The organism is Flavobacterium sp. 28YEA47A (assembly GCF_041262125.1).
GTDB lineage: Bacteria > Bacteroidota > Bacteroidia > Flavobacteriales > Flavobacteriaceae > Flavobacterium.
The window spans coordinates 1-57270 of record NZ_JBGCCI010000015.1 but is presented as its reverse complement, the minus strand read 5'-3'; the positions used below and the strand labels follow the sequence as shown (position 1 = coordinate 57270).

The 57270-nt window shown below is 37.5% G+C and carries 54 protein-coding genes and 1 pseudogene; 19 read left to right on the top strand and 36 right to left on the bottom strand.

The window, feature by feature from the left end:
* Positions 1-282: 282 nt before the first annotated feature.
* The 3 genes from ABH942_RS16310 to ABH942_RS16300 all read right to left on the bottom strand — a co-directional run bounded on the left by ABH942_RS16310 (position 283) and on the right by ABH942_RS16300 (position 2497).
* Positions 283-849, bottom strand: a complete 567-nt coding sequence (locus ABH942_RS16310) for a PhnA domain-containing protein (protein ID WP_370033844.1) — start codon at positions 847-849, stop codon at positions 283-285.
* A gap of 215 nt (positions 850-1064) precedes the next feature.
* Positions 1065-1523 (bottom strand): pantetheine-phosphate adenylyltransferase, encoded by a 459-nt coding sequence (gene coaD, locus ABH942_RS16305; RefSeq protein WP_370033843.1) that lies wholly within the window; start codon positions 1521-1523, stop codon positions 1065-1067.
* Positions 1511-2497, bottom strand: a complete 987-nt coding sequence (locus tag ABH942_RS16300) for a D-alanine--D-alanine ligase (RefSeq protein ID WP_370033841.1) — start codon at positions 2495-2497, stop codon at positions 1511-1513. The genes coaD and ABH942_RS16300 overlap by 13 nt, the downstream gene beginning before the upstream one ends.
* 154 nt (positions 2498-2651) lie before the next feature.
* Between ABH942_RS16300 and ABH942_RS16295 the strand changes: the two genes are divergently transcribed.
* The 4 genes from ABH942_RS16295 to ABH942_RS16280 all read left to right on the top strand — a co-directional run bounded on the left by ABH942_RS16295 (position 2652) and on the right by ABH942_RS16280 (position 5336).
* The gene (locus tag ABH942_RS16295; protein ID WP_370033839.1) at positions 2652-3257 is read left to right on the top strand and encodes a PASTA domain-containing protein; all 606 of its coding nucleotides are present in this window, start codon (positions 2652-2654) and stop codon (positions 3255-3257) included.
* Entirely contained in the window at positions 3254-4294 is a 1041-nt protein-coding gene (locus ABH942_RS16290) for an RluA family pseudouridine synthase (protein WP_370033837.1), read from the top strand. The genes ABH942_RS16295 and ABH942_RS16290 overlap by 4 nt, the downstream gene beginning before the upstream one ends.
* Positions 4295-4546: 252 nt before the next feature.
* Complete coding sequence (locus ABH942_RS16285; protein WP_370033835.1) at positions 4547-4975, top strand: DoxX family protein; 429 nt, start codon at positions 4547-4549, stop codon at positions 4973-4975.
* A gap of 169 nt (positions 4976-5144) precedes the next feature.
* Entirely contained in the window at positions 5145-5336 is a 192-nt protein-coding gene (locus tag ABH942_RS16280) for a hypothetical protein (protein WP_370033833.1), read from the top strand.
* A gap of 75 nt (positions 5337-5411) precedes the next feature.
* Here ABH942_RS16280 and ABH942_RS16275 read toward each other — a convergent pair whose 3' ends face one another.
* The 7 genes from ABH942_RS16275 to ABH942_RS16245 all read right to left on the bottom strand — a co-directional run bounded on the left by ABH942_RS16275 (position 5412) and on the right by ABH942_RS16245 (position 9940).
* Entirely contained in the window at positions 5412-5951 is a 540-nt protein-coding gene (locus tag ABH942_RS16275; RefSeq protein WP_370033831.1) for a DUF4199 domain-containing protein, read from the bottom strand.
* 119 nt (positions 5952-6070) lie between these two features.
* The gene (locus tag ABH942_RS16270; protein WP_370033829.1) at positions 6071-6538 is read right to left on the bottom strand and encodes a response regulator transcription factor; all 468 of its coding nucleotides are present in this window, start codon (positions 6536-6538) and stop codon (positions 6071-6073) included.
* Between the two features lie 147 nt (positions 6539-6685).
* Positions 6686-7102 (bottom strand): OsmC family protein, encoded by a 417-nt coding sequence (locus ABH942_RS16265; RefSeq protein ID WP_139997936.1) that lies wholly within the window; start codon positions 7100-7102, stop codon positions 6686-6688.
* A gap of 60 nt (positions 7103-7162) precedes the next feature.
* The gene (locus tag ABH942_RS16260; RefSeq protein ID WP_370033826.1) at positions 7163-7471 is read right to left on the bottom strand and encodes a hypothetical protein; all 309 of its coding nucleotides are present in this window, start codon (positions 7469-7471) and stop codon (positions 7163-7165) included.
* Positions 7472-7520: 49 nt separating this feature from the next.
* Complete coding sequence (locus ABH942_RS16255; protein WP_370033824.1) at positions 7521-8051, bottom strand: YceI family protein; 531 nt, start codon at positions 8049-8051, stop codon at positions 7521-7523.
* 36 nt (positions 8052-8087) lie between these two features.
* Positions 8088-8807 carry a pirin family protein gene (locus ABH942_RS16250; RefSeq protein WP_370033848.1) on the bottom strand — a complete coding sequence of 240 codons (720 nt, stop codon included), beginning with the start codon at positions 8805-8807 and terminating at the stop codon, positions 8088-8090.
* Between the two features lie 551 nt (positions 8808-9358).
* A complete protein-coding gene (locus tag ABH942_RS16245) occupies positions 9359-9940 on the bottom strand; it encodes a Crp/Fnr family transcriptional regulator (protein ID WP_370033822.1) in 582 nt (193 codons plus the stop codon).
* A 148-nt stretch (positions 9941-10088) separates the two neighbouring features.
* Here ABH942_RS16245 and yaaA point away from each other — a divergent pair, with 148 nt between their 5' ends.
* On the top strand, positions 10089-10847 hold the full coding sequence (yaaA, locus tag ABH942_RS16240) for a peroxide stress protein YaaA (RefSeq protein WP_370033821.1): 759 nt from the start codon (positions 10089-10091) through the stop codon (positions 10845-10847).
* 620 nt (positions 10848-11467) lie between these two features.
* On the opposite strand, the gene ABH942_RS16235 is transcribed toward yaaA, so the two are convergent.
* From ABH942_RS16235 to ABH942_RS16195, 9 genes are all read right to left on the bottom strand, one after another.
* Complete coding sequence (locus tag ABH942_RS16235) at positions 11468-11815, bottom strand: hypothetical protein (RefSeq protein WP_370033819.1); 348 nt, start codon at positions 11813-11815, stop codon at positions 11468-11470.
* Positions 11816-12032: 217 nt separating this feature from the next.
* Positions 12033-13619: a DHA2 family efflux MFS transporter permease subunit gene (locus ABH942_RS16230; RefSeq protein WP_370033817.1), complete on the bottom strand. Its 1587-nt coding sequence runs from the start codon at positions 13617-13619 to the stop codon at positions 12033-12035.
* Between the two features lie 70 nt (positions 13620-13689).
* On the bottom strand, positions 13690-14769 hold the full coding sequence (locus ABH942_RS16225) for an HlyD family secretion protein (protein ID WP_370033815.1): 1080 nt from the start codon (positions 14767-14769) through the stop codon (positions 13690-13692).
* Between the two features lie 11 nt (positions 14770-14780).
* Positions 14781-16124, bottom strand: a complete 1344-nt coding sequence (locus ABH942_RS16220) for a TolC family protein (protein ID WP_370033813.1) — start codon at positions 16122-16124, stop codon at positions 14781-14783.
* Positions 16114-16740, bottom strand: a complete 627-nt coding sequence (locus ABH942_RS16215) for a TetR/AcrR family transcriptional regulator (RefSeq protein ID WP_370033811.1) — start codon at positions 16738-16740, stop codon at positions 16114-16116. Before ABH942_RS16215 ends, ABH942_RS16220 begins: the two co-directional genes overlap by 11 nt.
* Positions 16741-16932: 192 nt before the next feature.
* On the bottom strand, positions 16933-17502 hold the full coding sequence (locus ABH942_RS16210) for an aminodeoxychorismate/anthranilate synthase component II (RefSeq protein WP_370033809.1): 570 nt from the start codon (positions 17500-17502) through the stop codon (positions 16933-16935).
* Positions 17503-17709: 207 nt separating this feature from the next.
* Entirely contained in the window at positions 17710-18279 is a 570-nt protein-coding gene (locus ABH942_RS16205; protein ID WP_370033807.1) for a YceI family protein, read from the bottom strand.
* 28 nt (positions 18280-18307) lie between these two features.
* Positions 18308-18940: an NAD(P)H-dependent oxidoreductase gene (locus ABH942_RS16200; protein WP_370033805.1), complete on the bottom strand. Its 633-nt coding sequence runs from the start codon at positions 18938-18940 to the stop codon at positions 18308-18310.
* Between the two features lie 8 nt (positions 18941-18948).
* Complete coding sequence (locus ABH942_RS16195) at positions 18949-19410, bottom strand: MarR family winged helix-turn-helix transcriptional regulator (protein WP_370033803.1); 462 nt, start codon at positions 19408-19410, stop codon at positions 18949-18951.
* Positions 19411-19557: 147 nt separating this feature from the next.
* Between ABH942_RS16195 and ABH942_RS16190 the strand changes: the two genes are divergently transcribed.
* The 4 genes from ABH942_RS16190 to ABH942_RS16175 all read left to right on the top strand — a co-directional run bounded on the left by ABH942_RS16190 (position 19558) and on the right by ABH942_RS16175 (position 21668).
* A complete protein-coding gene (locus ABH942_RS16190) occupies positions 19558-20085 on the top strand; it encodes a TlpA disulfide reductase family protein (protein ID WP_370033801.1) in 528 nt (175 codons plus the stop codon).
* A gap of 25 nt (positions 20086-20110) precedes the next feature.
* A complete protein-coding gene (locus ABH942_RS16185) occupies positions 20111-20728 on the top strand; it encodes a thioredoxin family protein (RefSeq protein WP_370033799.1) in 618 nt (205 codons plus the stop codon).
* A 17-nt stretch (positions 20729-20745) separates the two neighbouring features.
* Complete coding sequence (locus tag ABH942_RS16180) at positions 20746-21060, top strand: rhodanese-like domain-containing protein (RefSeq protein WP_370033846.1); 315 nt, start codon at positions 20746-20748, stop codon at positions 21058-21060.
* 224 nt (positions 21061-21284) lie between these two features.
* Positions 21285-21668, top strand: a complete 384-nt coding sequence (locus ABH942_RS16175; RefSeq protein ID WP_370033797.1) for a rhodanese-like domain-containing protein — start codon at positions 21285-21287, stop codon at positions 21666-21668.
* Here the strand turns inward: ABH942_RS16175 and ABH942_RS16170 are convergent, their stop codons facing one another.
* The 5 genes from ABH942_RS16170 to ABH942_RS16150 all read right to left on the bottom strand — a co-directional run bounded on the left by ABH942_RS16170 (position 21669) and on the right by ABH942_RS16150 (position 27899).
* On the bottom strand, positions 21669-22493 hold the full coding sequence (locus ABH942_RS16170) for a DUF4249 domain-containing protein (RefSeq protein WP_370033795.1): 825 nt from the start codon (positions 22491-22493) through the stop codon (positions 21669-21671).
* Between the two features lie 12 nt (positions 22494-22505).
* Entirely contained in the window at positions 22506-24893 is a 2388-nt protein-coding gene (locus ABH942_RS16165) for a carboxypeptidase-like regulatory domain-containing protein (RefSeq protein WP_370033793.1), read from the bottom strand.
* Positions 24894-25041: 148 nt separating this feature from the next.
* On the bottom strand, positions 25042-26829 hold the full coding sequence (locus tag ABH942_RS16160) for an ATP-binding protein (protein ID WP_370033791.1): 1788 nt from the start codon (positions 26827-26829) through the stop codon (positions 25042-25044).
* A gap of 18 nt (positions 26830-26847) precedes the next feature.
* Positions 26848-27300, bottom strand: coding sequence for a response regulator (locus ABH942_RS16155; RefSeq protein ID WP_370033789.1), 453 nt, complete (start codon positions 27298-27300; stop codon positions 26848-26850).
* 41 nt (positions 27301-27341) lie between these two features.
* A complete protein-coding gene (locus ABH942_RS16150; protein ID WP_370033787.1) occupies positions 27342-27899 on the bottom strand; it encodes a helix-turn-helix domain-containing protein in 558 nt (185 codons plus the stop codon).
* A 445-nt stretch (positions 27900-28344) separates the two neighbouring features.
* On the opposite strand from ABH942_RS16150, the gene ABH942_RS16145 reads away from it, so the two are divergent.
* Entirely contained in the window at positions 28345-28650 is a 306-nt protein-coding gene (locus tag ABH942_RS16145; protein ID WP_370033785.1) for a hypothetical protein, read from the top strand.
* Positions 28651-28732: 82 nt separating this feature from the next.
* On the opposite strand, the gene ABH942_RS16140 is transcribed toward ABH942_RS16145, so the two are convergent.
* The 6 genes from ABH942_RS16140 to ABH942_RS16115 form a co-directional block, all read right to left on the bottom strand.
* Entirely contained in the window at positions 28733-28984 is a 252-nt protein-coding gene (locus ABH942_RS16140; RefSeq protein WP_370033783.1) for a hypothetical protein, read from the bottom strand.
* Between the two features lie 348 nt (positions 28985-29332).
* Entirely contained in the window at positions 29333-29512 is a 180-nt protein-coding gene (locus ABH942_RS16135; RefSeq protein WP_370033781.1) for a hypothetical protein, read from the bottom strand.
* A 13-nt stretch (positions 29513-29525) separates the two neighbouring features.
* Positions 29526-29729 (bottom strand): hypothetical protein, encoded by a 204-nt coding sequence (locus tag ABH942_RS16130; protein WP_370033779.1) that lies wholly within the window; start codon positions 29727-29729, stop codon positions 29526-29528.
* Positions 29730-29883: 154 nt separating this feature from the next.
* Positions 29884-31818: an OmpA family protein gene (locus tag ABH942_RS16125; protein WP_370033777.1), complete on the bottom strand. Its 1935-nt coding sequence runs from the start codon at positions 31816-31818 to the stop codon at positions 29884-29886.
* Between the two features lie 11 nt (positions 31819-31829).
* Positions 31830-32756 (bottom strand): type IX secretion system membrane protein PorP/SprF, encoded by a 927-nt coding sequence (locus ABH942_RS16120; RefSeq protein ID WP_370033775.1) that lies wholly within the window; start codon positions 32754-32756, stop codon positions 31830-31832.
* 36 nt (positions 32757-32792) lie between these two features.
* The gene (locus ABH942_RS16115; RefSeq protein WP_370033773.1) at positions 32793-39818 is read right to left on the bottom strand and encodes a gliding motility-associated C-terminal domain-containing protein; all 7026 of its coding nucleotides are present in this window, start codon (positions 39816-39818) and stop codon (positions 32793-32795) included.
* A gap of 402 nt (positions 39819-40220) precedes the next feature.
* On the opposite strand from ABH942_RS16115, the gene ABH942_RS16110 reads away from it, so the two are divergent.
* The 4 genes from ABH942_RS16110 to ABH942_RS16095 all read left to right on the top strand — a co-directional run bounded on the left by ABH942_RS16110 (position 40221) and on the right by ABH942_RS16095 (position 42752).
* A complete protein-coding gene (locus ABH942_RS16110; RefSeq protein ID WP_370033771.1) occupies positions 40221-40934 on the top strand; it encodes a helix-turn-helix domain-containing protein in 714 nt (237 codons plus the stop codon).
* 188 nt (positions 40935-41122) lie between these two features.
* The gene (locus ABH942_RS16105; RefSeq protein WP_370033769.1) at positions 41123-41557 is read left to right on the top strand and encodes a hypothetical protein; all 435 of its coding nucleotides are present in this window, start codon (positions 41123-41125) and stop codon (positions 41555-41557) included.
* A 123-nt stretch (positions 41558-41680) separates the two neighbouring features.
* Positions 41681-42124: a response regulator gene (locus tag ABH942_RS16100; RefSeq protein ID WP_370033767.1), complete on the top strand. Its 444-nt coding sequence runs from the start codon at positions 41681-41683 to the stop codon at positions 42122-42124.
* A gap of 118 nt (positions 42125-42242) precedes the next feature.
* A complete protein-coding gene (locus ABH942_RS16095) occupies positions 42243-42752 on the top strand; it encodes a hypothetical protein (protein WP_370033765.1) in 510 nt (169 codons plus the stop codon).
* 16 nt (positions 42753-42768) lie between these two features.
* On the opposite strand, the gene ABH942_RS16090 is transcribed toward ABH942_RS16095, so the two are convergent.
* The 4 genes from ABH942_RS16090 to ABH942_RS16075 form a co-directional block, all read right to left on the bottom strand.
* Positions 42769-43680: a phytanoyl-CoA dioxygenase family protein gene (locus tag ABH942_RS16090; protein ID WP_370033763.1), complete on the bottom strand. Its 912-nt coding sequence runs from the start codon at positions 43678-43680 to the stop codon at positions 42769-42771.
* Positions 43681-44012: 332 nt separating this feature from the next.
* Entirely contained in the window at positions 44013-44369 is a 357-nt protein-coding gene (locus tag ABH942_RS16085) for a hypothetical protein (RefSeq protein ID WP_370033761.1), read from the bottom strand.
* Positions 44369-44995 (bottom strand): alpha/beta hydrolase, encoded by a 627-nt coding sequence (locus ABH942_RS16080; protein WP_370033759.1) that lies wholly within the window; start codon positions 44993-44995, stop codon positions 44369-44371. The genes ABH942_RS16085 and ABH942_RS16080 overlap by 1 nt, the downstream gene beginning before the upstream one ends.
* A 6-nt stretch (positions 44996-45001) precedes the next feature.
* Positions 45002-45940 (bottom strand): ring-cleaving dioxygenase, encoded by a 939-nt coding sequence (locus tag ABH942_RS16075; protein ID WP_370033757.1) that lies wholly within the window; start codon positions 45938-45940, stop codon positions 45002-45004.
* 380 nt (positions 45941-46320) lie between these two features.
* Here ABH942_RS16075 and ABH942_RS16070 point away from each other — a divergent pair, with 380 nt between their 5' ends.
* Positions 46321-46737, top strand: a complete 417-nt coding sequence (locus ABH942_RS16070; protein ID WP_370033755.1) for a hypothetical protein — start codon at positions 46321-46323, stop codon at positions 46735-46737.
* 18 nt (positions 46738-46755) lie between these two features.
* Complete coding sequence (locus tag ABH942_RS16065) at positions 46756-47322, top strand: hypothetical protein (RefSeq protein WP_370033753.1); 567 nt, start codon at positions 46756-46758, stop codon at positions 47320-47322.
* Positions 47323-47415: 93 nt separating this feature from the next.
* Here the strand turns inward: ABH942_RS16065 and ABH942_RS16060 are convergent, their stop codons facing one another.
* On the bottom strand, positions 47416-48288 hold the full coding sequence (locus ABH942_RS16060; protein ID WP_370033751.1) for a cation diffusion facilitator family transporter: 873 nt from the start codon (positions 48286-48288) through the stop codon (positions 47416-47418).
* 185 nt (positions 48289-48473) lie between these two features.
* Between ABH942_RS16060 and ABH942_RS16055 the strand changes: the two genes are divergently transcribed.
* A complete protein-coding gene (locus ABH942_RS16055) occupies positions 48474-49112 on the top strand; it encodes a response regulator (protein ID WP_370033749.1) in 639 nt (212 codons plus the stop codon).
* Here ABH942_RS16055 and ABH942_RS16050 read toward each other — a convergent pair.
* On the bottom strand, positions 49109-52108 hold the full coding sequence (locus ABH942_RS16050; RefSeq protein ID WP_370033747.1) for an ATP-binding protein: 3000 nt from the start codon (positions 52106-52108) through the stop codon (positions 49109-49111). The two genes, ABH942_RS16055 and ABH942_RS16050, sit on opposite strands and share 4 nt — an antisense overlap.
* A 260-nt stretch (positions 52109-52368) precedes the next feature.
* Here ABH942_RS16050 and ABH942_RS16045 point away from each other — a divergent pair, with 260 nt between their 5' ends.
* Both ABH942_RS16045 and ABH942_RS16040 read left to right on the top strand, forming a co-directional pair.
* The gene (locus ABH942_RS16045; protein WP_370033745.1) at positions 52369-53100 is read left to right on the top strand and encodes an aquaporin; all 732 of its coding nucleotides are present in this window, start codon (positions 52369-52371) and stop codon (positions 53098-53100) included.
* Positions 53101-53365: 265 nt separating this feature from the next.
* Positions 53366-57270: pseudogene (locus ABH942_RS16040) on the top strand (hypothetical protein); the annotation flags it as partial.

Here is a 57270-nt window from a genome sequence, read left to right as displayed (position 1 = left end):
GATTTCGGATTTCGGATTTCGGATTTCGGATTTCGGATTTCGGATTTCGGATTTCGGATTTCGGATTTCGGATTTCGGATTTCGGATTTCGGATTTCGGATTAAGAAGGTTAAACATCGGGTTTGCTTTCTAAAATCTGAAATCCAAAATCAAAAATTCCATTTTCTTCACATATTGTACAATAATAAGAATTGTCAGTCAGTTTGCCTTCTAAAATCTAAAATCTAAAATCTAAAATCTAAAATCTAAAATCTAAAATCTAAAATCTAAAATTCCAAAAAGTTATACCTTCTTTACGTATTGTGTAATAATAACAATCGTTTGTCCGTCCACTTTTCCTTCAATGTATTCTGCGTTTTCGTGGTCAAGACGGATGTTTCGGACAGCAGTTCCTTGTTTAGCAACCATACTGGAGCCTTTTACTTTTAAGTCTTTAATCAAAACGACCGAATCTCCTGTCTGTAAAGTTACTCCATTGCTGTCTTTGTGAACGATTTTGTTTTCGTCGTCGTCGCCTTCTCCGGTTGCTTTAGCCCAGGCTAAATCGTCTTCTTCCAGATACATTTGTTCTAAAAGTTCCTGTTTGCCCAAACGGCTCAACATTCTCCAGGATACAATCTGAACAGGCAAGTGCTCGCTCCACATGCTTTCGTTAAGACATCTCCAAAGATTTGGATCGGTTGTTTCCGGATTTTCAATCTGATCAATACAGATGGCACTGGCTAGGATGCTTTCCTCGATGCCTCCTTTTCGGGTTGGAAGTATTTGGTATACTTTTAGGTTTTCTGTGGCTCCTGAAAGTTCGCATTTTCCGCCACTACGTTTCATTAAATCTCTTTCTAAACTCATTTTTAATGGATTTTATTTTTGGCGAAAATACAGTTAATTAAAATAAATTTGAAATATATCACAGATTAAAATAATCCTAATTGTCAAAAATGGGTGAGAATCCGTTAATCTGTGGCGAAAATAATAAGCCACAGATTATAATGATTAAAAAGATTCAGATGATATAAAATCCGTGAAAATCTGCGTAATCAGCGACAAAAACAATCAGTGAAGTTTTATTTTACCCTAACAGAATCCGGAACTAATAATTCGTATTCTCCGCCGTTTCGAATAACATCTCTCACAATGCTCGAACTGATATAAGAAGTATTGGCAGCTGTAAGTAAAAAGACGGTTTCGATTTTTGAAAGTTTACGATTAGTATGTGCAATTGCTTTTTCAAATTCAAAATCGGCAGGGTTTCTCAATCCTCTCAAGATGAATTTTGCATTTACTTTTTTACAAAAATCTATTGTCAGACCTTCATAGGTAGCAACCAAAACAGTAGGATGGTTTTCAAAGCATTCTTCTATGAAACGTTTTCTTTCATCTAAAGAAAACATATATTTTTTATCAGCATTGACACCAATAGCAACTATAATTTTATCAAAAAGCGGAATACTTCTCTTGATAATGTCATAATGCCCCAAAGTTATAGGGTCAAATGATCCCGGAAATACGGCTATTTTCTCCATAATAGTTTTCTTTTTAAAGCCAGTTCAATTTCATTGTCTAACAGATCAGAAAAAGCAATTTTTGCATAGGCCGCCTGTTGCGGGAAAATACTTTGCCCGGATAATCCCGGATTGGTATTCATTTCAATAAAGTGTGGTACATCGTCCATTACAATAAAATCGGTTCTGGAAAAACCAGACATACCAAGTGCCTGATATACTTTTGCAGCTGTTTCCCTTACTTTTTGCTCCACTTCAGCAGATAATCTTGCCGGAGTAATTTCATCTGATTTGCCTAAATATTTTGCTTCGTAATCGAAAAAGTCATTATGAGGAACAATTTCGGTCAAACCTAAAACTTTTGTCTCCCCTTTATAGTTGATGACGCCAACAGACACTTCGGTTCCTTTTAAAAACGATTCGATTAATATGTCGCTGTCTTCTGCAAAAGCAAAGTCCAGAGCTTTGTCGAATTCTGAAAGGTCATTTACTTTAGAAACACCAAGGCTGCTTCCGGATTGGTTTGGTTTTACAAAAAATGGCAAGCCAAGTTCGGTTTTGATTTCTTCGGCATTAATAGTGTCTCCTTTAGAGAGGTATATGGATTTTGCCTTCGGGATGTTAAACTTTGAAAGCACAGATAAAGTGTCTCTTTTATTGAATGTTAGGGCAGACTGATAGAAATTGCATCCGGAATACGGAATCTCCAAAAGTTCCCAATAGGCTTGCATATGGCCGTCTTCGCCAGGCGTTCCGTGGATGGTGTTGACTATGACATCAAATTTTGTCTTTGTTCCATTTTGGGTAAAAGTAAAATCAGATTTGTCAATCGGGAATTTTTCTTCTCCTACTATTACGTTCCATCCATCCAATAAAACATGAACTTCAAACGTTTTGTATTTATTCTTGTCGAGATTATTAAGGATTAGCTGACCACTACGGAGCGATATAACTGATTCGTCAGAATATCCACCCATTACAACGGCTATGTTCATGTAAGATTTTGGATTTTAGATTTTAGACTTGTTTGTTGTCAAAAAATTAGGTCTGGAAGCTTAAAAAGTGCCAAAACCTCTCACAAAAATATCACTAATTATTGAAACTAAAAACCTTTAGTATTTTTATATCTTTGCACGAAATGTAATTTTTATGACCTTAGGAAAATATCTTACCAGCAAATCTTTTTTCAAGCAGCTTTTATTGGCTTTTGGGATTATAGTCGTATTGGCTTTTCTAATCCTGCAATGGCTGAGCTACGCTACTGACCATGGAACCGAAATCACAGTTCCGGATTTGAGAAAACTGACAGAACAGCAAGCAGAAGAGAAACTTAATGAACTTGATTTAGGATATGTTTTGCTGGATACGGTAGATTATAATAAAGATTTTCCAAAATATACGGTAGTACAGCAAGATCCATTGCCAGGTGCAAAAGTAAAAGAAGGTAGAAAAATCTATATAAAAGTGAATTCTGCTGATTTTGGAATGGTTACCATTCCGGATCTGATTGAAAAAACATTACGTCAGGCAGAACCGTCTCTTGTGGCATTAGGTCTTGAGATTGGGAAAAAAACATACAAGCCTTATTTGGGTAAGGATATGGTTTTGGAAATGTATGCTGATGGCAAGAAATTAAAGCCTGGCGACAAAGTGAAAAAAGCATCCAAAATTGATTTGGTTTTGGGTGATGGAAAAGTAGGATTTGAAGAAGAAACAGATTCGATTAAAAATACTGATACAGGAACGACAGAATGATAGATAATCCGATTGCAGACGAGGCGTTAGATGACGAATTGTTTGAGCATTACAGATTTGAGGCATCAAAAGGGCAGTCGCCTTTGCGAGTAGATAAATTTTTGATGAATCTTGTTGAAAATGCGACAAGAAATAAAATACAGCAGGCTGCTACGGCAGGCAATATTTATGTAAACGATGTTCCGGTAAAATCCAATTATAAAGTAAAAGCTTTAGATGTTGTAAGGGTTTTGCTGTCGCACCCACCTTTTGAAAATCTTATACTTCCTGAAAATATTCCGCTTGATATTGTTTATGAAGACGATGCTCTGTTGGTAATCAATAAACCTGCGGGTTTGGTTGTACATCCGGGACATGGAAATTATACAGGAACCCTGGTAAATGCTTTGGCTTATCATTTTGAGAACCTGCCACTAAACAGTAGCGAGCGCCCGGGATTGGTTCACAGAATTGATAAAGATACTTCCGGACTTTTGGTTGTTGCCAAAACAGAACAGGCAATGGCTTTCCTGGCGAAACAGTTTGAGGAAAAAACTTCAGAAAGGGAATATGTTGCTCTGGTTTGGGGAAATGTGGCTGAAGATGAAGGTACGGTTACCGGAGATATTGCAAGACATGCTAAAGATAGGATGCAGATGGCTGTTGTTCCGGATGGAGAAGGGAAGCACGCTGTGACGCATTATAAAGTTTTGGAACGTTTTGGTTATGTAACTTTGGTTTCCTGTAAGTTGGAAACCGGAAGAACACACCAGATTCGTGTCCACATGAAACATATAGGGCATACGCTTTTTAATGACGAGCGTTATGGCGGTAATCTGATATTAAAAGGAACTACATTCACAAAATACAAGCAGTTTATAGACAACTGTTTTAAAATATTACCGAGACAGGCGCTACATGCAAAAACATTAGGTTTTATGCATCCAACGACAAAAGAATTTATGAGCTTTGATACAGAACTTCCGGAAGATATGAAAGAATGTATCGCAAAATGGCGGGTCTATTCTAATTCGCACACTGTCGAGGAAGAAGATTAAAAAAGAGAGCAACGTTTTAGCGTTGCTTTTTTATTTCTGGTAAAGCCTGAATAATTCTCTTACGAACTTTGCGGCTCTGCGTCTTTGCGTGAAAATATTGCTCGCAAAGACGCAGAGCTGCAAAGTATATGAAGGCTTATCAAGAACTATTTTTAGTGTATGGTTTTGGTAATCAATAAAATTAATCTTAAAAAGATGATTTATATGCTTAAATATTAGTAATTTAGATAGGTAATTCTAAATTATTCCGTCATGGAAACGATAAAAATTAAAAAACTGAATAAATGGGCCAATTCCCATACTTCTTATCCGATTGACATTTTAAGGATTGCTTTGGGAGTATTTCTGTTCCTCAAAGGCGTATCATTCATCAAAGATAGCCACAGGCTTATTGATTTGCTTGCTCCTTTGGGAAATTTTGATGGAGGTATGCTTGTCTATCATTATGTTGCTGCTGCCCATATCATGGGAGGTGTCATGATTGTATTTGGGCTCCTGACGCGATGGGCTATCTGGGCACAGTTACCCATATTAATCGGAGCAGTATTAATTAATTTTGTGGGACCATTAGTCATGACGAATCTGATAATATCACTCGTAACACTTATTGTTTGTGTATTTTTCTTGATGTATGGTGGTGGAAAGCACTCGCTGGATTACTATTTTAAGATGCAGAAATAAAGAAATAATAAACTTAAATTTAAGAAAAGAGCCGCTAATCAGTCGGCTCTTTTTTTGATTGGTGGATTATTTAATCATCTCTTAAGTTAAAGTTAGCATAGCAGCCGATAAAATGTCGTATCTTGTAGATGTGAAAAACACACACAACTAACCTTGAAATTGCTATAAAATGGAAACGAAAATTACTTTTGGAATGGCGGAAAGAAACCTATTCCAAAAACCAAGTTTTACTGAGGAGCTAATCAGTAAGAAGGAGGAACTTAAAAAAAAGATGAAGGATAAGAATTTGCAATTGAGGAATCTCTTAAAAACGAATTTTGAGCTTTTGAAAAATAACGACATCAATATGATGCTGTTTTAGCGATACATATGGCGAAAAGAAAAACCCTTACATGAGATGAGAAAAAAGAACCCTGCTAAAAGCAGGGTTCTTTTTTTATGCGGTAGTATATTTTTCAGGTTTTTGATTGCGTTTTAGAATTAAAGCACTAATTAAAGTGACAATTAGTCCTATGGGAAGCACTTCTGCATAGGTTAGGACAATTACCATAATTGGATTTTTATACCATTCTTTATAAGTTTCCATTTCGCTAGTCTGAGCTTGTATTTCTGCTACAGTAGCACCACTTTCAGCAGCTTGCTTAAGAACATGGGCTGTATATTTCTCCATAAAATCAGGAATAAAGAAATAATATTCAATAAGCCATACTGCCACATATGCCGTTGATGCTATAAGCGTAATGAGTAATCCTATTTTAAAGGCTTTTCCAAAAGTAATTGTTCCTGAGTTGTGTTTGTCGCGATAACTTTTGATACCTACAAATACAAAAGAAAAAGCAAGCAGCATTCCCAGATATCCGAGAACCATACTGCCTTCAAAATTTGGATTTTTATAGCATAGTAGGGAAGAAACTACCATCATTGCCGTAATTATAAATCCGGCAATAAGTCCATTGATTAAAATCGTTTTTTTCATCTTTTTAAATTTTTTAGTTGATTTTCAATGATGCAAAATTGAATGTTTTTAGATGGACAAAAGTCATACTTAAGGATGATTTTGCACTAGTATAGCCAGTTTACAACTTAAGTAGTTACTTAAGGGATCAGTTTCAGGCGTTTTGCTTTTTCGACAGCCTGTGTCCTGCGATTGACATCAAGTTTTTCAAAAAGTTTTGAAGAATGTGATTTGATAGTGGGCAATGAAACAAAAAGTTGTGATGCGATTTCCTGATTGCTGCAACCTTGTGCAATCAGTTCAAGGACTTCCATTTCGCGTTTGCTCAGATTTAATTTTTCAAGCTGGTTTCTGTCCTGTATGAATTCAGCATCGTTGATATAGATTTCTTTTTCGACTATTATCGTTTCCTTTTTTGGTTTTGTGAGTTTTAGGGCAAGCCAAATTCCAAGTGCAGTAAATACTACAGCAATGGAACCGATGTATATTTCCAGGGCATGATCAATGACAATAAGTCGGAATTCCAGCCATTTCATTAAAAACAGTAACACGGCAAGTGAAAAGCCATATAAAATCGTAGACTTATATTTCTGGAAAAACTCCCGCATAAATGATTTTTATATCCAAAGATAGAAAATGTATCCTTAAAATGTTTCTCATAATTTCTATGTTGAGAGTGGAATTTGGGAAATAATAAAAATAAAAAACCGCTTCTTTTTAGGAAACGGTTTAGAATGAATTGTATTCTTTATTGCTTATACTAACTTAGCATTCAGAATGATTTCAGCATTCAGTAGTTGCGATACCGGACAGTTTTCTTTTGCATTCTTGGCAGCTTCCTGAAACTGTTCTTCCGAAATATTGCTTACTGTTGCTGTAAGATCTAAAGTTATGGTGGTTATCTTTCCGTCTTCGAAAGTTACTTTAGCGACCGTATCCAGATTTTCAGGTGTAAATCCAAGTTCTGATAATACAAAGCTAAGTTTCATTGTAAAACAGCCGGCATGTGCCGCTCCTATCAATTCTTCCGGATTGGTACCAACTCCATCTGCAAAACGGGTTTTAAATGATAATTGTGCTTTATCTAAAGTAGTGCTTTGTGTAGAAATGGTTCCTTTTCCTTCCATTCCTGTTCCTTGCCAATTGGCACTAGCGTTTCTGGTAAATTTCATCTGTGTTATTTTAGGTTGGTTAATAAGCATAAAGTTAGAGAAAAATAAAACTCCAAAGCCCTAGGCTATGTTATGATTTTCTAAAGCCATGAGTATTTCATTGGTAAGAAGTCCGCTTCCGCCACCATAATGCTGTACAACCGTACAATTTGGATTTGTGTTTTTGAAAAAAATACGCAGTTTTTCTTCGCTTTCCGATTCGATGCCACATCCCAATAAGACAATATGGAAATGGATACGCTCAAACAATTCCATGGCACTCTCATCCGTTTCTGCTCCGGTACCAAACCAATCTTCATTGTTGTTGATGAGCCTTACGACAGTTTCTAGTATTTCCGGATGCCTTCCTATGTATAAGATATTTTTCATGACTTAGCTAAAAAAGCAAGCCTTTCAATAAAGAGAGGCTTGCTGATAATTATTGTTTGATAAACTGAAGTTCGATTTGAAGTTTTACTTCTTCACCAACCAAAACACCTCCGGTTTCTAAAGCAGAATTCCAATTTAGTCCCCAGTCTTTTCGGTTAATTTTTCCGGATAGGGATAATCCTGTTTTGGTATTTCCCCAAGGATCTTTTGCCAATCCTCCAAATTCAGCGTCTAATGTTACAGGTTTTGTTATACCGTGCAATGTCAGGTCGCCTGTCAATTTATATTCTCCTTCGTTTAGTTTCTTAAATGAGGTAGATTTGAAATTGATTTTTGGAAATTGAGATGCGTCAAAAAAGTCGGCGCTTAGCAAATGCGAATCACGGTCTTTATTTCCTGTAGAAATTGAATCGATGTCTCCTGAAAATTCAAATTGTGCAGTTTCGAAATTGTCGCCATCGGTTTCGATTGAAGCGTCAAATTTTTCAAAATTTCCAGATACGTTGGTAAACATCATGTGTTTTACTTTGAATCCAATTTCTGAGTGGGCCGGGTCTATTGACCATTTTGTTGTTGTCATAATTTTGTTTTTTAATAGTTGTTTAAATTTAATGAATTATAATACCATTGGGACTTCCATTAATAAGATTTCTGCATTTTCTGATAATGATTCCAGATTTATTGCCGAAGTGCTCCAGATTCCCAATCCGTCTCTTTCGTTTAGGCTGATAGTTCCAATATTGAAATCGCCTTTGATGACAAAGGCATAAATTCCGTTACCTTCTTTTTTCAGCTTGTATTCTGTTGTAAAGCCTTTATCGAATTTGCCTAAATGGAACCAGGCATCCTGATGAATCCAGACTCCGGCATCATCCGGATTTGGCGACAATATTTGTTGCAGCTTGTTGTGGCGGTCGTTTTCATCTAAAGAAATCTGGTCGTATCTTGGAGTTACGTTTTTCTTATTCGGATATACCCAGATTTGAAGGAATTTGGTCAGCCTGTCTTTATTTTTGTTGAATTCGCTGTGATATATTCCGGTTCCGGCACTCATAACCTGGATGTCGCCTTTTTTGATTACGGCAGTATTGCCCATGCTGTCCTGATGTTCCAAATCGCCTTCCAACGGAATTGAAATGATTTCCATATTGTCATGCGGATGTTTTCCAAAACCCATTCCGGCATCTACCCGGTCGTCATTCAAGACTCTTAATACACCAAAATGCATTCTGTCCGGATTATGGTAATTCGCAAAACTAAAAGTATGATGAGAATCCAACCAGCCGTGATTGGCATGTCCGCGGGTAGCTGCTTTGTGTAATACCGTATTTTCCATAACGAAAGACTCCGGATTTGGGAGATGGTTGAATCCCAGTGGTTCCAATTCCTTGATTTCGTCAATGTCATTTTTAATTACATCACCAACGGCAGCAGAAGTGATAAACATTCCAGTGCCCATTAATCCTTTTTTTATAAAATCTTTACGTTCCATGATCAATGCTTTTTAATTACATGACAAATTTCCGATAGAAAATTTTGCTGGGCATTGAACTAGGACAAGAAAAACAGTGGAGAGTGGATAGGCTTTAGTGGATAGTTTTTAGTGGATAGTTTTTAGTGGATAAGGGATAGTGGGTAGTCTTTAGTGGGGAGTTATGTAAGTATCAGATTTTGGATTTCTGATTATGTGTTGTCCGAATAGGAGACTATCAAAATTGCAATATGTGTTTATAGCAAACAAACTCTTGTTCGTTCAGCTATCAAAAATCTTAAATCAAAAATCCGAAATCTGAAATCTCAAATTCCAAATGATCTACCCGCAGTTTCCCAACTAAAGACTATCCACTAAAAACTATCCACTATCAACTATCCACTATCAACTATCCACTATTGTTTAGCTATTCTCGCTCTGACTTTACTCAAAAATTCAGGCGAAATTCCTAAATAAGAGGCGATATAATGTTGCGGGACGCGTTGTGGGATGGTAGGATACAGTTCCAGAAATTCAAGATATTTTTCTGTTGCGGTTTGGGAAATCGTATGGAACAGCCTGTTTTGGGTTACGGCAAGATTTCTTTGCATCAATATTCGGAATGCTCTTTCAAAGCGTGGTGCTTTTGCAAAGAGTTCTTCTTTGGATTCAGGTGTAAACATCAAAAACTCACAGTCTTCAAGGGTTTCGATATATACCTGGCTGGGTTTTGTTTCATAAATACTAAAAGAAATGTCACTGACCCATGCATTTTCGATAGCAAACTGCAATATGACTTCAAAGCCGTTCGCATCGATATAATATTTCCTTACGCAGCCTTTGATTACAAAGGCCTCAAAATTGCACATTTCTCCTTCATGGAGCATAATGGTCTTTTTAGGTACTTTTTTGTGTTCGAGAAAAGAGTTAAATGTAGCGAGTTCTTCTTCCGAAAAAGAAACATAACGACTTATGTTATTGTTGATTTGCGAATACAAGGCGTAAGGATTTTGAGGTTTTAGACAAATATACTAAAAAGAGGCTAATTGATTTGGAGTTGGGAAAATGAAGATTGGGCATAAAAAATGCCAATAGCTCTAAAATAGCTGTTATTGATTTCGTATTTTTGAAATCAAATATCAGAAAATGAAAATTGTTATTTCTCCAGCCAAATCATTAGATTTTGAAACCACAGTGCCAACAGACCGACATACAGAATCGGTTTTTCTAAAAGAATCCAATACCGTACACAAAGTATTGAAGAAACTGAAGCCTAAAAAACTTTCTGAGTTGATGGATATTTCAGAAAAGTTGGCCGATTTGAACTGGCATAGAAATCAGGAGTGGGCAATTCCATTTACGTTGGAAAACTCACGCCAGGCTGTGTATGCTTTTAATGGTGACGTATATATAGGTTTGGATACATATTCTTTGCCTTTGGAGAAATTAGACGATTTGCAGGACAAACTCCGAATTTTATCGGGATTATATGGCTTATTGAAACCTCTTGATTTAATCCAGCCTTATCGCTTGGAAATGGGGACGAAACTTCCTATTGGAAAAAACAAAAATCTATACGAATTCTGGAAAAAGAAAATCACCAAATCACTGAATGACGAATTGAAAAAAGGCGAACTGTTTGTTAATCTTGCCAGTAACGAATATTTTGATTCTGTAGATGTAAAAACGCTAAAAGTTCCTGTAATCACTCCGGAATTTAAAGACTATAAAGATGGTAAACTAAAAATGATCAGCTTTTTTGCTAAAAAGGCGAGAGGCATGATGGTACGTTATATTATCGATACCAATGCCGAAACGATAGAAGATTTAAAAGGGTTTAACTACGAAGGATATCAATTTGATGCCAACCTGTCAAAAGGGAATAAGCTGGTTTTTACCCGATAAAGTTTTGTAAAGGTACTAAGATGCTAAGGTTCTAAGTTCAATAGATTTCTAAATCCAGGGAATTATTCTAATCTGTAGCTAAAATCAGAAATCAAAAATCTCAAATCAAAGATGCTAAGGTTCTGAGGCGCTAAGTTTATGCCTTTTGTATATATGAGAGTAAGTTATTGAAAGTGAATTTTTTGTATATGTCTTATTTGGTGTAAAGCTTCATAATAGCGACTTACCACTATCTACTTACCATTATCAACTATCAACTATAGAGGTGCTAAGTTTATGCCTTTTGTATATAAGAGAGTAAGTTATTGAAAGTGAATTTTTGTATATGTCTTATTTGGTGTAAAGTTTCATAATAGCGACTTACCACTATCTACTTACCATTATCAACTATAGAGGCGCTAAGTTTATGCTTTTTGTATATAAGAGAGTAAGTTGTTGAAAGTGAATTCTTTGCATGTGTTTTATTTGGTGTAAAGTTTCATAATAGCGACTTACCACTATCTACTTACCATTATCAACTATAGAGGTGCTAAGTTTAATAGGCCCTTGAATCTGTGTAATCATTCTAATCTTAGCTAAAATCAAAAATCTAAAATCAGAAATCCAAAATCTAAAGGGTATTATGATTCTACAAACTCGTTGAATTCGCGAATGGCTTCACGGGTTGTTTTGCGCTGATTTCTTGAAAGTTCAGCTACGGCACTGACGCTTTTTTTGGCACATTTTTTTATCTGGACTATTTTTTGGGAAAGTTCCTCAAGCTTTTCAGATTCCTCGAAAGAAATTTTAGCCTTGATGGATTCGATGAGGCTTATGAATTCCGGAATTGCAAACCTATTTTCAGAATAACTCTCCTGAAGTTCTTCTAAAAGCTCATCAGTGTCCTTGTTGATATCTGTCAGGTATTCTACGCTTTTTTTGCTGAATTCCTTAAATATTTTCTTTTCTTTCTTTCCGAATAGTCCCATGGTAATTATTTTTGAATTAATGCAACTATCTTAAATTCAATCAAATATATGAAATAAAAAGATTCGTTGCTTTCCTGAAGGCTTTTATTTTGATGCCGGGACTAAAGTAGGCGGAAAATTACGGAAGCAAATTAAGCCGATATTAAATAAACGCTAATTAAAAAACAGAAAGCTCCGGGATTCCCGAAGCTTTCTTAAATAATAACCTTGAAAAATATTAATGCATGGCATCTGCCGGATTAATCTTGTTTTTGCCTTTTTTGATAAGCAGGATAATCGGGATACAGCATAAGAACATGATACCGAGATACAGAAAGATGTCCATATATGACAAGACAGTTGCCTGTTTCATGACAGAAACGTCCAAAACCTGATAGGCTTTGTTGAGTGCTTCGCTGGCACTGAAGCCTTTTGCCATAAATCCTTGTTGTAGTTGCTGAACCCTGTTTTGCACTTCCAGTTTATCTGCGCTGAGGTGAGAAACTAAATCTACACGATGGTTCTGGCTGAATCTTGTAATAAACGTAGTAATAATTGCAATACCGAAAGATCCGCCCAATTGTCTCATCATTCCTGTAAAAGCGGCACCTTCACCAATCTGTTTTCCTTTTAAAGTCGATAAGGCTAATGTGGTAATAGGAACGAATAATAAGCCCAGTCCGATTCCTCTCAAAATCAACGGCCAGAACATATGTTCAGCACCTGTATCGGGCGTAATGACATTATGCATCCAGAACGTAAAGAAAAAGAATATTAGAAATCCTACGCCAACCATATAACCTTGCGGTACGCCTTTTTGGATCAGGTTACCCACAATAGGCATCATAAATGCTGTTGTGATTGATCCCGGAATTAACAACAATCCTGCATCTAGGGCTGTCCAACCTAAAACGGATTGGGTATAGATAGGCAAGATAAGTGTTGAACCATATAATCCGAATCCGAGGATAAAACACATTACGGTTCCTATCCTAAGGTTTCCGTCTTTTAATACGCTGAGGTTTACAATCGGATATTTATAGGTGAGTTCCCGCCAAATAAACAATATCAATCCTACAACGCTCACAATACTTAGTGTGGTAATCATTTTATCATCAAACCAATCGTCCTGTTGTCCGTGTTCTAAAACAAATTGCAATGAGCCAATAAACATGGCGAGCAATAGGATTCCCCACCAGTCAACCTGGCTTGCTTTCAGTTTTTCGCCATATTTAGGACTCTTGATATAGGATAAAGTCAATATGGTGGCGATAATCCCTAAAGGAATATTGATGTAAAATATATAAGGCCATGAATAATTTTCTACGATATAACCTCCTAGTGGCGGCCCTAGCGTTGGTCCAACGATTACACCTAAGCCGTAAATTGCCTGTGCCATTCCTCGTTTTGCAACGGGATAACTTTCTGTAATGATTGTCTGTGCGGTTACCAATAACGCTCCTCCACCAAGTCCCTGGACAAAACGAAAGACGACCAGTTCCCATATATTAGTTGCGTTACCGCATAGGAATGATGAAACGGTAAATATGATGATGGATACGGCAAAATAGTTTCTTCTGCCGAATTGTTGTGACAGCCAGCTGGTCATCGGGATTACGATAACGTTGGCAATAGCATAAGCGGTAATGACCCAGGCAACGTCGGTCAGGGTAGCACCAAGACTTCCTCGCATATCAGTCAAGGCCACGTTCACGATGGTCGTATCTACAATTTCCAGCAAAGCACAAAGTACCGCGGTAATCGTAATGATAACCCTCCTGAAGCCGTATTCAACTAAGCTGTCTTCTCCTGAAGTTGCTTCCATTATTTAAGATTTTATATTGATGATTTCAGAAATTGGATTTCAATCCTGAAATCATCAATAGGTAAGAGGTTTATTTTAAATGCACATCAACGTCAACGTTCATACCCGGACGCAGATTTTTCACCTTATCAGAAGCATTTTCCGGATCAAGAGTGATTTTAACAGGAAGCCTTTGTACGGTTTTTACGAAGTTTCCGGTTGCGTTGTCTGGTGGTAATAGTGAAAAACGGGCTCCTGTTGCAGGAGAAAATGAGGTAATGGTACCTTTGAATTCATAATCAGGGTAGGCGTCAACACGAATGCTTACTTTTTGCCCGATTACCATTTTGCTTAATTGTGTTTCTTTAAAGTTGGCGATAACCCAGGCTTCGTTGTTGTTGATAATGTAAAACAGCGATTGTCCTGGTTGTACAAACTGTCCCGGCTGTATGTTTATTTTAGAAACCTGCCCGTCTATAGAAGCAGTAACTATTGTATAATTCAGGTTAAGTTTAGCCGCGTCAAGCACTGCTTGTGCTTTTTTGATATTGGCAGCAGCAATTTCAGCCTGCTTGTTACTTACATTAGAACGTGAAGCCGCCACCGATTTTTGGTAAGTGCTCGCTCTTTGTTGTTGTTGCAGGATTTTCAATTCGCTTTCTGCTTCCAGTTTCGCTGCTTCGGCCTGTTCGAATTGCTGTTTTGTGATAGATTTGTTTTTATAAAGATTTTGATAACGAACAAAATCGTTAGTGGCTCTCGTTAATCTGATTTTGGCAGTTTCGATATTACCACCGGCAGAAGAAATGTTTGCTTCTGATATTGAAACGCTTGCCAAAGCACCACCTATGTCTGCTTTTGATGCTTCAAGATTGCCCTGTGCTGCAACTAAAGCCGCATTGGCTTCCTCTACTTTAACCAGATAGTCTTTATTGTCGATTACAAAAAGCGTATCGCCTTTTTTCACGAAGTCGTTGTCTTTGACGTATACTTTTGTCACATAACCAGAAACACGAGGAATGATTGGGTTCATATTTTTCTCGATCTGAGCATCGTCTGTCGTTTCATGCGAAAGCGAGTGGACGTATTTGTAGATTCCATAGGTTGCGCCAATTGCCACGAGCGCAATAAGTATGTAGGTAAACTTTTTATTTGTTTTTTTCTTTTCCATCGTGAAAGAATTTAGTTTTTAGTGATGTTGAATGAATCGGTTAGTTTGCCGGAAACATTTAGCAGCTCATAATAGCTTTGTGCGATATCTGCCTTCGAAAATGCTTCGTTTAGTTTTGCCTGAAGTTCCTGTACGTCGGCTTCTAATAAGTCGTTGGTGTCTGAAAGTCCGTTATCGTATTTGTCTTTTACGATTCTGAAATTTTCTGAGGCCTGTACGATAGCTTCCTGATAAACTTTGTATTGTTTTAAAGAAAGTGCATAATTTTCCTGTGCTTCATGTACTTCTACCTTGATGCGATCTGTCAGGATATCGGTAGATTGTTTGGTTTCTGAAGCCTGGCTTTTTGCCAACTTGACATCTTTCCCATTTTTAAAGATAGAAGAGAGGTCATACGAAACGCCTACACCAAAATTGATGGCATTGGTTACTTCCAATACATTTTTAAGGTCAAAAGCTACATAACCGCCAAGTAGCGATACCGATGGATAATAATTTCCTTCTGCCGCCTTGATGTTGGCCTCAGAAGCTTTTTGCATCCATTGTAAGGCTCCCAAATCGCTTCTGCTAGATAATGCGTCATTTTCGTTTAAAGTAGCCTCAGAGAAGCCTAATTTAGAGAAAACGGCTTCATCTGGCATAATTTGGGTTCCTTCCGGGAGCTTAAGTAGGTTTACCAGCTGATAATTTATTGTAGTGACATTCTTTTTGGCATCTTCGAGCGATAATTCTACATTAGAAGATTGCAGTTGTGATTTCAGAAGGTCGTTTCTCGCAATCAGCCCGTTTTCTTCCATTGCCGTAAAATCTTTTACACGCTGCTGGGAGCTTTTTAGGTTTTCCTGAATTAGTTTTACAGATTGTTGCGCTTTGTAGAGGTTCACATACAAGATGATAGTGTTCATTGCCAATTGTTCTTTGGTGTTTTTGGCATTGAGCAGTTCCGCCTGGTATCTGTTCTCAGAGGCTTTTACGCTGTTTTTTAATTTGAATCCGGAAAAAAGCGGCATTGAAAGACTGGCCTGTCCCAAAATCAGCTGATTTACTTTAGGCGATGAAGTAGCTCCGCCTTCGCCAGGCTCTGAGCTTCCCATTGAAATCTTTGAGTTGATGTTGGCCTCGGTCAGTCGTTGGTACTGGCCGGAAATTTTCAGGCTAGGGTAGCGATTGTTTTTTACGGTTTCTAACTCGTACTTCGAAGTTTGGGCTTTGGTGTCTGCCAATCCAGCTTCATTGCTTTGTGTGACGGCCAAGCTAATGGCGTCATTGAGTGTCAGGGGCTTTTTTTCCTGGGCAGCGACTTCTGCAAATCCCAAAACCAAAAGCATTCCTAACAACAGTGGATTAGTTTTCATAAACTAAAAAGGCTTTAATTGTTTGCTTAATGTGATTAATTATTTCTGTTTTGATAAAATGGTCATAAGCTTCATCGGTTTTAAGATCGAAGAGTTCTTCATAATAAGGCCTGTTGGTATGGAAGTGAAAAAAGGTGCCCATGATGGTTGACGGCAAAAGTGCCGCATTGATGTTTTTGCGGAACGCTCCTTTATCTTGTCCCTCAGAAATTATTTTTTGAAGAGAAACGAGGTTCTGTTTTTTTACATCAGTAAAAACCTTAAAATCCATAATTCTCTTTTTTGAAGAAAATTCAAAATGGAGAATTTGGTAGAGGCATCTGTTTTTGTTCAGACGGTTAATATAAAGTTCGATGAGCTTTTCTATTTTTTCGATAGGAGTGAGGTCTTCGCTAAAAAGACTTTCCAGTTTTAATCTCAAATCGGAGGTACGGAAGATGATAAGAGATTCGAGTAATTTTTCTTTGGAGCCAAAATAATAAGAGATCATCGCGATATTGATATTGGCCTTTTTTGCGATGTCGCGAATCGAAGTTCCGTCAAAACCTTTTTCTGCAAAAAGCTCTTCGGCAACCTGAAGGATTTCTAATTGTTTTTCATTGAAATCAGTCGTCATTTTTTCGTCTTTTAAAAACGAGTACAAAATTAAACACTTGTTTAAATTAAACGATTGTTTAATTTGTTTTTAACTGTTTTTTAACAAAAAACGATTGAGAAAATCACGATAGATAATTTCTATGTTGTTTGTTTAATTTATTTTAATCCAATTATTTGAAGCTAATTATATAAACAAATAAATTAATATTGATTAATTGGAGATCCAATTTTCTAAAATTTGTTTTCCGTAAGGTGTTAAGATGGATTCCGGGTGAAATTGTACGCCTCTTACATCAAAAATTTTATGACGCAACGACATGATTTCCCCGTTTTCATCGACTGAAGTGATTTCCAAATCAGGACTTAAATTTGACTTTTCTACGACCCAGGAATGGTATCTCCCTACCCAAAATTCAGTCGGTATATTTTTAAAAAGTGGCTCGTCGTCCACTAAAATTTTGGTCTTGGTAGCCGTTCCGTGGTATACTTTTTCAAGATTTTTTAGGGTCGATCCGAAGACTTCTCCGATGGCTTGTTGTCCTAAACAGATGCCTAAAATGCTTTTTGAGGAAGCATATTCTTTAATAATTGTGTTTAATAAACCTGCTTCTGAAGGCAATCCCGGGCCTGGAGAAAGCAGAATTTTATCGTAGTTTTTGACTTCTTCAAGTTCGATTTCGTCGTTTCTGAGTACTGTAACCTGGCACTCCAAAGCTCCTAAATAATGAACCAGATTGTAGGTAAAGCTGTCGTAATTGTCAACTACAAGTATATTTTTCATGGGATATTTTAGTGTTATGATAAGGCAAAGTTACGGAAGTTTTTCGGCTGTAATACACCGCGAAAAGGATAGTAGCGGCATCCTTTTGCGGAATATAATGATGCAAAAGATGGGAGCGGATAGCCTGACCCGAAGGGATTCGCCCTAATAAAAAATCCCTGTCAGGTTAGTTCTGACAGGGATTTGGGAAAAATAATTGTTTTGGAATTAGAATTTTAAATCTACAGCCAATTCGAATTCGTCGTAGATTGCTTTGTCTCCTAAGCCGTCAAAAAAGCTCCCTGAACCGTATTTGATACCGTATTTAGTTCTGTCTACTTTAAGAGCAGCTGTTGCATTATTTTTGTTAACTGTAATTTCAAATTTTATAGGATTTGTAACGTCTTTGATAGTTAAATCAGCAGTTACAGTGTAAACGTTAGCTGATTTTTTACCGATTGATTTGAAAACCAATTTGGCTGTTGGGTATTTTTCAGTACCAAAGAAATCGTCAGCTTTTAAGTGTCCGTCTAGTTTTTCTTTACCTTGTCCGGCTTTTAAGTCAGTAGTTGAGATAGAGTTCATGTCTACTGTAAAGTTTCCACCAACTAATTTGTTGCTTTTGAAGATAAGAACACCGTTACTTAAGTCGATTGTTCCTTCGTGTTGTCCTGTTACTTTTTTACCAACCCAGTTGATTTTACTTGTTTTAACGTCAACTTTTTTCTCTTGAGCCGTTGCTGAGAATGACCCGACTGCTACTAAAAGAGCGATTGCAATAGTTTTGAAATTTTTCATTGTTTTTAAATTTGAATTTAGGTTATTATTATAAATTGATAAATAATTCTTCATTAGATTTTCTTACTTTTTTGAAGTGCTGAGTTGCATCTTCTTCATGACGGTAGCCTAAGGTTGCTATTAGAGAAGTGTTCAACCCAAGTTTGTCAAGTCCTAAGATTTCATTCACTTTTTCAGCATCAAAACCTTCCATTGGAGTTGCATCGATTTTTAATTCAGCAGCTGCGCTCAAAAGGTTTGCCAGGGCAATATAAGTTTGTTTTGAAGTCCAGTGGTTTCTTGTTTCTGCTGGTAATGTTGAGATTTTTGATTTCATGAAATCAACATAACCTTGTATGCTTTCTGCAGGAATTCCTCTAGTTGCAACAATATTGTTAGCAAAAGAATCAATTCCCGTATCGCCAAAGTTAGTTTCGTTTGCGAAAATAATCAAGTGTGATGCATCAACTATTTGTGACTGTCCCCATGCAACCGGCTGTATTTTTGCCCTAAGTTCAGGATTTTCGATAATCAGGATTTTGTATGGCTGAAGTCCGTATGAAGAAGCACTTAGTCGTACTGCCTCTTTAATTTTTTCAAGATCTTCATTTGAGATTTTTTTGGATGCATCGTATTTTTTGGTTGCATATCTCCAATTCAGGTTATTTATGATTGTACTCATTTTATTATTTATTGATTAATTGTTCTAAATTTTTCGAGTAGGTAGTTGAGCTGCTCCAATTCTTCTGCCGTAAGGTTTTGAGTCAGGATAGATTCATGGCATTCTACTTTGGGATTGAGTTCTGCTAGTAGTTCCAGACCTTTTTCGGTTATGGCAATTTCCATTTTTCTCCTATTGTCCGGACAGACTTCACGGGTAACCAGCTCTTTTAAAAGTAATTTGTCGACAAGCCGTGTCGTGTTGCTGGTTTTGGCAATCATTCGTTCCTGAATTACGCACATATTGGTTGACTTTCCATTTTGTCCTTTCAGGATTCGCAAGACGTTAAATTGCTCTGGCGATAAATCGTAAGCCTTTAAGATCTCATTAAATCGTTCTGACAAGACGTTTTGCGTATACATAATGTTCAGCACCGTTCTTTTGCCGATTGCCATAGGAGAGGTCGTTTTGATAATGTCTTCTATTTTCATTATTGTAAATACAAAATTTGTATGTACAAATGTAGTACTATTTTTAATTGTATATACAAATGTTGATTAAATTTTTGTTAAAATAATTATGTAATTGGTAGAATGCTTATTTTTATTGGGTTTAAAAGAAAAAATAAGATTTTATAAATGAAGAAAATTATCTCTCTGGGTATCGTTTTTTTGCTCATTTCCTGCAAAAGTGACGAGAAGAAAGAAGCTGTTCCCGAGTCAAAACCACTAAAAACGTATACACAAGATGGTATTTCTGTCGATTCGTATAATTTTTTAGGATTGGAACCTTATCTGAAAAAAGACAATGATACGACTTATGTGGTCAATTTTTGGGCTACGTGGTGTGTTCCTTGTGTAGAAGAACTTCCGCATTTTGAAAAGCTGAATGCTGATTATAAAGATAAAAAAGTAAAAGTGCTGTTGGTGAGTATCGACTTTCCAAAGATGGCAGAAACTAAACTGTTGCCTTTTATCAAAGAGCATAATCTGAAGTCTGAAGTTTTGTTATTGAACGATCCGGATGCTAATAAATGGATTAATAAAGTAGATTCGACCTGGAGTGGTGCTATTCCTGCAACAATAATCTATAAGGGCAACAAGCGTCGTTTTTATGAAAAGAGTTTTTCATTTGAGGAGCTTGAAAATGAAGTGAAACAATTTTAAAATAAAACTTATAAATAATCATACCATGAAAACAATTAAAATTTTTGCTTTTGTTCTGCTAGCCGGACTGGTGAGCGCTTTTACGTATAAGAATATGGATGCTGCTGCCGGTTATAAAGTAGGCGATATAGCGACTGATTTTAGCTTAAAGAATATCGATAATAAAAAAGTGTCTCTTAAAGACTTCAAAGATGCTAAAGGATATATCGTAATTTTTACCTGCAACCACTGTCCTTATGCCCAGGCTTATGAGGACAGGATTGTTGCTTTGGATAAAAAATATAAAAAACAAGGTTATCCAGTAATTGCAATTAATCCTAATAACCCGGAAAAGCAAAAAGAGGATAGTTTTGACCTGATGAAAGTTCGCGCTAAGGAAAAAGGGTTTACATTTCCTTATTTGTTAGATGAAGGACAAAAAATTTATCCTCAATATGGTGCTACAAAAACACCTCATGTTTACATCCTACAGAAAACATCAAAAGGAAACCAGGTTAAATATATTGGTGCAATTGATGACAATTATGGCGATGAGAAAGCAGTAAAACAAAAATATGTAGAAAATGCAGTAGATGCTCTTTTGAAAAACAAAGAAGTGACAGTAAAAGAAACTAAAGCTATTGGATGTTCTATTAAAGCATAACTTTTTTAAATACAATGATGAATATAACACAAGAACAATGGTGGTCACAAGCGCAAGAAGATGAAAATGCTGTAATTCTTGACGTAAGGACTGAAGACGAATGCAACAGAGGAATGATTCCGGGAGCCAAAAATATAGATATCTATAAAGGGCAGGGATTTATTTATGAAGTGGAGGAATTGGACAAAACCAAAAATTATTATGTCTATTGCCAGGCAGGAATGCGCAGTGCGAAAGCCTGCAGTGTGATGGAACAGTTAGGGTTTGCTACGACGTATAACCTCATAGGCGGAATGTCTGAATGGGATGGTCCCGTTGTTTTACCAGAATAAAAAAAGGAGCAATTGCTCCTTTTTTTTATGACCGTTGCGGATTTTGAATTTGAGATTTAAGATTTAAGATTTTGGATTTGAGATTTTGGATTTCTGATTTTAGCCACAGATTAGAATAGTTACACAGATTTGAAGTCTATTAACCTTAGCACCTTAGTACCTCAAAACCTTAGTACCTTTTTTATAAAAAATAAATTACTTTTATGTCCTAAAAAATTTAAAACATGAAAACTTTATATTCTTTATTATTTGTCTTGATGAGTTTTGTTTCCTGCCAATCGCAGAATAAATCTCCTGAATTGATTGCTCCAGATGCTTTTTCCAAAAGAATCGAATCTGGAAATGTCCAGTTGGTTGATGTCAGAACTCCAAAAGAATACAATCAGGGCCATCTTAAGGGAGCTAAAAATGTGCACCTTTATGACCAGGATTTTACAGACCGAATCAACAAATTAGATAAAACCAAACCTGTTTATGTGTACTGCAAAGCAGGCGGAAGAAGCGCTGAAGCAGTTGAAATTATGCAGGCTCAAGGTTTTAAGAATATTATAGAGCTCAAAGGCGGAACCGATTCCTGGACAGAAACCGGTTTACCTCTGGAGCAATAATTATTGTATCGTATAGATCAGTTCGGTTCTTTCTGCAACTCTGAAATAGCCTAGCGCATAGTTGTTCCTGTCAGTCTGATTGACAATATTTCCTCTTACGTTAGCAGGCGTTGTTTGGAAAGGACCGCCTCCGGCTCCTTCAGCCATACCAATCAGGATGTACATATAGTTATAGTAACGTTCGGAAATTCCCAAAAGAGAAATCTTGAGTTGGTCTCCGGGCTTAAAATCTTTGTGCGTAAAAAGCCCAAACATTTCATTACCCTGGAAAAATTTATCGTCCATAACATCATAATCCGGATAAGGAAGATGCGGCGTTTCAAATTTGCTCAGGTAGAAGTTGTCTTCCTGGCCGTTGTCATTATAATAAAACTTGACTTCGATTTCATCGTTTGAAAATCCACCTTCGTTATTCTGTTCTGTTCTTGTGATGACAGGTACGGACGCCATTTTTTCAGTAGCCGTATACGTTTGTCCGTTGTGGACTACAGTCAATACGTAGGTTTCGCCAATTACTGGTTGGAAATCAGAACAAACATACTCACCAGTACCCGGAGTTTCTGTAAAAGTAAAAGTGGAATTGCTGCTGTTAGTAACAAAAACAGTAGCATCGGAAACCACAGGAATTACGTTTTGGAAATAGCCGGTAGTGGTAGTCAGTTTTATTTTCTGGGTTGCACCGTCAGTTCCTTTAATCCAGTCAATTGATGCATCAATGACAAGTCTGGGTGGTGCCGTTTTAAGATCCACATCAACTACTTCTTCACAGCTACTAAGGCAAAGAACTGATAGGAAAAGAAGGGCTATATATTTTATATTTTTCATGATAGTATCGGATTAGAATTTGAAATTATAAGTAACGCTTGGAATAAAACCAAAGATAGATAGCCTTACAGCTTCGTTTCTTCCGGTATCTTCGTTTTGCCTAAACGTCATAGAAGCAGAGTTCATACGGTTGTATAGGTTGTAGATGCTGAAAACCCATTCTCCCTGCCATCCTTTTTTCTTGTCTGGTTTTGGGATATACGTTGCGGAAACGTCTAAGTGATGGTAAGCAGGAAGCCTGTCTCCGTTTCTGGTGCCATAAGTAGGAACGATTACTCCGCCATATTCATATTGTCCATTCGGATAAGTAACCGGTTGTCCGGATTGCAAGGCAAAAGTACTTCCAAACGACCATTTTTCGTTTAATTTATAGGATGCCGTAACCGCTAAGTTATGCGTTTTATCATAACCGGTGCTATACCAATTTCCGTTATTGATTCCGATTTCTCCTGCTGTTCTTCCAGGTGTCTGCTGCTCAGAACGTGAAAGCGTATAAGAAATCCATCCGTTCAGTTTACCAGAATTTTTTCGCAATAAGACTTCCAATCCGTATGCTCTTGATCTTCCGTTTAAGATTACCTGTTCGATTGCCTCGTTAGCAATAAGGTCGGCTCCATCAATATAATCAATCCTGTTTTTGACTTTCTTGTAATAGATTTCTGTTTCCAGTGTATAGTCGTCGTTGTGGAAATTTCTGAAATATCCTAAAGCAACTTGGTCTAAAAGTTGTGGTTTGATAAAGTTATCACTCGGTGCCCACACGTCTAATGGAGTAGGCGATGCCGTGTTAGAAACCAGGTGGATGTACTGGCTCATACGGTTGTAGCTTGCTTTTATCGATTGGTTGTCACTTAATTGATAAGAGATAGCAAATCGAGGTTCAAGATTGTTAAACGATGCGATTGTCTGGCCGCTTCCAAAATGTTCTGTCCCGATAGGTTTTCCCTTTTCATAGATTTGAAGTTCCGGATTAAAGGTAACGGCCTCGTTATTGGCATAAATGTTCATGTCTTGTTGTCCCATTCTGTAAAACATACTGTAACGGAAGCCGTAGTTTACGCTAATCTTATCTGTTAGTTCCTGTTCTGCGTCAACATATAACGCCGGTTCCAGTGCATATTTTTTATCCAATTGCTGATGGTTGATTCCGGAAGAAGGGCCTGTTGGCGATACGGTTCCAGGATTAAAGTTGTAGTACACGGCATTTAAACCATAAGTCATTTTAAATTTCTCGCTTATATAATGCTTGAAATCGTATTTAATATTGTAGTTTTTGATTCCTGAATCCCAGTTCAGTCCTGCTACATCTAACTTAAGCCCATAGTAATAATCGCTGTAGATCATCGACAGGTTAGAGAAAAGTTTTTCAGAGTACAGGTGGTTCCATCTCAGGTTCAATACGGCATTTCCATAGATATTGTTGAATTGGTCGCCTATATCAAAAACGTCTCTTCCAAAATAACCGGATAGGAACAAGTTGTTATTTTCGTTAAGCTTATAGCTTAGTTTTGTGTTCAGGTCATAAAAATAAGCGCTGTTCTTGTTGTCTGTTAGTTTTAAAAATAAGTGTGCATAGGAGCTTCTTCCTGCTACAAGGAAAGAACCTTTTCCTTTTTCTATAGGACCTTCAGCCAAAAGTCTGCTCGAAATTACACCAATACCTCCATTCATGTGAAATTGGTTACTGTTTCCTTCTTTTTGGTAAATGTCTAAAACGGATGAAACTCGGCCTCCAAAACGGGCAGGGATACCTCCTTTATAAAGTTTGAGGTCTTTGATTGCATCTGAGTTGAAAACAGAAAAGAAGCCGAATAGGTGGGAAGAGTTGTAAAGCAAGGCTTCATCCAGAAGGATAAGGTTTTGGTCTGCAGCGCCACCGCGTACATTAAAACCTGAGGCTCCTTCGCCCGCATTTGTAACACCTGGAAGTTGGAGAATGGATTTTAAGATATCCGTTTCACCCATAACTGCCGGCATTTTTTTGATTTCCTGAATGGTAAGCTTGTTAACACTCATTTCAGGCTTTTTGATGTTGGCAATGTTTTTTCTCTCTGTGATTACGATTTCTTCGAGATTTTGAGCAGCAGTTTCAAGGCTGACGTTTTTTCGAAGATTCTGTTGCAGTGAAATCTTTTCTTCGGATGTCTGGAATCCCATATAGCTGACCTGTAGCGTATAATCTCCTTTTGGGATAGATAATGAAAAGAAACCGTATTCGTTTGTGGTAGTACCTGATTGGAGCTCAGGAATGTAAATGTTAACTCCGATAAGAGTTTCATTGTTTTGCGAATTGACAATAGTACCACTTAAGGTGACTTTGTCTTGGGCCTTTGCCCAGCCTCCAATGAGGAAGAGCAGGATTAGTAAAGGAACGTGTGTTTTTTGATTTTTTTGATTCATGATTTGTTTGTTATTGTTCTTGTGAGAAAATTCACTTTCGTAAAACGTTTATGTTTAAGAAATATTTTACAAAAACATAATTTAACGTTTTACAAACGTAAGACGATAAACAAACTGGATTGTTACATTTTTTAACTTTAAGAGATGGTTATGTTATTTTAGGAAGGTAAATGGTAAAAGTAGCTCCTAGGTCTGGTTTTCCTTCTGCCATGATAAATCCGTTGTGGTTTTCGGTGATTTTTTTGCAGATGGCGAGACCGATTCCGGTACCATTATAGTCGATATCGGTTTCCAGACGTTTGAACAGCATAAAGATTTTTTCTGAAAATTCCTGCCTGAAACCAATACCGTTGTCGGTTATGGTTATTTTGTGGTATTTTTTGTCAATGAGTTCAATGTTGTTGATGGTTTCGCCTGCTTTGATTTTTTCTGTTTTGATCTTGATAACCGGCGGTATATCTTCTTTACTGTATTTTAAGGAGTTTGAGATGAGATTGACAAAAAGCTGATGGATTTGAAAAGGAATGGCATTTATTCTTGGCAGGTTGCCTATTTCAACAGTAGCATTTTTTTCTTCAATGTTAACGGCAAGCTCAAGAAGCACATCTTCAAGGAGTTTGTTAAGGCTGGTTTTGACAAAAACCTTATCATTTTTTATGGTTTTAGAGTAATCCACCAGATCCATCATCAGGTTCTGCATCCTGTTTGCAGAGCTTTTGATTTTTGTGAAATAGTCTTTGCCTTTTTCAGAAATCGTTTCGGATTCAGATTCTTCTATTCTGGAAATAAACATCTGTATTTTTCGCAAAGGTTCCTGAAGGTCATGGCTGACAATCTGGTTAAAAGATTCCAACTCTGCATTTATAGCAATGAGCGATTTATTTTTTTCTTCTAATGCCAGTTTGTTGTTATATTCTTCTGTAATATCATTGCTAACGCCAATCTTGACAAGCTCTCCTTTGTTGTTATATGTAAAATCGCCCGTGGAATTAATATATCGTATTTCTCCGTCCTTACGAATGATTCTATAAATCATTGATGTTGGTGTATGGTTTTGTATGGATTTATCATGCTGCTTCATTGTTTCCTCAATATCATCCGGATGGATGTAAGGGAGCACATTTTCTACTTTTTGGTCAAAAGCATTGGGTTTCAGTCCTAATATTCTGAAAAAGTTATCAGAATAGAAGAATTTTCCGGTTTTCATGTTTATTTTCCAGTGGCTTATTCCTGCTACTTTCTCGGCATTATCGGCTACCTGGTTGACAAATTTGAGTTCTTCGTTTAGCTTTTGTACTTTTTCGTAGTCAATATTAATTTTGTTTAGAGAAAAAAGTAAGATAACCAGCGTTAGGATGGTAAGTGAAAAAGCGGTAATGGTTGATGTTTCAATATCATAACGGTGGTTGATATTATGTATTTTGAGCTTGGTAACTTCTTGCTCTATGAGCTTGTATATTTTTTTCTGAAGTTCTTTGGTTTGTTTGTCGCCTTCTGATAATTTGGCATTTAAGAGTGCGGCATCAAGAGGTTGTGCATTTGAGATTGCCAAGGTTTCATCAAAAAGAGCCAGCCTTTTTTGCAGGTCATTGTCAATAGATTCTATGTTTTTCAAATCCTGTTTGCTCGAAAACTGATCTTTTAGCAGTGACAGGCTTTTGAAGATTTTTCTTTTTGTGACGAAGTTGTTATCATAAAACGTGGAGTCTTTTGTAATGATATAGCTCCGCATTTCGTTTTCTCTTTGGATGACTTCAGAAATAATTTTTTCCAGCTCAAACTGTTTTTTGTTAGAAGTCGAAATGAGATCTACAGATTGATTCAGGCTTTTCATCTGGACATGAAAGACAATGGCAACGCTTATAACCAAAATAAATGATATCCCTTGGGCTGTTCTGTAAACAAGAGTAGGGGTTAATAATTCTTTTAGCTTCATATCCTTTGGTTTTCGCCTTTAGATGCTGAAAAAGAAAGTGTCTTTGTTTAATCCAGAGGTATGGAATTGCCAATTGATATTGACAACTTCCCTGAGTACTTTTTTCAGGTTTGCAAAATCGTTAGGCTTTTTAATGTAAATATTGGCACCTCCAACAAAAGTTTCTTCGATGTCTTTTTCTGAAGACGAGGTTGAATAAATTGCGATTGACATGTCTTTAAACTTAGGATTTTGACGTATTTCCGTAAGACATTCATTTCCGCTTTTACTAGGCATGTTTAAGTCCAGGAACAAAATATGCGGCAATATTATATCTGGCCTTTCGAGATAATCCATTAATTCTCTTCCGTTCTTAAAGACTGTAAGGTTATTATTGATTTTTAGCTCTTTTATAGCATCGTTAAAAAAGTTACGATCGTCTTCATCATCATCTGCAAGCATAATGTTTATGGTAGACTGGTCTTTAATCATAGTTTAGGGGTTTTTGATATCTCAAATATAGGTTTAATTTATTACTCTTTGTTCATGCTACGTCTTTTATCTACTATCCTTTTAAACATGGAAGGCGTAAGGCCTGTAGTTTTTTTGAATTGCCCGGAAAGGTGTGCGACGCTACTGTAGTTGAGTTTATAAGATACTTCTGTTAGCGTTAGACCGTCTTCTATAATCAATTTTTTAGCTCTTTCTATTTTCTGCATAATGATATAGTTCTCGATGGAAGTATAGGTATGTTCTGAAAATATATTCGAGATATAGCCGTAACTCAGATTAAGTTTGTCTGAAAGATAAGAGGAAATGGTTGATGTTGGTAATTTATCTTTTTCATATACCATTTCTATAATAGTGTCTTTTATTTTTTGAATGAGCTGGCTTTTTTGGTTGTCGAGCAATTCTATGCCATATTTTTTTAAGGCTTCTCTTAATTCATCATACGTTTCTTCGGGTATTGATTCCTTGAATTCTATTTCGCCGAGGTCGAGAAGCTGGTATTGGATACCGAATTTTTCCAGCTGTTCCTGCAAGATTATGCGGCAGGCTTGATTAATGTCATATTTGATGTATAGCTTCATGTGGGATCAGTGGTTAGGACAATAAATTTATTAAAAAATGTTCTAACTTCAACAGCTTCCTGCTCAGTATTCAGAAGAATATTTAACAGTTTTTGGCTTTGGGCTATATTTCAGCAACTTGCATAAACAAAAACTGGAGTACTTTTTTCAAAATACTCCAGTTTTATTGGCTGAATTAGTATAGCAATTTTCCCCCCTTGTTAATATAACTCAGTTTTGTTCCCTTATTTCAAATGTATTATTTTTTAATAGGTGAAAAATTACATTATTTATACTTTTATTTATACGATTTCAATTTATAGTATTGAAATATAGAGGTTTATACAGTCTTTATATTGTGTAAGGATTTCTTAAAATTATGTAAAAATTTTTGTTAAAAAATGCTTAAATTTGAGAAGAAAGATTTCGTTTTCAGAGTGAAAAGTCCAACTAAAAAAGCAAAATCATGAAAATAGTATCCTTATTCTTATCGATTTTTGTTTTTGGAATTGCGGCTTATTTTTTTGTTGCCGATTTTAGGAACTCTTTAGAGCTGAACTATATCATATATATGTTATTGTTGCTAATCCTGATGTCTATTTGTGTTGTGGGTGTTATGATTAATGTACCCTTACTCATTCGGGGAAAGCGCAAAATGAATGTGTTTTTATACAATAGCTTTTCTAAAAAATATGCTGGTTCAAGGCAAATCAGATTAAAAAGAGATGTCCAATATAAAAAGGAACCCAACTACCACCAGGATACTATCTAGCATTACTAAATTATGTTAAATTGAAAACGGCTTATAACCATAGCATAAGCCGTTTTTTGTTTTTTATATAAGAGCCTATTTGCTACAGAATAGCATTCTTGAGCTTTGATGCTTCATAATGTTTTTTGTTTACGGTTTTTTCTTCTCCTTTTGGCAGATTGCTTAACGATTCCCGTTCTCTTCTTCGATATCCTTTGTGAAACATTCTGTCTTCCATGTCAGATGCTCTTTCGCACATCGAATCCCATTTCCCCGTTTTTTTCAAGATTAATCGGGCAACGGCTACAGCGGCAACTCCGGCTGCGATTCCTAGTAATACATTTTTGCTTTTCATTGTGTAGAAGTTTTTAGGTTATTTTTATTGTAATATCCAAAGCCTTAAATTCAGGCATTGTTATGAGATTTATGTCTATTAAATTTACAAACTTTAAAAACGGAACAGTACTAATGATTTTATAAAATTTGTAAAAAGAAATACAATTTTAATCATAAAAGTTTTTCTGTCTTTTACTAGAATATGCCTGTCTGCCAATAGCGCTTTAACGGATTCACCAAAAAGAAATCTTTATTGGCTAGAAAAATAAAATCCCTGCTAGTATTTCATATAGCAGGGATTTCAGAAATAAATAATCCCCAAAATTAAATAATTGAGATATCTCAATTACCTAGTATGTTTAAAATATCAGAGGTCATCATCTTCGGGATAGCCTTCCAGTATATTTTCATTCGAGTCAAATGTGCATACCATTGGTGGCCTGACAAATTCTAAAAGCCAATCCGGCAGCTTAGATTTCAAGTTAATGGAACTATTTTCAGACCCAAAATTTAAATGGTGGCTGTCCTTGTTTTGATTCTCTTCCATATTTGTTTCTTGGCTATTTAGGCATAGGCATTTTTGTCGTATCAGTAGGAACAGTAGCCGTGTCTGGTGTTGCAGGCGCAGTTGGTTCCACAACAGTTGTGGTATCTGGCATATCAGCATCGACATTGTTTTCTGTATTTTTTTCCTTGCATGAAGTCATAATACCTAACAGTACAACTGAAGCTACTAAAAATAATTTTCTCGCTAAACTTTTCATAATCCAATTTTTAAGGTTACTGAATCTCAAATTTCTTTCTTTTATCATGAAAATCTATTACACAATTAACAGAAAAAGTTATATGATGTGTTTAAAATGAGAAAGGACTGCTTTTTACGGCAGTCCTAACGCAATCAAGATTCCCCAAAAAAATCTACTTTTCAATGACGATAAAGTCGGAGCGCCTGTTGGCCAGGTGTTCGGCCTCGGTGCATTTCACACCGTTTTTACATTTATTTGTCAATCGGGTTTCACCATATCCGATGGCACTTATAATTCGTGACGGATCGATTCCTTTTGACAGGATATAAGTTTGTGTTGATTTCGCTCTTGCATCTGAGAGTTTCAAATTGTAGGCATCTTTTCCTCTCGAGTCTGTATGCGATTCAATCTTAATTTTGATGTTTGGGAATTTAGACATAGCAAAGACAACTTTGTCTAGCTCTATAGCGGCTTGCGGAGTTATATCGGATTTGTCATAATCAAAGAAGATAGGGTTGATGTCGATTTTTTCCTTGTCGCCGTCAATGATAATCAAATCCTCATATTTCGTCAATTCAAAATTCACATCTTTAATTTCGGCACCGTTGACTTTTTTGCTTTCAACTTCCTTTTCTTCCGTGCTATGGCCGGTTTTTGTGGCCGAAACTTTGACTTTCATGTCGCAAGGAACTGCCAGTTTGTAAATTCCGTCGGCATTGGAAGTCGTTTCAGCAATTTTATCACCAAACATATTCGAAATTTTTATGTTGGCATCACCAATAGGCGATTTGCTTTTTGAATTGATGACTTTTCCTGAAATAAGCTGATTGCAAGGTGCTTTTTCTTTCGTGAAATAGTAAATGTCATCGTCACCTTTTCCTTGCGAACGGTTGGAAGAAAAATAACCATAGGTGTCTTTAGGGTCTACGATATAGGCAAAATCATCATTGTTGCTGTTGATTGGCGCCCCTAAATTTCTAGGTTCTGAAAAAGTCTGGTCTTCTTTAAATCTACTTTCGTATATGTCCAGTCCGCCCCAACCAAAATGGCCGTCTGAAGCAAAGTAGAGCATACCGTTTGTAAAAGAAGGAAACATGTCATTGCCTGCTGTGTTTATATCCGGCCCCAGATTTTTTGGCGGCCCAATAGTTCCGTCATCAGCAATCTGGCAAACATATAAGTCTGATCCGCCATATCCTCCCGGCATGTCAGAAGCAAAGAAAAGCCATTTCCCGTCTTGGCTCAAGGCAGGATGTCCAACTGAATATTTTTTACTGTTGAAGAAAATATCCTGCGGTGAGGTTAATTTGCCATCGACAATTGTTCCTCTGACGATTTTAAAGTTGTTTGTACCTTCTTCGTCATTGACGAGCTTCCTTTTTCGAACAATATTCGTAGAATAATATACCGTTTTAAGGTCAGGAGAAAAAGCTATCGTAGCCTCATGGTACTTTGTCATTGCATTAGGCAGGAAAACCGTTTCATTGAAAAGACTTCCGGTAGCCGTGTTTCTTTCAGCTACATAAAGGTTCAAAAAAGGCTGTTTGTTCCAGTTATACAATTTGTCCTTGAATTTTGTGGTATCTCTGCTGGAAGAAAAGACAACCTTGTCACCGTAAAAAGCAGTTCCGAAATCAGATTTATCTGTATTGATTTCTAAATCTCTAATAGTATACAAAGGTTTTTCTTTTGACAAGCTGTCCATCTGCTTTTTTTGCCGATTATAGGCCGCAATTCTTTTCTGGTCGCCTTTTCCGGCAAGATATTCTTTGGTTATCTTATCTGCTTTTTCATAATCCAAAACACCTTTTAAAGATTCTACATATCGTAGAACATATTCGTCAGGCATACTGGTTCCTTGTATGTCATATAGTTTTTGATACCATTTTAGGGCATTTCGTTTATCGTCAATAAAATAGAAGGAATCGCCTGCATTTTTAAGTGCCTGTGTTGAGGGCGACTTTTCTTTGTCCAGATATTCTTCATAAGCTTTTGAAGCATCTACATAAGAAAATTCCTTGAAAAGCTTATTGGCCTTTTTTAATTTGCTTTGTCCGCTTACCGAAGCGATGCTAAGGCACAGGAGTAGTAGGAATATATTTTTCATGAGCTTATTTTTTAGAAGAATCGTTGTGATTTGATTTGACTTGTTTTTCTAGACAACTGGTAGCGTAAGATGATTTCATGGGAACCGTCATTGTATTTGTTAAGATCGGTTGTAGTGTAATCATAGGAATAGCCCACAAAAAAGTCTTTTGAAATCTGGAATCCAAGCAATGCGCTGACCGAATCATCCCAACGGTATCCGGCACCTATGGTGAATTTTTCCTGAATCAGGAAATTGGCCGAAAAGTCTACCGAAATAGGCGCTCCGCTGACACCTTTTGCCAAAACAGCTGGCTTGAATTTAAAATTGTCTGAAAAATTGAACACATAACCTCCTATCAAATAGTAATGAAGCCTTTCGATTTGTATGGATTCCTGTATATCATCATAGTAATCGCCTTTGATAAAGGTTGGAACCGAAGCACCAACATACCAATTGTCTGAATACAGATAAGCTCCGGCACCGATTGACGGTGTGATTTTATTATTGATATTGCTGTTTAGCAATACGTCAGAGCCATCATAAAATCTACCTTTAGACCAATCTACATTCAAGACTCTTGCGCCGGCTTTTATTCCTAAAGCCAGTTTAGTATTATAGCTAAACATGAGCGTATAAGAGAAGTTTCCATCAAAATAGATTTCGTTTGAAGGGCCAAGATTATCATTTACAGCCGTGAATCCCAGACCAATCTGATCGTTTGTCAACGGGCTGTGAAGTGTGAATGCCTGTGTAGAAGGAGCACCGTCTATTCCAACCCATTGCGAGCGATGCAACAGGACAGCTTCAAGCGTTCCTGTTGATCCCGCATAACCAGGGTTTATTGTCAGAGGATTATACATATACTGCGTATATCCTGGATCTTGTTGTGCATTTGTTTTTATCGAAATCAGGATAAAAAGAAACGCTAAGCTGATTTTGTATATAGTGATTTTCATACTCTTGCTGTTTTAAATTGAAATTATCCTTTGGAATTAGCGGATCAGATAGATCCATCCGCTTTTTGTTCCAGTACCATCGCCTAAATCAAGAATGTAGTAATACGTTCCTGTCGGAAGTTTTTTGTCTTCGTTGATAGGAGAGTTGACATTCGCAGTTCCGTCCCAAGTATTATGGTAGGCTCTGGTCTTATAGACTTCAACACCGTAGCGATTATGAATCTGCAACGTGTTGTTTGGATAATTCTCAATACAGTCAATTCGGAATAAATCGTTATCGCCGTCATTATTCGGACTGAACTCATTGTATACAACCAGACAGATAGGTTCGATAGAAATTGACGCAATGTTATTTTCTAAATTTGAATCTATCGGAATAGATGAGGTTATTGCTACTGTATTTATATAACTTCCTGTTGATAGTATCTTGACAGTAATCTGAAGCGTTGCCGTTTGTCCGGAAGCCAGTGTCGGGATAGTCCAGACACCTGATGAGTTGGAAAAAGTTCCGGTCGAAGCATTAGAGCTGACATATTGGAAGCCGCTTTGTAAAGGCTCACTGATTACAAGGTCTGTAAAATTACTTTGGCCGTTATTTTTTACAGTTATCATGAAGATGATATTTTCATCTATACTAGGCTTAAGATTGTTGGAAGTCTTGCTGATTGTGATATCGGAGCAGACATTGACAGCAATATCTCTAGTAGCAAAATTATCGCTTGAGCAGCCAATAGTGTTTGTAAACGTAACACTTACACTTCCTGTTCCTACAGTATTCCAGGTTACAGTAGCAAAGTTGTCTGATGTTTGTCCGCCGCCTGTAATTGTTCCACCAACTACATCCCAGATATAGTCTGTCATTCCGGCTGCAGTAGTATAGGTTACCGCTTCAGAAGAACAAGCCTGATTTCCACCTCCGGTAATCACTGCTAAACCATCTGTCAGGAATCGTACTGTAATAGCCAGTCTTGTTGCGCTTTGGCAGGTACCGTCACTTAAAGCAACATAGTATATTCCTGCTGTCAATGGAGTAGTCGTAGCCAGAGCAGTTCCTCCCGTAGGTGTATTGTAAAACACTACATTGGTTTCATTAACCTGAAGGTTTGCAATTGTAGGACCATCTGCCTGACAGAATTCCTGAACCGTATTACTTGTCGTTGGCGTGTTCGGGTTGTTTATAGTAACCGTAATGGCGAGCCTGTTGATGCTTTCGCAGACACCATCTGTAGCAGAGGCGTAATAAACACCATTTGTTAATGCTGTAGTCGGTGCTAAAGGAGTACCTCCGTTTGGAGCATTGTAGAAAATGATATTTGCACCATTTACCTGAATGTTGCTAACTGTTGGGTTATTTGATAAACAGAAACTTTGAGAAGCATTATTGGTTGTTGGAGTAGAAGGATTACCAATTGTTATGGTAATAGCCAGTCTTGCTTCGCTTTCACAAATTCCGTTGAAGAGAGAAGCATAATAAACTCCAGGAGTCAATACGCTGGTAATTGCAATACTATTGCCGCCAGTAGGAGCATCAAAAAATACGACTCCTGCTTCGTTAACCTGTATGTTGGCAACTGTTGGGTTGCTTGCCAGACAGAAGTTCTGAGTAGTGCTATTTGTGGTAGGTATTCCAACAACTGTTATGCTTACCGTAATTTGCAAACGTGTAACACTTTCACAGCCTGTTGCATCTCGCAAGCTAACATAATAGGTTCCGTTAGTCAAAGCTTCGGTTGGAGCCAGAGGCGTACCGCCAGTAGGTGAATTATAGAATACCACATTTGGCTCATTAACCTGAAGATTGGCTATTGTTGGGTTTTGTGCGCTACAAAATTCCTGTGTATCATCATTTGTAGTTGGCGTAGCAGGATTACTGATAGTAACTGTAATTGCAAGCCTGAAAGCACTTTCACAATCATCTATACGAAGTGCGGCATAGTAAATTCCGGCAACTAGTGGCGTTGTAGGATCAAGAAGGTTACCTCCTGTTGGAGCATCATAAAACACGACATTGGTTTCATTAACATCAAGATCAGCAACAGTAGGATTGTTTGCTTGACAGAAATTCTGGGTTGCAAATTTGGTTATAGGAGTATTCGGATTGGAAACTGTAACCGTAATGGCCAGACGTGTTTCGCTATGGCAGACACCATTTACCATTGAAGCATAGTAAATTCCGCTAGTCAATGCGGCTGTTGGAGCATATTGACTACCTCCGGTAGGAGCATTGTAGAAAATTACGTTTGATTCATTGACCTGTATGTTTGCAATAGTCGGATTGTCTTCCAGACAGAAGTCCTGTGTATTGTTGTTCGTTGTTGGCGTACCTACAACGGTAATATTTACCGTAATAGCCAGACGTGTTACGCTTTCGCAACCAGTTGGATCAACAAGGCTGGCATAATAAGTTCCGTTAGTCAAAGCCTCTGTTGGAGCCAAAGGCGTACCGCCATTTGGTGCGCTGTAGAATACCACATTAGTTTGGTTCACATCTAGATCAGCTACTGTAGGATTCTCGCCCTGACAGAAATTCTGTGTTGATGCAGCTGTTGTAGGTGTTCCAGGATCAGTAATGGTTACTGTAATTGCCAATCGCTCTTCGCTTTCACAAGTTCCGTCTAAGATGGAAGCATAATAAATTCCTGCTGTTAAAGGAGTTGTAGGAGGCAATAGGTTTCCGTTTACTTCGGCATCATAAAAGACAACATTTGATTCGTTGACTTGTATGGAAGCTATGGTTGGATTGTCAAGCTGACAGAAATTTTGGATAGGATTTGCCGTTGTTGGTGTTGGTGGATTTCCTATTGTAACCGTAATGGCTAGCCTAGTGTCGCTTTCGCAACTGCCATCAATCTGCGCAGCATAGTAAATTCCCGGAATAAGAGGAGTTGTTGCAAGAAGCGGAACACCGCCTATTGGCAAGTTATAAAATACGACATTGGCTTCATTAACTTGTAAGTCGGCAACAGTCGGATTGTTAGTGCTACAGAAGTTTTGTATCGGATTGCCTGTTGTAGGCGCAGGCGGATTTCCTACCGTTACCGTAACTGCTTTTAGATTGCCTGCCGTGTTTAAACAGGTTGTATTGCTGGTAATCGCAATATAATAGGTATAAGGACTACCGGCTGTTACAAGTCCGGTTATAGAAAGCGTGCCATTGGCTCCGAGCGCATAAGTAATGCCGCCAACTGTACTGTTAGTAATTGGCTGTGTCGTATCGTTTGTAAAATAATAAGTAAACTGTGGGCTGGCCAAAGTGCTTGTAGGAGCTAAGGTAACGGTGCTGTTAAGACAAACAGTCTTGTTGTCTATCGTTACGTCTCCGGCAGTTGAAGGAGGCAGGATAGTGAATGTAACCTGCGTTCTGTCTGCCAATGCAGTCTGACAATATTCATCAGAACTAACTCCAACAAAATAAGTATAAGTTCCCGGAGCAAGTCCTGTTAAAGCAAGACTGGAATTCGTTTGTGACGGAATCAAAGTTTGTGTAGTGCCATCTAGCTTATACCAGTAAAAAACCGGATTGGTGAGTGTCATGGTCGAATTCAAAACAGCATTAAGAACTACGTTTCCAGTAGCACTACAAAATGAAGTCGAGTTTCCTCCATTAATCTGAACGGAAGCGATGGCATTTTGAGGAGCAGTTTGAGTTACTAAAACGCTGACTTTTCCGCGTGCCATGAATTCACATCCAAATCGAACCGGCTGTATGTAATAAACGTGTGTTCCGGCCGAAAGATTATTCGGGAGGGTAAAGGAATTTCCGGTAGAAACAACATTTCCGCCAACCTTCGCATCATACCATATAAAGGAAGTACAGGCTATTGAATCTTCCTGTAGCCTGATTGTAGTTCCCTGACAGGCTTCGACAGCATTGTTTATATCACCGCCCAGTATTTTAGTATTGGCAACTCTTTCGATATTATGGATTCGCAACTGGTCTAACACATTAGCCACACCGCCAAAGCGGATTCTGATCCTGTCAAATGAATATTGAGGAACAACAGTAAGGATTGCGCCTTGGTCGCCCGGAAGCAACTGAAGGTTAAGTAATACACTTGCGCTGCCAATAACAGGTCCTGCCATAGCTTCATTTAAGACTGGCTGGATACTGATACCTGCCAGAAGATTCAAGTTTAATAGAGAGCCAGGTTTTGAGATTTTTATTTTTAAAGTATCACCTACCACAGAAGGTGTACGGAAAACAGTTGTGAGTTCTGCCGCGGCCAAAATTCCTACACTGCTAAGCATAGTGGCAAATGAAGTTTCGCTATTGTCAATAGCATTACGTGGAGTGGTTACACCGACTAAAGAAGTGGCAGCTCCAATTCCCAAATCAATCGCCCCATATAATACGTCTTCGATATCGCCGGTTTGACAGGCAACTTGAGTAACTGGAGTTTTATAATATGCTTCGTAAACTTTTGCACTTTGAGCAACACTAAGCAATGAAGTGATTTCAATTCTAACACCATCATAGGCTTGCGGGCCGGCATTATTTGTAGGAACGAACGTATATTCAAAATTGTTTTGACCAGACAATAGGTTTAATAACGATCCGGAAACAGGCTGAAGTGTTCCAACATCTACAGGTGTTCCTGCACCGTTTCTTTTTGTTCCTACAACTGAAAAACCACCTGCAAGAGTAAGTCCGCTATATTCAGAACCTAATTTTAAGGTTACAGGAGTTCCGGCAGAAATGGTTTCACTCCATTCTAAAATTTGAGAAGTTGTACCAATACCTAATAATCCGATTCCGGTTGTGATGGTAGAGAAAGTCTGGACATTTCCGTCAACGGCACTTCCTGCATTGATTACGCCTCCTGTTAGTATAGTATTCCAACGTTGTGAGTTGGCATATTTTCTTTCAGATAAAGGAGGACATTCGTTTGGATTCAATACTGTTATGGTAACAGAACCGCTTCTGGAGCAAATTCCATCAGATGCAATGGCAGTAAAAGTATAGAATCCTGCTGTTGCAAAAGGGCCGGCAACATTTGACGGAAGTGCTGTTCCGTTAGGAGCATACCAGATAATCGTTCCGGTAGAAACGGCGTCTAAAGTAACCGTATTTCCTATTTGAGTAACCAAAGCCGTATTGGTAATCGACAGGTTTGGCTGTGCATTTACAGTTACAGCAACCGGAAGTATGTCTGAAGAACAGGTAGCGTTGGCGCCCTGTGCTTGTATATAATATGTACCGCTCGTGGTTATGTTTGATGCTGCTTCTGCCGTAATAGGATTATTGGAGGCATCAAAGAATAGATAGGTAGTAGTAGGGTTGAGGTTTATGATGGCATTGGCAAGATTAACAGAGCCACATCCTGATATCGCTGACTGCACTTGTAAATTAAGTACGGAAGAAACATTTACCGTTACTTCTTTAAGGTTGTTGACGGTATTTTCACAAAGACCTCCTGATGTAAGGGATATAAAATAGGAATAAGGCGAATTGGCCTGACTTAATCCACTAATGGTTAGCGCTCCTGTAGCAGGGTTCTTTACATAAGTTACTCCTGCATGTCCGGTAAAACCAGAGGTAATTTCTTGCGTTTTATTCTGGTCTGTGTAGTATCGGATCAAGGCGCCGCCTATTGTGGTAGTTGGCGTAAGGACTATGTTTCCTTGGCAGGCAACAAGCGGGCTTTGGATATTGATATCGGCAGCTGTAGGCAGGTTGATTACCTTAACAGGAACAGCTACTCTTCGAGATTCTTCAGTACATCCTATTTTTGCGGCTGCCACATAAAATACAGTATCTGCGCTTAATTGTGTTGTCAGATAGGGTGCTCCTGAAGCAACTGTTCCTAAAATAGTCCCACCTGTAGCGGTATTATACCATCTGATTTCATTACCTGCTGCGGTTGTCGCAGTCAGTGAAGCGGAGCTTCCAGAGCATACAATAGCATTTAAGGTAGCCGGATCTGTGATAGTAGGCATTTTAGGAACGCGGACAATACCATAGAGATCAAGGCGCTGAGTTAACTGCAAATTGAGCAAGGAAGAGTAGCGAATAGTAATTCTATCGGCAGGTGCATTTGGGGCAAAAGGGATAGTAGCTACTTGGTTTCCTTGTAACAAGGTCAGCAGATCTAAGTTCAATAAAGAGCTTAAAGACTTCGAATCTACAATTGCAGGGCCGTTATACGCAATAATTTGGATATTGTTCGCGACACCTAAAGCTAATAAGGACGGATCGACTTTCATTCGGATATCGAACTCGTCAGTTGTTCGTGATAAGCCGTCAAAATAGACGGTTTGTTCAATAGATGCTGCTACACCTAAGACACCCAAACTCAATCGGGAAAAACTATTAGGGTCAGAATCTAATACATTTTTAGGATTGGTTACTCCAACTCCTCCAAGGTTCAACAGATCGAGGCTGATTCCGCTACCGCTATAAGATGTATAGGAACCATAACCACAATCGCCCTGATTTGAAATATAAAAGGCGTCAAAGACACCTAGCTGTTTTGTATTGAATAATCCTAAAAGACTTCCTATTCTATTTCTCAAACGGATTCTGTTGTAGGATTGCGCAGGAGTTATGGCAATAAAATAATCACCCGCTACGTCGGTCACGATTCGGAGCCTTTCAGTTGCAAATTCGCCAATGTCCTGGCTGTCACCTTGTAAGAGGACATCGTTTCCATTTTTAGCTTGAACCGTAAACTCTTGGTTTCCGATTAATACAGCTCCTAATACGTTTGAAAGCAGCCCTCCAAGACTTCCTCCCAATAAAGATGGAAGGAGATTTTCATCGGTCTGAATTTTAATGTAAGAAGTAGTATTGGCCGGTAAAGGGGCAGGATATTCAAGCTCAATATAGCCGGAATAAGCCCCAATACCTAATGCTAGTCCTGAACTTGCCCTTACATTAGCTTTAGTGGCAAGATTTCCGTCGACTGCATTGGCTGAGAGGTCGGTATTGCTTTCGCCCGAAATTGTGGTAGCATAAACTCTAGTGGATTGCGCACTGAGAGGATTATGGTAAAAAAGCAATAAGATAAGGATAGAGGAGTATAGAAAATAATACGCCCTTTGAAAAGTAAAATTAATTTTCATAAGCAATGCATTTAGTTAATAGATAGATTTGGGAACCTTTATTTTAACGGGAAATTAATAGTTTTTTTAGCCTTTTTCTTACATATGTATTGTAATTAGGTAATTATGAATAATTTATACTATGTTTTTAGTGGTATTTTTAGAAAAAGTATATATTTGTTTTTGAATTGTTATTAAATTAATAGTTCGCAAAAAACCCAAATTTCCAAAACCGCCCATCATAGATTCATTCTGTGATATGACTTTATGCTTGGTGTTTAAAAAATACCACGTACTTGTGAATATTTTTTAAAAAAATGCTTTATGAAATTGATTGTGCAGACAATTTCTAAAGTGGATTTTTTAACGGATTTCATAAATCTAATTTTATCCTTGGATAAAGTTACAACACATTTTGCGAATATGCAAGAAAATAAATCACAAAACGCGATTAGCGTTATTAGTAGATTGAAGAAAGCGCTGAAAATCAAGACAGATATCGAATTGTCTGAATTTTTGAACATTAAGCCGAATACCATTTCTACTTGGAAAAAAAGAGATAGTGTAGATTTCGATTCAATAATCACAATTTGCGAGCTTTATGAGCTTGATTTGAATGAAATATTCCTTAACAAGAAAAAAATAGGAACTTATACCAATCATACATCCCTGATTTCAAGGGAAGTACAGTTTCAGTATGCCAAAGGAAATGACAATGCTTCTTTGCTTGATATTCTTCCGAAATACAGCTTTCCTTTTATTATAGCTGATGATTCGAGAGTATTTCAAGTGGTAAGCAATAATATGTTTCCTGTAATAGATGAAAATTCATTCGTAATTTGCGAAAAGATTGACATCGACCAGATCGAAAATGATTCTATTATTGTTTTTGTAAGCGGTGAAAAAGGATTGTTTATCAATCGTGTGGCAAGAAGCACTTATGATGATGCTATTTTTGTACTGAGTAATGAGAATGATTTTTATAGCAGTACTAAATTGAATATTTCGGAAATTTCAGAAGCATGGGTTGTACGAGGCATTTTGTCGTATGACGTAAATAATGCGAATAAATTCAAATACATAAACGAAAGTATCAAAAAAATAAACAAGTTTCTTGACAATGCAAAAGTCAAGTAAATAGTGTTCTGTAAAATAAAAAGGATTCTTCACAATAGAAAATCCTTTTTATTTTTACATTTTGAGAACTATCGCATCTTATACAGGAAATAATAAATTTCTGTGTAATAAGATAAATCTACCTTATAATTGTGTAACATTTTTAGGAATAAATATAAATAATTTTGTTTTCATAATCATTGGGAACTGTGAAATTAGTTTGTTTCTTTTTGTTGCTTATCTGTTTCAAAGGTCTTTCACAGACTTTTGGAAAAACTTCTATTTCTATATATCCAGCTCCACTTAGCGAAAAGGATATGATATACTATAAATGGTATAACCATCCTGAAGAGGATAACATTTACATCATTAATTTCGAAAGAAATATTAATGGATTTACTACCGCTTTTAAAGAAGTAAGACGATTGCTGGCAGAGAATAATCTGAAATTTGAAGAAACAATCAGCAATATGTCATCTTTCCATCCCAGTCTGGATTCGGAGCATAGCTATGAAGAGCTGCATAGTTCCGTTAAAGACGAACAATCAAAAATCTTTATGACCTGGAATTCAGGAAAAGATTTCCTTACCCTTTTTTTAAAGCATGACATCTACATGCTAATCTTAGGCAATAAGGAAGAATAATGCGTATGCCAGTTCTTATTAGTACATCTTTTAATGACAGCACGGAGCAGAACCAAAATTTCAGCTATGCATTAGGCTAAGCCATTGTTTTGACTAACCCAACACCTAATATTTATCTGAATTATGGATTCAAACATGTATGTTTTTCTTGTTGATGATGATCAGGACGATCGCGAATTATTTGAAGAAGTGATAAAAGGAATTGATGATTCTATTCATTTGCAGATGTTCAAGAATGCTTTAGAATTGATGGATTATCTCAACAGAGATGACATCGTCTTGCCGCAGATTATATTTCTGGATCTGAACATGCCGCTTGTTTCGGGAACAGAGAGCCTGAAACTGATAAGATCCAATCCTCGTTTTATGGATATATCAATAGCCATCTATTCAACTTCTTCTTTAGAAAAAGATATTGAAGAAACTTTTGTCAACGGAGCCAATATTTACATCACAAAGCCAAATGATTTTCCAATACTGAAAAAGACCATAAAAAACGTCCTTAATATCAACTGGCACTACTTTGGATCGGGTATGGACAGGAAAAACTTTTTTTACAGTGTGTGATAAAAAAAAGAAATTGTTTTAAGTCTGTGAAAGAAGCATTTTTTGTTCAAAATAAGTTGTTAATGTGAAAAAGTGATGTTCTTTTTGCAATATCTTTGTAGTATCCAACAGCAACGTTATGAAAATAATTCTGTCATCTGCCGTATTTTTTGTGTGTACCATTAGTATGGCGCAGGATGTGGTTTTTATCAGTTCTATTTCAAAAACAGATAAAGGGAACGCCCGACAGGCTTCTGATAAAATCGCTTCGCTGACTACACTCTCGTATCGCTTTTATAAGATTATGGAGCAGGCATCGGATTCGACCTATACGATTATATATGCCCCGGCTTCTATTTCTGATGCCGACCTTGAAAGCAAGAGCGAATGGGACGAATGTTTGTATGTAGATTTTAAGTTGGAAAATAAAGAAGTTTCAAAAACTTTAAAATTTCAATCGATCAGAGGAAAATATCTGGATATATTTCCGGCATGGAAAAAATATTTCAAACAGAAAGCCCATATCGAATATACGATTACAGATCCAACCACCCGTGAAATAGTTGATTCAAATCATGGCTACCGCTTTATACTTAAGGAAGGTGAAAATGCCAAAATTCCGAGATGGAGCATTATCAACAAATCATAATTTTTTTCGCAATCTTTTAAATCCATTCCGAAGCGGAACGGAAATCGTCCGGAAAGTAGGTAAGATACTGTACCATTCTCGGATTTTTGCCATGATTGGCAGTTGCACAATGCGGTAATGTATTTTGCCAGATAATAAAATCACCGGCATTGCCCATAACCGGAACAGGAGTTAATGTCTCGAGTGCTTTTTCTCTGGGATTTTCATATGGCTGCAACTTTTCCAGCCATGAATTGATTTCGTTGTGGAATCCCGAAACACAATGAAAGGCACCGTCATCAGGACCGCAGTCGGTTAGATACAGAAGTCCCTGTAGCCCAAAAGGAATAGGTGTTTTCAGGCTCACGTCCCAATGAAGCGGACTGCCCATAAATTTAAAGTTTTCTGTTTCTGGTGGATTAAAACTGACCTTGTCAACCGTATGATAAATTTTATCGGTTTTATAAAGTTGTACATATGCCTTTCGGATTCGTTCGGAAAGCCTGTTTTTATTTAGGGTTTCGTGGTTTGAAAAGCTAACCATTAGTCCTTTTTGCTCTGCATGCCTGTTGTACCAGGTTTCTTTTTTTTCCGGATTCATTCCCAGGAAATTCCAGATGGCATTTTCCGTGGCTTTGCAATCTTCTTTTGAAATGGCTTTTTTTAGGACAATATATCCGTTTTTATTCCAAAATTCAAGGTCTTCTTGAGAGAGCACATCCTCTTGCTCAGTTTGAACCACTGCTGCTTTTTTATTGGCAATAACCCAGGATTTAAAGCCTTTAAAATCAGGTTTCTCAAAATAAAGAAATTGGAGTGCGTCTTCCATACTGATTCCCCATCGGTATAAGATTTCAATTTCCTTGTCCCAGGAACCGGTGTCAGTATTTATTCCGGTATTCGGCTCTGTTGTCCGTTTCCAAAGCTTTTCAAGATAAATCCAAGGCATATCTTTGAGATTAAGATTATTCTCAAAAGTAAAGAATAATCGTACACATAAATAAAAAAAATAAAAATTGAGGACTATTTAGAATTTTTATTTTCGCCACGGATTAAAATGATTTACACAGATTTAAGGAGTCTATATCCAATAAAGGAAGGCATAAAAAGAGTGTTGTTTAATGTTTTCTCTATCGAACTTTGCGGCTCTACGCCTTTGCGTGAAATAATGCTCGCAAAGGCGCAGAGCCGCAAAGTATTAATTAATTGACAGCGAGAATTAGAAAATGAAAATAAGAAAAATAACAAAGTGCTTACCATTCCTGATAAGCACTTTGTTTATTATAAAGTGATAAATATGGATGATCGGGTCTGGGGCAAAATGTTTTTGGTTTTATGGCCTTTTCCAGAAACATCTTCTACTAAAAGCACTTCACCGCTTTTAAAAAGACGCTTCTCACCAAGAGAAGTTTCTATTTCGATGATGCCATCCAAAAGCACTATATATTGCCTTGCCGGAGCATTGTGAAAATCATAATCATAACTTTCTGCTACTTTCCTAAAAGTTAGTGTCCCTGCTTTTTGAGCTTCTGATAAAAAACCGATGCTGCCGTTTTCATGCAACGGTATCAATACATTTTCAAATTGGCTATCGCCATTTTTATCCGAAAAAATCCGGGTTATGCTAAACGATTCCATTATACGAAATGTTTGTCCAGCCATTCAGCTGCAATCTGTATGTCCTGCTGCGTGAGATTATGGCTCGTGTTCAGTTCAAATGGAGCAGTTTCAAAACCCGCTTCTTTCAATAGGTTTATATAATTCTCCGTAGCTTTCGGGTCAACCGTAGGGTCGTTTTTCCCAGAGGTAAGGAGTATAGGAGTACTCTTTTGGTTTGGAAGCGGCAGTTTGTTTTTAAACGGCTGCATTGGTCGAAAAAGAATGGCGCCATCTAAGAAATCAGGTTCCATAAATAAAGTAGCTCCTGCAATATTAGCTCCGTTAGAATAGCCCAAAGCAATAATTTTAGATACATCGAAATTTTCCTTTTTTGAGGTTTCCCGTAAAAACGCAATCATTTCGCGTGTCCTGAACTCAAGGTCTTTTTCATCAAAAATTCCCATGCCAAGCCTTTTAAAAAAACGAGGCATTCCGTTTTCCAGAACATTGCCGCGAATGCTTAGGATGTTATAGTCTTTGCCCAGATTTTGAGCAATAGGCAATAGGTCTCTTTCGTCTCCGCCTGTTCCATGCAAAAGCAGTAATGTCCTGGCGTTTTGAGTTTGTGACGGTATATAAATATAATGCAAAGGTTGAAAGTCCATAATTACTTAATTTATTTTTACTAAATGAGATTCGATCTGGTCGCGACGGGATTCGTATTGCGGTGGCAATTTTAAATCTTTACCCAGATTTTCCAATGTTTCGTCAATGGTAAAGCCTGGATTGTCGGTTGCAATTTCAAATAAAACACCGCCCGGTTCCCTAAAGTAAAGCGAATGGAAATATTGCCTGTCAATTTGCGGTGTGATTGACAAACCGCGTTTTTCTATCTTTTCACGGAAATGCATCAGAATTTCATCATTTTTTACCCTAAACGCAACGTGATGGACGCTACCATTGGCAACATGGCCTCTTTTTTCATCGGCAAGTTCAACCAGGTCAACTATAGATGCACCTTCCACGGCATCGGTTGCGTAACGATAACGATTGGCTTCCTGTTCTACCAGTTTATAGTCAAAAACTTCAGTCAATATGGCTGCTGTAGGCTTGATATTGTTCAAGGTCAAGGTAATATTATGAAAGCCTTTTGTGGCTACATCTGCTTTGATTTCTTCCGTTTCCCAGGCCTTTCTGTTGTCTGGAGTTTTTGATTCGATAAGCTCTAATTTTAAGCCATCCGGATCAAGAAAGGTAAGATATCTTTCTCCAAATTTTACGGACGGTTTATTGTAAATCACATTATATTCTTCAAAACGTTTTACCCAAAAATCCAAGCTGCCTTTTGGTACTGAATATCCAATTTCTGTTGCCATTCCCGAGCCTTTTCTTCCTTGTTGGATTCCATCGCCCCAAGGAAAAAATGTAAGTATGGTTCCGGCACTTCCTATTTCATCACCAAAATAAAAATGATAGGTTCCCGGGTCGTCAAAATTGACGGTTTTTTTGATAAATCTCAATCCTAAAACTTTTGAGTAAAAATTAAAGTTGCGTTTGGCGTCACCTGCTATAGCTGTGATATGGTGTATGCCTAAGATTTTATTTTCCATTGTATTTTGTTTTTAAGTTGATTATTAATTTATAGTACAAATTTATGACCGTTAGAAGAATACTGCATTGAACTAGGACAAGAAAGCAATAGTGTGTGTTTTCTACTGTTAGCACTTCAGGTTTATACAGCGATAAATAATCCGCAGTAAGGCTTCTGTTTATTTTTTTTAAAAATTTAAGCCTCGTTACGGAAAACCGTAAGGAAGCGTTTTTTCAGCTCATTATATTTGGAAGGAAAGCCGGGAATAAATCCGAATCAGTTTAAATCTTATAAGAAGAACACCCATACCTTATTCATCAACTACCACTAAATGATGATTAGAGCGGGATAGAAAGTAAATATTGCCGAGCTATATAGTATTAAAGACTTAATTATTATATGACCAAAATTTCCCCATCTGCTCTTGTATGCATGACATTATTGTTTTTTATTTTTTTGGGATGTGAAGAAGATAAGGTAATTGTTACCTATGCTAATCTTAACGTATCCCATATAAAAGATTTTCAGAATATCCCTAAGGATTCTGTGATTTGCCGTCTTATTTCGCAACACCAGGATTTTTATACAACGGAAATTGAAAATTTTGATTCCCATTATGACATTATCGGTCTGGATAAGGAAGGTAACGAAGTGACGGGTTATGCAGATATTGAAAATAAATCCAAATATGGAAAAGGTGTTATTGAAGATGAAATGGGGAAGGAGATTGAAGTTGACGTAGAATGGACAGATGATAAGAGACTGACAGCAAGAGACGAAAAAGGAAATATATGGGAACTCACCGTTGAAGAGTAATAACTTAAAAAGAAAAAGATGATAATTAAAAAAGAAGACTTAAAAGAAAATAAGGATTTTAGCCTTGAAGAGCACAGTCCTTTCATGATTTTGGATACTAGACATTTCCAATACTTTAGTGATGTGGAGAAATTTGGCTATTCAGTTGAAGTGTTGAATGTGATTAATTCTATTACATGGATCAATAAATTGTATAGAGACCTAAAATCTGATCTTCATATCGAAACTGAGATTTTTTATGAAATTATTGACTGCATTCTGAATTCAAGACACTTTAACGACCAGCAATTGGAAAGGTATTATTCAGCACAGCAAAAGCTGGAGCATTTTTCCAGTATTACTCATAAGCTGACAGATACGGATAATAATTTTGATGTGCCTTTTATTATCGATTTTATTGTTTTAGGAGCCAATCTGGATCAATATGAAAGTCTGGGTGACGATAAAAGAAACGAACTGCATGATGAATATGCAGCCTTGTTTTGCCAGGTCAGAGCGCAGGAAATCGAAATTGAAGATTTCTTATTGCAGGTAAAGGCACTAATTTTTAATGTGAATGAATTAGAACTTGAAAATAGTATCTAATCACCACTGACTTATCATCTTAAAAATTCGCTAACTCTCAGATTAAGTTTTGAGAGTTTTCTTGTTTGAATTTAAAAAAAATCCGGGTATTTTTTAGCTGTTAGGCTCAATATGAACCAGGATGTGCCCAAGCTGAGGGATTTCCCGATGCAATGTATCGCTTAATCGATGTGCTAAGTCGTGGCCTTCTTTTACGGTTATGTTGGCATCTACAATAGCATGGAGATCCACATGATATTTCATTCCCGCTTTTCGAACATAACACTTTTCAGTTCCGATAATTCCTGTGGAAGTCAGTGAAACTTCCCTGATCTCTACAACCAGGTCATCATACAGATGTTCATCCATAATTTCACCAAGTGCCGGTCTGAAAATCAGGTAGCTATTATAGAGTATAAATCCTGATGCGATAAGTGCAGCCCAATCGTCGGCAGATTCATATCCTTTTCCGAAAAACAAAGCAATTGAAATTCCAACAAAAGCAGCTATAGATGTAATAGCATCGCTTCTGTGATGCCAGGCATCTGCTTTTAAGGAAGAACTGTTAGTTTCCTTACTTTTTTTCATGACAAGACGGAAAGAAATCTCTTTCCATATAATAATAGCGCCTAAGACTATTAAGGTATAAGGTTTTGGAAGCTCATGAGGTGTTCCGATATTCATGATACTTTCATAGGCAATGATGGTAGCCGAGGTAATCAGAAAGCCTACAACCAGAAAAGTGATTAAAGGTTCGGCTCTTCCATGTCCGTAAGGATGGTTTTCATCAGCAGGACGGCTGGAATATTTCAATCCGAATAATACTAAAGTTGATGAGAAAATGTCTGTTGTAGATTCAATGGCATCCGCTATCAGCGCATAAGAATTCCCAAAATATCCTGTCAGTCCTTTTATCAATGCTAGTGCAGTATTTCCTATAATGCTGAAATAGGTGGTTTTGATTGCCGTTTCAGTATGTGTACTCATCAGAGGTCGGATTGTATGGGTGTGCTAATTATTTTATTGCAAGATACTTCAGGTTGATGAGAGTTCTTAGATAATTTTCACTTTTTTATAAACCATTTTTATTTAGGGAAATTTTAATAAGTTATTCTGTAAGATTTGCCAATCAATGAAATAATCGTATTTTTGATAAGCAAATATACCCCTAAATGGCAACAGAGTTGAAAAACATACTACTGGCTGACGATCATAGTGTAGTCAGACATGGAATTTCATTAATCTTAAAGGATTCTTTCCCAGGAATTTCTGTTGACCATGCTGAAAGTTTTACGTCTGTATTAACTGCACTTAAGACAAGTATTCCGGATTTGGTATTTTTAGATATCAACCTTCCCGGAGGCAATAGTACTAAAATGATTGAGAAAATCAGATTGTCGCATCCGGACTTGAAAATACTGATGTTCTCGGCTTATGATGAAGAGCAATATGCACTTCGTTATATTCATGCAGGAGCCAACGGTTTTCTGAACAAGCATAGCTCTGAAAGTGAAATTATCAACGCTGTGCAGTCGGTTATGGAAACCGGAAAATATATAAGTGCAACGGTTAAGGAGAAAATATTAGAGAACGTATTGCACAAAACTCCAATCAATCCGCTGGAAAGCCTTTCTGACAGAGAAATTGAAGTCGCCGGACTTTTGGCAAGGGGAGAAGGCAATTTGGAAATAGCAAACCAACTGAATATTCAGATGACAACGGTTAGTACTTACAAAAACAGGATTTTTGAAAAGCTGAGAATCAATAACGTTGTCAGTTTGGTAGAAATTCTGAAGATTTACGAAAACTAGCTGTTTTTTTCTTCCTGTAACGAAATAGTTATTTCGGTTCCTTGCAGAAGCTCACTTTCAATATACATATTGCCATTTAATATAATCAAAAGCTCGGCAATCATTGGTAGTCCCATGCCTGTTTTTTTGATGTTTTCCTGCGTTTTGGCGTTTTTCGGATTGTTATAAAAATCCAACAGCTCAGCCGACATTCCTTTTCCTGTATCCTTAATCCGTATAAATATAGTATCTTCTTTTTTTGCAGAAGTGAACACAATCCTGCCGTTAAAAGTATTTTTGATAGCATTATCAAGCAGGTTATGGATAATAATAGAAAGCAACAGCTTATTCGTTGACAGCAAGATGGCTGGATCAATCTTATTGACTATTTCTGTTTTTTGCGAAGAAGCAATATTTAAAAAGATCTGTATTTTTTCTTCCGCAAGTCTATAAAGGCTGTAAGGCTCTGAAGAATTTTCCTGTTTGCTTACTTTGGTATACTCCAAAAGATTGTCGACAAAATGATAAAGCTGGAAAGAAGAGGTGTAGATGGATTTCAAATCTTCTTCAACAGTCTCCTTATTGTTACTGTTTTGATATGCATGTTTGCCGGTAAGCGCCAAAAAGCGAAGCGGACTCTTGATATCGTGTGTTATTGTCCGGATTAGTTTTTTATGGTTGATAATTTCCTCACTTAATTTTTCCTTTGTATTCCTTAACGTGCTGATTGTGTGTCGCAATTGGAAAGTCTGTTCTGCAATCTTTTTCTCCAAAAGGACATTTTTTCTCCTGATGTATCGAATTCTCATCTTAATGGTGTAAAAAATAAAAGTTATGCCACAAAGCAACATAAGGATAGTAAACCAAATAGTCTGATAGAAAGCAGGCGGTACAATTATTATCAGCGTTTTATACTTATAACCGGAATCAAAACCGGTGAGCTTTCGTGCCGTAAGATAATAAGTGCCATGTGGCAAGGAAGTATACGAAATCTCGTCTCCTTTTAACGGAGTCCATTTTTGGGAAATAGGGCCCTGTAACCGGATTTCGATATTGAGGTTGTTTGGATTTCCGTAATATGGGCTATTGATAAAAAGTCGAACCCGGCCAAAGTCGTTGTTTAATAATAGCGTATCGTTGTTGATTTCCTGAGTGCGATTATCAACTTCAGCCTCTTGAAAATAGATTTCATTATCAGGAAGGAGCAGTTTTATATTTTCTGGAAAAAACAATATATTGCCTCTCATTGATGGAAAAGAAAGAGCATTGTTTCCTAATTTTAATCCACAAGGTTGGCAGCCACCATTAAATTCGTTGGTATAAAAACCATCTGATTTGTCATAGTACTGATAATAAACATTATCTGTCTTTCCTTGTGAATAATTCAGAAGGTTTTTTTTGGAAGCCTGAAAAAGGCCTTTGTTTGTCGATACCCATAAATAGCCGTTCTGGTCTTCAATAATACAATGGGAGGAAAGCAGATACCTGTTTCTGTCAATCGGGAAATGAGTGGTCTTTTTAGTAAATTGATTGTAAAGAAAAAAACCTTTTTCATAAGTCGTCACCCATATTTCAGCAGGATTTTCAATATATATGCTCCTGACATACGTATTTGAAATCTGCCGGATATTCTCAATCTTTTTTTCTTTGTAATAAATTTTATGAAAGCCCAAATGAGAGCCTGTCCACAAAATATTATCCTCAATCTCCAACATATAAGTAGGATTAAAAGGAAGCATCATTGAAAGTTTAAAACTTGGTTTTTTTGACGGTTCAGAATGTTTCAGCTGGTAAAGCTTTCCGTCGGGAGCACCAGTCATAGCTGTTCCTGCCAGAATTTCTCCTGCCCGGGTTTCAAAAATCAATATGACACGATCTTCAAATGACCAGGTATCAGAAGTCGTAAAATTAGTACTCTTGTTAAGACGGTATATCTTATTCTCTTCTTTGGTCCAAAGGTCTCCGTTTCGATCTTTAAGAAGAATATAATTGTCGTTGTCTTTTATAAAGACACGTTTTTCCTGAACGCCTTCATTGCTGAATATTTCTCCTGATGTAGTAAGGAAGCTATCCGTTCCATGCGGAATTTGGGCATAGTAAACCCCGTTTTTATTGTTGCCTATAATACTGTTGAATTTTTTTTTCTTGACAATCAATAGTCCGTTGGTACTGCTTCCCATGTATAGGATATCATTCTGGGAGTCATAGTAATAGGAAATAATATTGTTTTTAGCAATATCAAAGTTCTTTAGAAGTACTCTGAGCTTTAATTTTTCCTGATGCCTTTCTAACAGATATACTGTGTTATCAAAAGCAATAAAGGTCTGTTGCGAAACAGTATTCGGAAAAATAGTAAATCCTTTAGTAGGTAGTCCTTCTATTGAAGCAAAATAAATTTTTCCGTTCACAAATCGTACAAATTTTCCGTTCTTATACGAATAAAGAACATCGTCGACTAAGAAAAACACAGTAGTATCATCAGAATCATAATCGACTTTCCAAAGCTGGCTGTTGTTTTTAGTATAAGCAACCACTGTCCCGTTTTTTAAGCTAAAATAGCTGTTGTCTTTTTTATGAATTTTAGGAACAGAGACCCTTTTGCCTTTGTGCAGATGGTTTGTCAAACGGAATGATTCGGGTATTTTATTTTCAGAAATAACCGAAGGCTTGTTCTTTTTTATGAGTATCAGATCAGAAAAATCACTAAAAACATAAATACTGTCGGTAAAAGTCGTTCCCTTAAAATAGCTGATTCTATTGGTTCGAAGTCCTTTAAGGTTTTCGATATTGAAAACTTTGAATTTGTTACCATCATAACGTACCAATCCATTTTCTGTCGAAAGCCATAAAAAACCATATTTGTCCTTGATAATCGATTTGACGCTATTTTGTGGAAGACTGTTATCATCCGCAGAATGCCATATAATATCATAATCCCTGCTTTCTTGTTGAGAAAATAGCGAAGTGATGCTGAAAAATACAGCAAAAAATAGATATAATGATTTAGAAAATGGCATTTTTAGCAGATGGGAATCAGTGGCTTAATACTAGATATCCGAAAGGGAAAATTCATCTTCAATATTACAAAGTTCAGTATGAAAAATATCGACTGGTTTTGTAGAATTAATTCTACAACAGCTGTATGTATAAGCCACAATTTTTTTCAATGTCAATATGCAATTTAGTAAATGATTTAACCCGATTGATTTTATAGGTTTTTGATTACGATGCAAGGGAAAGAATTTCTTTCCCTTGCTCTATTATTCCACTAAATTTTATGAGTTTACCAGCATTTGCCTCAGGGCATAAAAAGATGTTTGCTAAAGTGCAATTAGGAAGCATTCTTGCGGAATTTACCGGGACATTTCTATTGACATTTTTTGCTATAGCAGGAACAATTGTCCTTTTTTTTCATGATAATTTTTTTAACCAGACTTTGGTGTCTCTCTATATAGGTACGATCACTTTTTTAGCTACTTTTTTCTCCTATCCAATATCCGGATCACATTACAATCCTGCTATTTCGGTAGGTTTTTTCATTGCCAATAGGATAGGATTCAACCGACTTATTGCCTATGTCTGTACGCAAATCATAAGCGGAATTTTAGCAGCAGTCTTAGTGTTTTATTTGTTTTCGTATAAACCTGGAGTATTTTCAGAAATGCTTACAAAGCCAACTACCTTGATTTATCATGAAGGGCTAATGCTTTCGACTATATGCCAAAGCGTGATGATGTTTATTGTTTTATTGCTCTTTTTAGGATTAACCTATTTGAAAAAGAGTAAGTTATATGTGGCTTCTATTATGGCAATAACTGTATTTATGGCCAACTTTGTCAATCTGTCTATTACTAATTACCCGTTGAATCCGGCTATAACTGCAGCCGAATTACTACTATGCGGAAATCACAAAGCCATTGAGGCTTTGTCCCTATGGCTATCACCTTTTGCCGGAGCTGGTCTGGCAGGAATTATCTACTACATTACTTTCATCAGACCCGTTAACTAAAAATCACAGTCTGAAAAACAGATCGATTTGTAGAATTTATTCTACAAATGCTGTATGCATTCTCTACAAGACCTACGCAGTATACTAAAGAAATTTGCACAATCAGGTTGTCAATCAACCAGATCAGTAGTGTGTAACCATTTATTAATCAAACCAATCTGCATATGTGTAAAAACTATATTCTTTAAATCGCTATTAATAAACCGTTTGCTACCACCAAAAAACTGTTTTCCCCGATTTTCAATTAAACTTTAAAACTATAACGATGAACAAAAACTACAGTTGTCAAGGCAGATTTTTGCCCTATCGACAGGTAAACGTCATGTTTAGGAATGCTGCTATAAGAGTAAAAAGCCTCTTATTGCTTGTTTTCCTTCTGACGATGGCCAGCTTCTGGAATGTTGCCTATGCGGACGGGAGTAAGGACCTTTATCCTTCCGGAGTAGTGGGTAACCGTGCTTTCTTGTATAGCAACAACTATACGATAGGAGGAACCACCATCAATTCCTGGCCTTTTAAGACTTTAGGAACGCATTATGTGTATGCCCAGACGGGAGAAACTATTGCGGCTGCATCGAGCGCCCAGAATATCGGCAATGGCCGTATCAGGTTAATAGCGCCAGATGGAACCCAATATTTAACGACTGCAACTACAACAGGTCAGATTCCGAACCGAGCAGGCGAAACGGCCGGACCTCAATATCCTGGTCAGGGAGCGGGAGGAAACAGGTATTTGCCTTATACGGTTTCCGTTGGCGCAACACAAACAGGAATTTGGAAAGTAGAATTTTTACCTTCAGGTTCTGAAACTAGCAGCTCTACACCATCTGTTGTGGATGTTGCTGCCGATGCTAACTGGACACAGGGAACTAACACAGAATTGATTGCTGCATGGGATATTTCCGTAAGAAATGAGGCCAATACCAACTGGATTTCTGGACGTGTATATTCAAATGTATTTAATTTACACATACAGGGATCATCATTTCAAGAAGCAAAAGCCTTTTATGGCAAATTTATTGTTTTAACCCGTGATGGAGTTGCTTATAGAGTAACTAACAATGGTTCGAATGGAGTTGGTTTTACTTTCTTTGTAAATAATAAAGGTTTTTTGGATGCTTCAGGAAACCCTTCTTATAAAAGTTTGAACCTGTCAACTCCATCAAGTGCTGATTTTAGAGTTCACGACCCTAGAAGCGTAGATGATGCAAATAATGTAACACACAAAATATTTTATACAACACCAGCTTCTGATTTGCCTTCGAGCGCAGTTCAGGCAGTAAGTACTACCACAAGCGTATCAACCTGGTTAAAAAACAGTGTGATTACGCCTACGGCTACAAACATCACCTATACAGGAGCTGAAGGGACTCCAAACCGTTCCGGTAATAAAGGTGCCTATATTGGATTTGATTCTAACCTTTCAGGGACATACAGAATTGAAATAATTGGAGCTTTTCCTACCAGAACAATAACAGGGAACTGTAATATGGGTACCAATACCGTTTTTTGGGACGGACGAGATGGAGCAGGAAATATACTGTCAGCCAATACCAATATTGGAGAAATAAGGGTACAGTTGTTTGGAGCCGAGGTACATTTCCCTTTTATAGATATGGAGATCAATCCCGGAGGGATTATTATTGAACAGCTAAATGCCAGTTATAATCTTTATTCACCAAATAAGGATTTGGTTTATTGGGATGACTCAAACGTTGATGGCGGAAACGCAAATACAAAATCAAACCCTACAGCTTCTGGAATAGCCGGTATTTCAAGTAACAGTAACGGACATAAATGGGGCAGATACACGATGGGTAGTTCCGGATCTGGAAATACCGGAGATGGAGGATCAAGTTTTGGTAACGAAAAATCACTAGATACCTGGAGTTTTGTTCCTGGAGAAGTCATTATAAAAACACTTGATATTATTGTTGCCGCTGCCGATTTAGAAGTGGTAAGCGTTACGCCTTCGACTACAACTGTAGTTGTTGGACAACAGGTTAACTATAGTGTAGTGGTAAAAAATAACGGGCCGAGTGATGTGACAGGATCCGGTTTTGCTTTCATAGTTCCAACAGGATTTACAATAACAGGAGTTACCTATGTAAACAGCCAGGGAATTGTTGTAGTAGTAAGCGGAGCTGTTGATCCGGTGACAGGAAATTATATAGCCAATTTAAATATGACGAATGGCTCTGAAATCGTATTTACGATTACAGGAACCGTGGGTTCGTCTTTAGCTGGTCAGCCTTTAAATGTGGAGGCATCTATTATCCGTCCGGCTGACGTAACAGATATTGATGCAACACATCCCGGTTCAACACCACCTACGGATCCGCATTTGGAATGTAGGAATGGAACAGCGGTTGAAAATTGTAATAATATTAAATATAACAACCTGAATGTTGCTGCTATTGCTGATCTTAGTATTGTAAAAACAGCAAATGCTACTGTACCTACAATCGGACAGACGGTAATTTTTACGATTGCTGTAACAAATAACGGTCCAAATACAGCTACGGGAGTAGTAGTTACTGACCAGTTGCCAACGGGTTACACCTATGTATCTTCAACTGTCACTGCCGGTACCTACAACAGTGGTACGGGAATTTGGACAATAGGAAGTATGACCAATGGAGTTACACGAACAATGACTGTTACTGCAACGGTAAATGCTACAGGGAATTATACAAACGTAGCGACTGTAACAGGTACAGAAAATGATCCGGTTCCTGGTGATAATACAGATGAGGTAACGGTTGCTCCTAATGTGAATGCTAATTTGAAAATCGTTAAAACCGTAAATAATGCAACACCAAACGTTGGGTCTCAAGTACAATTTAGCTTGGTTGTAACCAATAACGGTCCTGGTAATGCAACCAACGTAGTAGTAACCGACCAGCTTCCTACAGGATATACTTATATTTCGCATACAGCAGGACAGACTTATGCTTCTGGAACAGGAATGTGGACAGTAGGTAATTTAGCAAATGGGGCTAGCCAGACTTTGGTAATTACTGCAACAGTAAATGCTACTGGAAACCATACCAATACGGCTACTGTTGACGGAGACGAAAATGATCCTGATACAACAGATAATACAGATTCAACAACAACAAGTCCTGTTAATGTTATCGTAGCCAATGACGATGCTACTGTAACTCCGGTGAACGGTATGGCAGGCGGTACTGCTATTGCCAACGTAGTTTCAAACGACACGCTAAACGGTGCGGCCATCACGGCAGGATCGGTAACCGTTTCGGTTGCTCCTGGGGCTGTTCCGGCAGGATTGACGTTCAATACTTCTACGGGTGCGGTAAGCGTAAATGCGGGAACTCCTGCAGGAACGTATACTTTCGACTATACCATCTGCGAGGTGCTAAACCCTACGAACTGTGACACTGCACAAGTCACGGTAAACGTAGCGGCAGCGCCAATCGTAGCCAATGACGATGCTACTGCAACACCGGTAAACGGCATGGCAGGCGGTACTGCTATACCTAATGTATTGACAAACGACACGCTAAACGGTGCGGCCATCACGGCAGGATCGGTAACCGTTTCGGTTGCTCCTGGAGCTGTTCCGGCAGGGCTGACGTTCAATACTTCTACGGGTGCGGTAAGCGTAAATGCGGGAACTCCTGCAGGAACGTATACTTTCGACTATACCATCTGCGAGGTGCTAAACCCTACGAACTGTGACACTGCACAAGTCACGGTAAACGTAGCGGCAGCGCCTATCGTAGCCAATGACGATGCTACTGCAACACCGGTAAACGGCATTGCAGGCGGTACTGCTATACCTAATGTGTTGACAAACGACACGCTAAACGGTGCGGCCATCACGGCAGGATCGGTAACCGTTTCGGTTGCTCCTGGAGCTGTTCCGGCAGGACTGACGTTCAATACTTCTACGGGTGCGGTAAGCGTAAATGCGGGAACTCCTGCAGGAACGTATACATTCGACTATACCATCTGCGAGGTGCTTAATCCTACGAACTGTGACACTGCACAAGTCACGGTAAACGTAGCGGCGGCTCCAATCGTAGCCAATGACGATGCTACTGCAACACCGGTGAACGGTATGGCAGGCGGTACTGCTATTGCCAACGTAGTTTCGAACGACACGCTAAACGGTGCGGCCATCACGGCAGGATCGGTAACCGT

Bases quoted from the DNA above. Each gene is read 5' to 3' on its own strand.
- ABH942_RS16310 (WP_370033844.1), bottom strand. From the start codon at position 849: ATGAGTTTAGAAAGAGATTTAATGAAACGTAGTGGCGGAAAATGCGAA.
- coaD (WP_370033843.1), bottom strand. From the start codon at position 1,523: ATGGAGAAAATAGCCGTATTTCCGGGATCATTTGACCCTATAACTTTG.
- ABH942_RS16300 (WP_370033841.1), bottom strand. From the start codon at position 2,497: ATGAACATAGCCGTTGTAATGGGTGGATATTCTGACGAATCAGTTATA.
- ABH942_RS16295 (WP_370033839.1), top strand. From the start codon at position 2,652: ATGACCTTAGGAAAATATCTTACCAGCAAATCTTTTTTCAAGCAGCTT.
- ABH942_RS16290 (WP_370033837.1), top strand. From the start codon at position 3,254: ATGATAGATAATCCGATTGCAGACGAGGCGTTAGATGACGAATTGTTT.
- ABH942_RS16285 (WP_370033835.1), top strand. From the start codon at position 4,547: ATGGAAACGATAAAAATTAAAAAACTGAATAAATGGGCCAATTCCCAT.
- ABH942_RS16280 (WP_370033833.1), top strand. From the start codon at position 5,145: ATGGAAACGAAAATTACTTTTGGAATGGCGGAAAGAAACCTATTCCAA.
- ABH942_RS16275 (WP_370033831.1), bottom strand. From the start codon at position 5,951: ATGAAAAAAACGATTTTAATCAATGGACTTATTGCCGGATTTATAATT.
- ABH942_RS16270 (WP_370033829.1), bottom strand. From the start codon at position 6,538: ATGCGGGAGTTTTTCCAGAAATATAAGTCTACGATTTTATATGGCTTT.
- ABH942_RS16265 (WP_139997936.1), bottom strand. From the start codon at position 7,102: ATGAAATTTACCAGAAACGCTAGTGCCAATTGGCAAGGAACAGGAATG.
- ABH942_RS16260 (WP_370033826.1), bottom strand. From the start codon at position 7,471: ATGAAAAATATCTTATACATAGGAAGGCATCCGGAAATACTAGAAACT.
- ABH942_RS16255 (WP_370033824.1), bottom strand. From the start codon at position 8,051: ATGACAACAACAAAATGGTCAATAGACCCGGCCCACTCAGAAATTGGA.
- ABH942_RS16250 (WP_370033848.1), bottom strand. From the start codon at position 8,807: ATGGAAAATACGGTATTACACAAAGCAGCTACCCGCGGACATGCCAAT.
- yaaA (WP_370033821.1), top strand. From the start codon at position 10,089: ATGAAAATTGTTATTTCTCCAGCCAAATCATTAGATTTTGAAACCACA.
- ABH942_RS16235 (WP_370033819.1), bottom strand. From the start codon at position 11,815: ATGGGACTATTCGGAAAGAAAGAAAAGAAAATATTTAAGGAATTCAGC.
- ABH942_RS16230 (WP_370033817.1), bottom strand. From the start codon at position 13,619: ATGGAAGCAACTTCAGGAGAAGACAGCTTAGTTGAATACGGCTTCAGG.
- ABH942_RS16225 (WP_370033815.1), bottom strand. From the start codon at position 14,769: ATGGAAAAGAAAAAAACAAATAAAAAGTTTACCTACATACTTATTGCG.
- ABH942_RS16220 (WP_370033813.1), bottom strand. From the start codon at position 16,124: ATGAAAACTAATCCACTGTTGTTAGGAATGCTTTTGGTTTTGGGATTT.
- ABH942_RS16215 (WP_370033811.1), bottom strand. From the start codon at position 16,740: ATGACGACTGATTTCAATGAAAAACAATTAGAAATCCTTCAGGTTGCC.
- ABH942_RS16210 (WP_370033809.1), bottom strand. From the start codon at position 17,502: ATGAAAAATATACTTGTAGTTGACAATTACGACAGCTTTACCTACAAT.
- ABH942_RS16205 (WP_370033807.1), bottom strand. From the start codon at position 18,279: ATGAAAAATTTCAAAACTATTGCAATCGCTCTTTTAGTAGCAGTCGGG.
- ABH942_RS16200 (WP_370033805.1), bottom strand. From the start codon at position 18,940: ATGAGTACAATCATAAATAACCTGAATTGGAGATATGCAACCAAAAAA.
- ABH942_RS16195 (WP_370033803.1), bottom strand. From the start codon at position 19,410: ATGAAAATAGAAGACATTATCAAAACGACCTCTCCTATGGCAATCGGC.
- ABH942_RS16190 (WP_370033801.1), top strand. From the start codon at position 19,558: ATGAAGAAAATTATCTCTCTGGGTATCGTTTTTTTGCTCATTTCCTGC.
- ABH942_RS16185 (WP_370033799.1), top strand. From the start codon at position 20,111: ATGAAAACAATTAAAATTTTTGCTTTTGTTCTGCTAGCCGGACTGGTG.
- ABH942_RS16180 (WP_370033846.1), top strand. From the start codon at position 20,746: ATGAATATAACACAAGAACAATGGTGGTCACAAGCGCAAGAAGATGAA.
- ABH942_RS16175 (WP_370033797.1), top strand. From the start codon at position 21,285: ATGAAAACTTTATATTCTTTATTATTTGTCTTGATGAGTTTTGTTTCC.
- ABH942_RS16170 (WP_370033795.1), bottom strand. From the start codon at position 22,493: ATGAAAAATATAAAATATATAGCCCTTCTTTTCCTATCAGTTCTTTGC.
- ABH942_RS16165 (WP_370033793.1), bottom strand. From the start codon at position 24,893: ATGAATCAAAAAAATCAAAAAACACACGTTCCTTTACTAATCCTGCTC.
- ABH942_RS16160 (WP_370033791.1), bottom strand. From the start codon at position 26,829: ATGAAGCTAAAAGAATTATTAACCCCTACTCTTGTTTACAGAACAGCC.
- ABH942_RS16155 (WP_370033789.1), bottom strand. From the start codon at position 27,300: ATGATTAAAGACCAGTCTACCATAAACATTATGCTTGCAGATGATGAT.
- ABH942_RS16150 (WP_370033787.1), bottom strand. From the start codon at position 27,899: ATGAAGCTATACATCAAATATGACATTAATCAAGCCTGCCGCATAATC.
- ABH942_RS16145 (WP_370033785.1), top strand. From the start codon at position 28,345: ATGAAAATAGTATCCTTATTCTTATCGATTTTTGTTTTTGGAATTGCG.
- ABH942_RS16140 (WP_370033783.1), bottom strand. From the start codon at position 28,984: ATGAAAAGCAAAAATGTATTACTAGGAATCGCAGCCGGAGTTGCCGCT.
- ABH942_RS16135 (WP_370033781.1), bottom strand. From the start codon at position 29,512: ATGGAAGAGAATCAAAACAAGGACAGCCACCATTTAAATTTTGGGTCT.
- ABH942_RS16130 (WP_370033779.1), bottom strand. From the start codon at position 29,729: ATGAAAAGTTTAGCGAGAAAATTATTTTTAGTAGCTTCAGTTGTACTG.
- ABH942_RS16125 (WP_370033777.1), bottom strand. From the start codon at position 31,818: ATGAAAAATATATTCCTACTACTCCTGTGCCTTAGCATCGCTTCGGTA.
- ABH942_RS16120 (WP_370033775.1), bottom strand. From the start codon at position 32,756: ATGAAAATCACTATATACAAAATCAGCTTAGCGTTTCTTTTTATCCTG.
- ABH942_RS16115 (WP_370033773.1), bottom strand. From the start codon at position 39,818: ATGAAAATTAATTTTACTTTTCAAAGGGCGTATTATTTTCTATACTCC.
- ABH942_RS16110 (WP_370033771.1), top strand. From the start codon at position 40,221: ATGCAAGAAAATAAATCACAAAACGCGATTAGCGTTATTAGTAGATTG.
- ABH942_RS16100 (WP_370033767.1), top strand. From the start codon at position 41,681: ATGGATTCAAACATGTATGTTTTTCTTGTTGATGATGATCAGGACGAT.
- ABH942_RS16095 (WP_370033765.1), top strand. From the start codon at position 42,243: ATGAAAATAATTCTGTCATCTGCCGTATTTTTTGTGTGTACCATTAGT.
- ABH942_RS16090 (WP_370033763.1), bottom strand. From the start codon at position 43,680: ATGCCTTGGATTTATCTTGAAAAGCTTTGGAAACGGACAACAGAGCCG.
- ABH942_RS16085 (WP_370033761.1), bottom strand. From the start codon at position 44,369: ATGGAATCGTTTAGCATAACCCGGATTTTTTCGGATAAAAATGGCGAT.
- ABH942_RS16080 (WP_370033759.1), bottom strand. From the start codon at position 44,995: ATGGACTTTCAACCTTTGCATTATATTTATATACCGTCACAAACTCAA.
- ABH942_RS16075 (WP_370033757.1), bottom strand. From the start codon at position 45,940: ATGGAAAATAAAATCTTAGGCATACACCATATCACAGCTATAGCAGGT.
- ABH942_RS16070 (WP_370033755.1), top strand. From the start codon at position 46,321: ATGACCAAAATTTCCCCATCTGCTCTTGTATGCATGACATTATTGTTT.
- ABH942_RS16065 (WP_370033753.1), top strand. From the start codon at position 46,756: ATGATAATTAAAAAAGAAGACTTAAAAGAAAATAAGGATTTTAGCCTT.
- ABH942_RS16060 (WP_370033751.1), bottom strand. From the start codon at position 48,288: ATGAGTACACATACTGAAACGGCAATCAAAACCACCTATTTCAGCATT.
- ABH942_RS16055 (WP_370033749.1), top strand. From the start codon at position 48,474: ATGGCAACAGAGTTGAAAAACATACTACTGGCTGACGATCATAGTGTA.
- ABH942_RS16050 (WP_370033747.1), bottom strand. From the start codon at position 52,108: ATGCCATTTTCTAAATCATTATATCTATTTTTTGCTGTATTTTTCAGC.
- ABH942_RS16045 (WP_370033745.1), top strand. From the start codon at position 52,369: ATGAGTTTACCAGCATTTGCCTCAGGGCATAAAAAGATGTTTGCTAAA.